The 55,237-nt window shown below is 63.6% G+C and carries 56 protein-coding genes and 2 pseudogenes (1 of these 58 cut by a window edge); 24 read left to right on the top strand and 34 right to left on the bottom strand.

The window, feature by feature from the left end; translation table 11 throughout:
* Positions 1-558, top strand: partial view of a TniQ family protein gene (locus B9Z03_RS01415; RefSeq protein WP_085462532.1) — the 3' portion only. It extends 309 nt beyond the left edge of the window; 558 of the gene's 867 nt are visible here — the last part of the coding sequence; its start codon lies off the left edge, out of view; its stop codon occupies positions 556-558.
* Positions 559-584: 26 nt separating this feature from the next.
* Here B9Z03_RS01415 and B9Z03_RS01410 read toward each other — a convergent pair whose 3' ends face one another.
* From B9Z03_RS01410 to B9Z03_RS01400, 3 genes are all read right to left on the bottom strand, one after another.
* Positions 585-1,151 carry a hypothetical protein gene (locus B9Z03_RS01410; protein WP_176247393.1) on the bottom strand — a complete coding sequence of 189 codons (567 nt, stop codon included), beginning with the start codon at positions 1,149-1,151 and terminating at the stop codon, positions 585-587.
* Complete coding sequence (locus B9Z03_RS01405; protein WP_085462569.1) at positions 1,151-1,525, bottom strand: DUF2958 domain-containing protein; 375 nt, start codon at positions 1,523-1,525, stop codon at positions 1,151-1,153. Before B9Z03_RS01405 ends, B9Z03_RS01410 begins: the two co-directional genes overlap by 1 nt.
* A 153-nt stretch (positions 1,526-1,678) precedes the next feature.
* On the bottom strand, positions 1,679-2,875 hold the full coding sequence (locus B9Z03_RS01400) for a DUF932 domain-containing protein (RefSeq protein ID WP_085462568.1): 1,197 nt from the start codon (positions 2,873-2,875) through the stop codon (positions 1,679-1,681).
* A 213-nt stretch (positions 2,876-3,088) separates the two neighbouring features.
* Between B9Z03_RS01400 and B9Z03_RS01395 the strand changes: the two genes are divergently transcribed.
* Positions 3,089-4,285 carry a DUF1173 domain-containing protein gene (locus tag B9Z03_RS01395; RefSeq protein WP_085462689.1) on the top strand — a complete coding sequence of 399 codons (1,197 nt, stop codon included), beginning with the start codon at positions 3,089-3,091 and terminating at the stop codon, positions 4,283-4,285.
* A 313-nt stretch (positions 4,286-4,598) separates the two neighbouring features.
* Here B9Z03_RS01395 and B9Z03_RS30370 read toward each other — a convergent pair whose 3' ends face one another.
* The 5 genes from B9Z03_RS30370 to B9Z03_RS01370 all read right to left on the bottom strand — a co-directional run bounded on the left by B9Z03_RS30370 (position 4,599) and on the right by B9Z03_RS01370 (position 10,593).
* Positions 4,599-5,201, bottom strand: a complete 603-nt coding sequence (locus B9Z03_RS30370; RefSeq protein WP_085462567.1) for a cold-shock protein — start codon at positions 5,199-5,201, stop codon at positions 4,599-4,601.
* Between the two features lie 212 nt (positions 5,202-5,413).
* Complete coding sequence (gene repC / locus B9Z03_RS01385) at positions 5,414-6,622, bottom strand: plasmid replication protein RepC (RefSeq protein ID WP_085462566.1); 1,209 nt, start codon at positions 6,620-6,622, stop codon at positions 5,414-5,416.
* 155 nt (positions 6,623-6,777) lie between these two features.
* Positions 6,778-7,791 carry a plasmid partitioning protein RepB gene (gene repB / locus B9Z03_RS01380; RefSeq protein WP_085462565.1) on the bottom strand — a complete coding sequence of 338 codons (1,014 nt, stop codon included), beginning with the start codon at positions 7,789-7,791 and terminating at the stop codon, positions 6,778-6,780.
* Positions 7,788-9,002 (bottom strand): plasmid partitioning protein RepA, encoded by a 1,215-nt coding sequence (gene repA, locus B9Z03_RS01375; RefSeq protein ID WP_085462564.1) that lies wholly within the window; start codon positions 9,000-9,002, stop codon positions 7,788-7,790. Before repA ends, repB begins: the two co-directional genes overlap by 4 nt.
* Positions 9,003-9,507: 505 nt before the next feature.
* On the bottom strand, positions 9,508-10,593 hold the full coding sequence (locus B9Z03_RS01370; RefSeq protein ID WP_085462563.1) for a hypothetical protein: 1,086 nt from the start codon (positions 10,591-10,593) through the stop codon (positions 9,508-9,510).
* Between the two features lie 199 nt (positions 10,594-10,792).
* Between B9Z03_RS01370 and B9Z03_RS01365 the strand changes: the two genes are divergently transcribed.
* Both B9Z03_RS01365 and B9Z03_RS01360 read left to right on the top strand, forming a co-directional pair.
* The gene (locus B9Z03_RS01365; RefSeq protein WP_085462562.1) at positions 10,793-11,056 is read left to right on the top strand and encodes a hypothetical protein; all 264 of its coding nucleotides are present in this window, start codon (positions 10,793-10,795) and stop codon (positions 11,054-11,056) included.
* A complete protein-coding gene (locus B9Z03_RS01360) occupies positions 11,056-11,745 on the top strand; it encodes a nucleotidyl transferase AbiEii/AbiGii toxin family protein (RefSeq protein ID WP_085462561.1) in 690 nt (229 codons plus the stop codon). The genes B9Z03_RS01365 and B9Z03_RS01360 overlap by 1 nt, the downstream gene beginning before the upstream one ends.
* 40 nt (positions 11,746-11,785) lie before the next feature.
* On the opposite strand, the gene B9Z03_RS01355 is transcribed toward B9Z03_RS01360, so the two are convergent.
* Positions 11,786-12,847 carry a site-specific integrase gene (locus B9Z03_RS01355; RefSeq protein ID WP_176247402.1) on the bottom strand — a complete coding sequence of 354 codons (1,062 nt, stop codon included), beginning with the start codon at positions 12,845-12,847 and terminating at the stop codon, positions 11,786-11,788.
* Between the two features lie 298 nt (positions 12,848-13,145).
* Between B9Z03_RS01355 and B9Z03_RS01350 the strand changes: the two genes are divergently transcribed.
* Genes B9Z03_RS01350 through B9Z03_RS01340 form a run of 3 tightly spaced genes read left to right on the top strand, consistent with a single transcriptional unit; the run spans position 13,146 to position 16,911 of the window.
* Complete coding sequence (locus B9Z03_RS01350; RefSeq protein WP_085462473.1) at positions 13,146-14,798, top strand: Mu transposase C-terminal domain-containing protein; 1,653 nt, start codon at positions 13,146-13,148, stop codon at positions 14,796-14,798.
* Entirely contained in the window at positions 14,795-15,718 is a 924-nt protein-coding gene (locus tag B9Z03_RS01345; protein WP_176247382.1) for a TniB family NTP-binding protein, read from the top strand. Before B9Z03_RS01350 ends, B9Z03_RS01345 begins: the two co-directional genes overlap by 4 nt.
* 20 nt (positions 15,719-15,738) lie before the next feature.
* Complete coding sequence (locus tag B9Z03_RS01340; protein ID WP_176247383.1) at positions 15,739-16,911, top strand: TniQ family protein; 1,173 nt, start codon at positions 15,739-15,741, stop codon at positions 16,909-16,911.
* Positions 16,912-17,217: 306 nt separating this feature from the next.
* On the opposite strand, the gene B9Z03_RS01335 is transcribed toward B9Z03_RS01340, so the two are convergent.
* Positions 17,218-18,855, bottom strand: a complete 1,638-nt coding sequence (locus B9Z03_RS01335; RefSeq protein ID WP_085462559.1) for a hydantoinase B/oxoprolinase family protein — start codon at positions 18,853-18,855, stop codon at positions 17,218-17,220.
* Complete coding sequence (locus B9Z03_RS29695) at positions 18,852-19,010, bottom strand: hypothetical protein (RefSeq protein WP_176247392.1); 159 nt, start codon at positions 19,008-19,010, stop codon at positions 18,852-18,854. The genes B9Z03_RS01335 and B9Z03_RS29695 overlap by 4 nt, the downstream gene beginning before the upstream one ends.
* Before the next feature lie 149 nt (positions 19,011-19,159).
* Here B9Z03_RS29695 and B9Z03_RS01330 point away from each other — a divergent pair.
* The 5 genes and pseudogenes from B9Z03_RS01330 to B9Z03_RS01310 all read left to right on the top strand — a co-directional run.
* Positions 19,160-19,882, top strand: a pseudogene (locus tag B9Z03_RS01330) (N,N-dimethylformamidase beta subunit family domain-containing protein); the annotation flags it as partial.
* 92 nt (positions 19,883-19,974) lie between these two features.
* Complete coding sequence (locus B9Z03_RS01325; RefSeq protein ID WP_085462557.1) at positions 19,975-21,096, top strand: DmpA family aminopeptidase; 1,122 nt, start codon at positions 19,975-19,977, stop codon at positions 21,094-21,096.
* Entirely contained in the window at positions 21,093-21,749 is a 657-nt protein-coding gene (locus B9Z03_RS01320; protein WP_085462556.1) for an isochorismatase family protein, read from the top strand. The genes B9Z03_RS01325 and B9Z03_RS01320 overlap by 4 nt, the downstream gene beginning before the upstream one ends.
* Positions 21,746-22,390, top strand: a complete 645-nt coding sequence (locus B9Z03_RS01315) for an isochorismatase family protein (RefSeq protein ID WP_085462555.1) — start codon at positions 21,746-21,748, stop codon at positions 22,388-22,390. The genes B9Z03_RS01320 and B9Z03_RS01315 overlap by 4 nt, the downstream gene beginning before the upstream one ends.
* Before the next feature lie 76 nt (positions 22,391-22,466).
* Positions 22,467-22,928, top strand: coding sequence for a hypothetical protein (locus B9Z03_RS01310; RefSeq protein ID WP_085462554.1), 462 nt, complete (start codon positions 22,467-22,469; stop codon positions 22,926-22,928).
* 85 nt (positions 22,929-23,013) lie between these two features.
* Here the strand turns inward: B9Z03_RS01310 and B9Z03_RS01305 are convergent, their stop codons facing one another.
* From B9Z03_RS01305 to B9Z03_RS01295, 3 genes are all read right to left on the bottom strand, one after another.
* Positions 23,014-23,970, bottom strand: coding sequence for an ATP-binding cassette domain-containing protein (locus B9Z03_RS01305; RefSeq protein ID WP_085462553.1), 957 nt, complete (start codon positions 23,968-23,970; stop codon positions 23,014-23,016).
* The gene (locus B9Z03_RS01300; protein WP_176247391.1) at positions 23,967-24,605 is read right to left on the bottom strand and encodes a winged helix-turn-helix domain-containing protein; all 639 of its coding nucleotides are present in this window, start codon (positions 24,603-24,605) and stop codon (positions 23,967-23,969) included. The genes B9Z03_RS01305 and B9Z03_RS01300 overlap by 4 nt, the downstream gene beginning before the upstream one ends.
* A 134-nt stretch (positions 24,606-24,739) precedes the next feature.
* On the bottom strand, positions 24,740-26,101 hold the full coding sequence (locus B9Z03_RS01295) for an aminotransferase (RefSeq protein WP_085462551.1): 1,362 nt from the start codon (positions 26,099-26,101) through the stop codon (positions 24,740-24,742).
* 294 nt (positions 26,102-26,395) lie between these two features.
* Here B9Z03_RS01295 and B9Z03_RS01290 point away from each other — a divergent pair, with 294 nt between their 5' ends.
* The 6 genes from B9Z03_RS01290 to B9Z03_RS01270 all read left to right on the top strand — a co-directional run bounded on the left by B9Z03_RS01290 (position 26,396) and on the right by B9Z03_RS01270 (position 31,822).
* Entirely contained in the window at positions 26,396-26,704 is a 309-nt protein-coding gene (locus B9Z03_RS01290) for a hypothetical protein (RefSeq protein WP_085462550.1), read from the top strand.
* A 60-nt stretch (positions 26,705-26,764) separates the two neighbouring features.
* Positions 26,765-29,011 carry a N,N-dimethylformamidase beta subunit family domain-containing protein gene (locus tag B9Z03_RS01285; RefSeq protein ID WP_085462549.1) on the top strand — a complete coding sequence of 749 codons (2,247 nt, stop codon included), beginning with the start codon at positions 26,765-26,767 and terminating at the stop codon, positions 29,009-29,011.
* A gap of 115 nt (positions 29,012-29,126) precedes the next feature.
* The gene (locus B9Z03_RS01280; RefSeq protein ID WP_085462688.1) at positions 29,127-30,020 is read left to right on the top strand and encodes a proline iminopeptidase-family hydrolase; all 894 of its coding nucleotides are present in this window, start codon (positions 29,127-29,129) and stop codon (positions 30,018-30,020) included.
* A 342-nt stretch (positions 30,021-30,362) separates the two neighbouring features.
* Positions 30,363-30,695, top strand: coding sequence for a phage integrase N-terminal SAM-like domain-containing protein (locus B9Z03_RS30115; RefSeq protein WP_244561620.1), 333 nt, complete (start codon positions 30,363-30,365; stop codon positions 30,693-30,695).
* On the top strand, positions 30,689-30,868 hold the full coding sequence (locus B9Z03_RS30110) for a tyrosine-type recombinase/integrase (RefSeq protein WP_244561619.1): 180 nt from the start codon (positions 30,689-30,691) through the stop codon (positions 30,866-30,868). The genes B9Z03_RS30115 and B9Z03_RS30110 overlap by 7 nt, the downstream gene beginning before the upstream one ends.
* 255 nt (positions 30,869-31,123) lie before the next feature.
* A complete protein-coding gene (locus B9Z03_RS01270) occupies positions 31,124-31,822 on the top strand; it encodes an IS6 family transposase (protein WP_085462548.1) in 699 nt (232 codons plus the stop codon).
* A 51-nt stretch (positions 31,823-31,873) separates the two neighbouring features.
* Here B9Z03_RS01270 and B9Z03_RS01265 read toward each other — a convergent pair.
* From B9Z03_RS01265 to B9Z03_RS01180, 18 genes and pseudogenes are all read right to left on the bottom strand, one after another.
* Positions 31,874-32,422 (bottom strand): annotated as a pseudogene (locus tag B9Z03_RS01265) (hypothetical protein); the annotation flags it as partial.
* Positions 32,423-32,673: 251 nt separating this feature from the next.
* Positions 32,674-33,717: a DUF7146 domain-containing protein gene (locus tag B9Z03_RS01260; RefSeq protein WP_085462547.1), complete on the bottom strand. Its 1,044-nt coding sequence runs from the start codon at positions 33,715-33,717 to the stop codon at positions 32,674-32,676.
* A gap of 15 nt (positions 33,718-33,732) precedes the next feature.
* On the bottom strand, positions 33,733-38,187 hold the full coding sequence (locus B9Z03_RS01255) for a strawberry notch family protein (protein WP_085462546.1): 4,455 nt from the start codon (positions 38,185-38,187) through the stop codon (positions 33,733-33,735).
* A gap of 128 nt (positions 38,188-38,315) precedes the next feature.
* Positions 38,316-38,645: a DUF6166 domain-containing protein gene (locus B9Z03_RS01250; RefSeq protein ID WP_085462545.1), complete on the bottom strand. Its 330-nt coding sequence runs from the start codon at positions 38,643-38,645 to the stop codon at positions 38,316-38,318.
* Between the two features lie 84 nt (positions 38,646-38,729).
* Entirely contained in the window at positions 38,730-39,140 is a 411-nt protein-coding gene (locus tag B9Z03_RS01245; RefSeq protein ID WP_085462544.1) for a hypothetical protein, read from the bottom strand.
* The gene (locus tag B9Z03_RS01240; RefSeq protein ID WP_085462543.1) at positions 39,137-39,460 is read right to left on the bottom strand and encodes a hypothetical protein; all 324 of its coding nucleotides are present in this window, start codon (positions 39,458-39,460) and stop codon (positions 39,137-39,139) included. The genes B9Z03_RS01245 and B9Z03_RS01240 overlap by 4 nt, the downstream gene beginning before the upstream one ends.
* Positions 39,457-39,840: a hypothetical protein gene (locus tag B9Z03_RS01235; protein ID WP_085462542.1), complete on the bottom strand. Its 384-nt coding sequence runs from the start codon at positions 39,838-39,840 to the stop codon at positions 39,457-39,459. The genes B9Z03_RS01240 and B9Z03_RS01235 overlap by 4 nt, the downstream gene beginning before the upstream one ends.
* 110 nt (positions 39,841-39,950) lie before the next feature.
* Positions 39,951-40,529 (bottom strand): hypothetical protein, encoded by a 579-nt coding sequence (locus B9Z03_RS01230; protein WP_085462541.1) that lies wholly within the window; start codon positions 40,527-40,529, stop codon positions 39,951-39,953.
* 125 nt (positions 40,530-40,654) lie between these two features.
* Complete coding sequence (locus tag B9Z03_RS01225) at positions 40,655-41,089, bottom strand: DUF4262 domain-containing protein (RefSeq protein WP_085462540.1); 435 nt, start codon at positions 41,087-41,089, stop codon at positions 40,655-40,657.
* 83 nt (positions 41,090-41,172) lie between these two features.
* Complete coding sequence (locus B9Z03_RS01220) at positions 41,173-41,610, bottom strand: hypothetical protein (protein ID WP_085462539.1); 438 nt, start codon at positions 41,608-41,610, stop codon at positions 41,173-41,175.
* Entirely contained in the window at positions 41,594-42,226 is a 633-nt protein-coding gene (locus B9Z03_RS01215) for a DUF1419 domain-containing protein (RefSeq protein ID WP_085462538.1), read from the bottom strand. Before B9Z03_RS01215 ends, B9Z03_RS01220 begins: the two co-directional genes overlap by 17 nt.
* A gap of 259 nt (positions 42,227-42,485) precedes the next feature.
* Entirely contained in the window at positions 42,486-42,779 is a 294-nt protein-coding gene (locus tag B9Z03_RS01210; protein ID WP_085462687.1) for a DUF5983 family protein, read from the bottom strand.
* Between the two features lie 338 nt (positions 42,780-43,117).
* Positions 43,118-43,510: a hypothetical protein gene (locus tag B9Z03_RS01205; protein ID WP_085462686.1), complete on the bottom strand. Its 393-nt coding sequence runs from the start codon at positions 43,508-43,510 to the stop codon at positions 43,118-43,120.
* 84 nt (positions 43,511-43,594) lie between these two features.
* On the bottom strand, positions 43,595-44,071 hold the full coding sequence (locus B9Z03_RS01200; RefSeq protein ID WP_085462537.1) for a hypothetical protein: 477 nt from the start codon (positions 44,069-44,071) through the stop codon (positions 43,595-43,597).
* 74 nt (positions 44,072-44,145) lie between these two features.
* A complete protein-coding gene (locus B9Z03_RS01195) occupies positions 44,146-46,299 on the bottom strand; it encodes a ParB/RepB/Spo0J family partition protein (RefSeq protein ID WP_085462685.1) in 2,154 nt (717 codons plus the stop codon).
* 118 nt (positions 46,300-46,417) lie between these two features.
* Positions 46,418-46,618 carry a hypothetical protein gene (locus B9Z03_RS29690; protein WP_085462536.1) on the bottom strand — a complete coding sequence of 67 codons (201 nt, stop codon included), beginning with the start codon at positions 46,616-46,618 and terminating at the stop codon, positions 46,418-46,420.
* Entirely contained in the window at positions 46,615-47,019 is a 405-nt protein-coding gene (locus B9Z03_RS01185; protein WP_085462535.1) for a hypothetical protein, read from the bottom strand. Before B9Z03_RS01185 ends, B9Z03_RS29690 begins: the two co-directional genes overlap by 4 nt.
* 125 nt (positions 47,020-47,144) lie before the next feature.
* On the bottom strand, positions 47,145-47,486 hold the full coding sequence (locus tag B9Z03_RS01180) for a hypothetical protein (RefSeq protein WP_085462534.1): 342 nt from the start codon (positions 47,484-47,486) through the stop codon (positions 47,145-47,147).
* 211 nt (positions 47,487-47,697) lie between these two features.
* Here B9Z03_RS01180 and B9Z03_RS01175 point away from each other — a divergent pair, with 211 nt between their 5' ends.
* The 6 genes from B9Z03_RS01175 (at position 47,698) to B9Z03_RS01150 (ending at position 53,600) form a co-directional block, all read left to right on the top strand.
* Positions 47,698-49,239, top strand: coding sequence for a Mu transposase C-terminal domain-containing protein (locus tag B9Z03_RS01175; protein WP_244561618.1), 1,542 nt, complete (start codon positions 47,698-47,700; stop codon positions 49,237-49,239).
* A 27-nt stretch (positions 49,240-49,266) separates the two neighbouring features.
* A complete protein-coding gene (istA, locus tag B9Z03_RS01170; protein WP_085462502.1) occupies positions 49,267-50,556 on the top strand; it encodes an IS21 family transposase in 1,290 nt (429 codons plus the stop codon).
* Entirely contained in the window at positions 50,556-51,356 is an 801-nt protein-coding gene (istB, locus tag B9Z03_RS01165) for an IS21-like element ISSme2 family helper ATPase IstB (protein WP_056242128.1), read from the top strand. Before istA ends, istB begins: the two co-directional genes overlap by 1 nt.
* A gap of 189 nt (positions 51,357-51,545) precedes the next feature.
* Entirely contained in the window at positions 51,546-52,427 is an 882-nt protein-coding gene (locus tag B9Z03_RS01160; RefSeq protein WP_085462533.1) for a TniB family NTP-binding protein, read from the top strand.
* A complete protein-coding gene (locus B9Z03_RS01155) occupies positions 52,424-53,290 on the top strand; it encodes a TniQ family protein (protein WP_085462532.1) in 867 nt (288 codons plus the stop codon). The genes B9Z03_RS01160 and B9Z03_RS01155 overlap by 4 nt, the downstream gene beginning before the upstream one ends.
* 82 nt (positions 53,291-53,372) lie before the next feature.
* Positions 53,373-53,600 carry a hypothetical protein gene (locus B9Z03_RS01150; protein ID WP_085462531.1) on the top strand — a complete coding sequence of 76 codons (228 nt, stop codon included), beginning with the start codon at positions 53,373-53,375 and terminating at the stop codon, positions 53,598-53,600.
* A gap of 90 nt (positions 53,601-53,690) precedes the next feature.
* On the opposite strand, the gene B9Z03_RS01145 is transcribed toward B9Z03_RS01150, so the two are convergent.
* Entirely contained in the window at positions 53,691-54,467 is a 777-nt protein-coding gene (locus tag B9Z03_RS01145) for an energy-coupling factor ABC transporter ATP-binding protein (RefSeq protein ID WP_085462478.1), read from the bottom strand.
* On the bottom strand, positions 54,464-55,237 hold a 774-nt coding region (cbiQ, locus tag B9Z03_RS01140), incomplete at its 5' end, for a cobalt ECF transporter T component CbiQ (protein ID WP_085462530.1). The genes B9Z03_RS01145 and cbiQ, both read right to left, overlap by 4 nt.

The following is a 55,237-nucleotide window of genomic DNA, read 5'->3' as shown; positions in this document are numbered from 1 at the left end:
TGCAGTCTCGGTCATAGGGAACCGGGGCCAACCTTGAGAAGCCAACTGCTTGGTTGGCGCATCACCTGTCCTCACTGTGGAGACCTGTTCCGGGAACTCGGCGGGCGCGAACTCCCCTCCCCTTTCCATCAATATCGCGATGCGGCTCTTCGGGGCGAAAAGCTGCTCGACGATGAGGCCGAGCGCGGCATCCGAACCTGGACATCGCCAGCCGATATTGCCCGGCTTCTCTTGATGCGACGAGCGCCACTACCTCCGCCACGCGAGGACGAGCTTTGGCGCTTCAGGGTGCTCGGCGCCATCATTCCGGATCTTGATGGCATCATTGCCGCAGAACAGGAGAACCTGCCCACGCCCGCGAGTCCGATTCTCCGGCTTCGCATGCGGCCGGCGCTGCTGGCCGGGGTAGCCATCGTCGAGCGTGCCGGGCCGGAAATGCTCCGAATGCTGCGCGGTCACATGATGGGCGATAACAGGGTCCGATTCACCGGAACCGCCGAGAACATGATAGCCAAAGCCCGCAGGCCGAAACCCTCCTTGCAAATGCAGTTAATTTGAGAATCCGGCAGTCAGGATTCTCATAATTAAATGCTCAATCGAAGCGAAACAGGCGCATTCTTACGTTTAACTGCCAAGCGACAGCAGAACAGGAACTCGTCGGCCGGCGTGGCCTTCGGGCCGCCGCCGATTTTTCGACGGCCGATCTGGCGGAACGCTTCATCGAATTTCTCGGGGTTCGGCGTGGTGTGCGCCGTTAGCTTGCCGTCAAAGACCCAGGGCGGCCGTTTAGGATCGACCCGACCGACGGCGATCTGGTGCAGCAGGTCGAGCAGATAGGCGGGATCGGCGGGATACGGGCAACCCCGCCAGAGTTTCCGGACCGTGAGGCGAAGACCGTCGCCGAGCGCGAACAACCGGGCACGGGCTTCGCGCCACCGGGCGGCGCGCAAAGCGCGCTGCTCGCGTTCGCGTTCGTCCCACCAGACATGGCGGCGAACCATTTCTTCGTCGACGCCATGCTGGCCTGCAGCGATCATTTCCGAAAAGAGTGGCAGCGCCTCCCGTTCGAGGCGTTGCTTGCGTTTGAAAGCCGCGCGCTTGCGCGACGTGTCGCGGTAGGGTTCGGGTTTGGGCCACGGACGGAAGCGCATCAGGTCCGCTCCCCGTGCTGTGCCCGCGCGGCATTGGAAAGAATGCGGATGGCCGTGGTGATGCTGCCGGTCTCACGGGCCGCTTCGGCATAGGCCGAGATCGGGAACGCACCGGTGAAGAAGACGTCGCGCTCGATATGCATGCCGAACGGCAGCTCGAGCGCGGCAAGTTCTTCCAGGCTAAACGATCCAATCTCCGGGAAGCCAAGATCCGCGAGGCCGGAGCATGTATCGTTGTCCGCGTCGAGCTCGGTAGCGAGCCAGGTGCCGACGCCGACCGGATTGAAGAATTTGACCACCGGGACGTGGTCGCCACCGGGTTGGCGGCCATTGGCGAGAAGTTGATCGCGCTGATCGGGCGTCAGCAAGGGCATGGGAGTTTGGGTAGTTTCAGTCATCGGCATGCTCCGTGGCGGGCGGCCGCAAGTCCCTGTGCGACCTTCTGACCCGTCACGACGAAAAGCGCCGTCCTCCTGGCTGGGAGAACGGCGCCCCGAGTGGCGATGATCGGCCTGGTGGTCGGAGGATCAGTGGACGAGGTCGAGGAGCTTTTTGGCCTTGCCTTCCATTTCGAGCCGCACATCCTGGTGCTGCTTGTCGCGGGCAACACGGGTGATGCCCTGCACGAAATCGAAGACCGATGACGGTGGATGGCCTTCGTCCGTGAGCACGGCATCGATGATCTTCGTGGTTTCGCCCTTTGAGAAACCACGCTTGCGCAGGAATGTCGTACGATCGTCGTCGTTGCGGGCGACGACGAGCTCACGCGCTGCCTTGATGCCGTTGATGAACGGCATAGGCGAGGATTCGGCGAACTGGATCAGTGCCGGCTCTGCTTCAAGCGCAAAGCGCGAGGCGGCATATTTGGAGTGCCGGATGGTGATTTCCTGGAAATCCTCGACGCCCCAAAGATTCCTGTTGCAACAAACGGCACGCAGGTAAAAGCTTGCAATTCCTAGTGTTTTCGAGCCGACCTCGCTGTTCCACGCGTAGAAACCGCGGAAGTACAAATCGGGTTCGCCGTTCGGCAGCCGCCCAGCTTCGATCGGGTTCAGGTCGTCGACCAGGAACACGAAGATGTCGCGATCGGAGGCATAGAGCGTGGTCGTATCCTTCGAGATATCGACGTTGGGATTGTAGATGCTGGTCGACCAGTCGAGCACGCCTGGCACCTTCCAACGCGTGTCGCCAGTGCCGTTGCCGGCGATTTTTTGGACCGCGTCGATCAGTTCTGAATCGAATATCCTGCCGTAGTCCGGACCCGTAACCGCCCGCAGCTCTAGGCGGCCGTTCTCGATCTCCAACATCTTCACCTGCTCGGCGCGGTGCGTGGAAAGTCCGTACTGCAGGTTGATACCGGCGAGTGCCGCGGGCAGCTGGCGGAGATACGTCGCAGGTGCCCCGACCAGGCTGGCGAGTTGACCAAAACTCCAGTGCGTCGGCGCGACCGGCATGTGTGAATCGGGCAGCATCAGCGTCAGACGCTCGGGATTGTCGCGAGACGCTTCCACACGGATCGCCTCGCTTTCCACTATACGCGTCTTGCTGCGTTCGGACCGCCGCTTCACGGCGTTGTTGAGATCGGTGAGCGACAAATAGCGTTCGTCGTCCGGCCGGTTGAACCATTCCGACGATACACGGCCGATGCGCTGGCCGCGGCTGACGTCGACCTTGTAGCCGTTGGGCGCGTTGTGCGCCGGCGCCTGAATTTCCATATGGGTCATGATCGTTCTCCGCGACGGGCGCCGGGAGCCTCTCTCCTGACCTCGGCCCGCCATCGCGTCCCGGCCTCCCCTCTGCCTCTACAAGCACCCGCCGTCGCGCGAAGCGCGCCATCGCACCGGCGCCTGGAGGAGCATCATGACGGTTGCATCGTCGCTGAAACCGTGAATCAATGCTCGACAGGGGATGCGGCGGCGTCCGGAGCGATGGAGGCGATGCGACGATTCAAACTTGCCGATCTGATCATCGAGGAGACAGCACCAGAGTTCTTCAACGCATTAGCTAACGCTTACCGTAAGCGAATCCGACCACTTTGCCTGTGCAAGGATGGTGGACTGGCTATGTACATCGCCCAGGTCGGCGACCAGTACATTGTCAAGCGTATGCCGATGTCAGGCGGCGGGCATGATCCCGCCTGCCCATCCTATGAGCCACCGGACGAATTGTCGGGGCTCGGCGTGTTGATGGGCAACGCTATCCAGGTTGATGCCGAAAGTGGAATGTCGGCGCTGAAAGTTGCCTTCAGCCTGACGAAGATCGGAACACGGGCAGCTCCCAATCCAGGGGCGAATGGCAGTGACACTGTCGCTGGTGACGCGAAAAAGCTCTCTTTGCGCAGCGTGCTCCATTATCTCTGGCACCAAGCCGAGCTCACAGCCTGGACATCGCGATGGGCCGGCAAGCGTCACTGGTGGAACATTCGTTGGCACCTGATCGAGGCCGCAGGCCAGATGACGGTAAAGGGTGGACCGCTCACAGAGACGCTCTTCGTGCCCGAGCCATTCCGCGCGGCGGATAAGGCGGCAATCGAACAGCGTCGGGCCGCGGCGCTGGTTCCGGCGCTGCCGCCAAAAAGCGGTCCACGCAAATTGATGATCCTGGTGGGTGAGGTGAAGGATTTCGCTCCGACGCGCAGCGGTCACCGGCTGATCGTCAAGCACCTGCCGGACTTTCCGCTGCTGCTCGACGAAGGTCTGCACGGACGTCTCCAGGGGCGCTTCGCGAACGAGCTGTCACTGTGGGAAGCCGACGAGGCTTCTCACCTGATGACGATCGCTACGTTCGGCTTGACGCCCGCCGGCCTTGCGGTCGTCGAGGACATGGCTCTCATGGTCGTGGCCGAAAACTGGGTTCCCTACGACTCCGCCTACGAAAAGAAGCTGGTAGATACACTGGCCAGGCTGCGTGATCGCAGCGTTAAGGGGTTGCGCTACAATCTGCCGGCCGAACAGCCGACGGCAGCCGCTATGTTGCAGTCCCAATCGCAGCCGGTCGCTCTGTACGTTGTTCCGCCCTCGGCGGACGATGCGTACGACGGGGCGCTGCAAGAACTGATCACGTCACGTCCGGAAATCGGCGCATGGATCTGGCGCACGGCGGACGGCGAGATGCCTCCCCTGCCCTTCCGTTGAACCTCGCACAAAGAGTGGCCTCGGCTGTCAGTGGATTCTGGTCGGCTGGCAAACCGTTCGCTGAGCCCGGCGTTCTAGATCGCCAGGTACCTCGAGCTGTTTCACGGCGGGCTCGATTGCGACTTTCGCACGTGCAATACAAAATTGTGCATTGCAATATCAGCGCTGCGCGGTATGATCCCGTATCGGCCATCTACTCCTCCCAGATGCGATGCCGATGCTGGATGCGGTGCACCTCCTCCCGCGCCGTGTTCGAAAATCGAGCCCGCTGCCACCTCCTCCCGGCAGCGGGCTTTTTCGTACAGGCAGTCGGCTACTCGGCCAGACGGATGGCCCTCACCTCCATGCCCTTCTTGCCCTGCCCGGCCTCAAAAATCACCTTTTGTCCCTCTTCCAGGACGCTGAACCCCGACCGGGTCAGAGCGCTGGCGTGAACGAAGATATTGTTTTGACCGTCCTCGGGCGCTATGAAGCCGAAGCCCTTCTCGGGATTGTACCACTTGACCGTACCTGGGCTCTCCAGCCGCGCATCGCTTTCGCCAGTGGCTTCTCCCGCAAGTTGCATGCCTGCAGGAGTTTTCGGGGTCTGCACGCCGATGTCGATCACTTTTGCGACCTGAGGACCACGAGGACCTTTTTCCACGGTGACCTTGAGCTGCGTCCCGTCGAAAAGATCGCTACTGCCAGCCGCCTCGAGGACACGAATGTGCAGATAGGCCTCGGCGCCATCCGACAGCTTGACGAAGCCAAAACCCTTGCCGGCGTTAAACCAGATCACTTCGGCATCGACAGTGTCAGGGGTCACGCCTGGCGCGTCTTGAAAGTAGCTCGGTTCGTATATCTGCTCCGAGAAGGATCCCTGCTCATTGCCGTGGCGTTTCCCGCGTCGCTCGCGATGGTCTCTATATTTGCCCATTTTCGCCTCGGTATACGTCCAGAGCGTAGTTCACCTCCCCAAGGATAATCTCCGTCGATCGACGCATTTGTGTCAAATGACGATTTGCTCACGAAACGACCCTGAACAGGCTGCCTAAAGCGCAACAGCGATCCGGTGGATTCTGACCTGCCTGGCAGTGCCCCTTTTCCGCCCCCAACACCCGCCGGAACCGTTTTCAGAAGCTCCCCAGATCATCCCGCTTTCCTTTCTGGCGCGGAGGAATAGGCCTTGAACGCAGCCATGAGCATGGGTCCGACAGAAAACTGCCCTGCCCTGGCTTTTTCCGTCAGCGCACGCAGGTACCCGCCGGCCGAGTCGATATGCTGGGCCCGTTGCAGGATGCAGGCGACGACAATCGCCGCGACTTCCGGCCCCATGACGTGGCAGGCATCCTCGTAGGCCGATGGCGACACCCCGAGATATCCCCTCACCTGCGCGGCGGTCGCCATCAGATCGCGCCAGTTTGCGATTCCGCCGGCGGCATAACCCGCAATATCCGGACAGGCTTTCAGCACAAGTCCAAGGTGATACGTTTTTGGCGGCTCCGCCGGTTGTGGTCTAGGCTCGACCGTGCCCCTGGCTTTCTCGAAAGCGGGTTCAAATTCAAAATGAGACTCGGGATTTGAATCAGATTGCTGCTGCTCATTTTGAGACTCATTGGCGCTCGGATTCGTAACATTCATGAAGTTATTCAATGCGATGTCGACTTCACCACGGATCACGTCCAGCTCCGCTGCGAACGGCGCCAGCTCTTCGATGCACGCTTTCCTCGGAAGCTGGTCCACGACGGCCCTGAACCGTCTCCAGAGGTCCTGCCAGGCGCCCGGGGCGCCCTCCTCGATCGCGGCTTCGATCAGCTTGGCAATGTCGCGGCGCTGCAGCGTGATGCGCTCACGCATCAGCTTCAGTGCACGACCATCGGCACGGACACGCTCGGCCGCTGCGTGGAACTCGTCGGCGCGTGCCAGCAGGGGAGCTACGGAGAAGCCAAAGGCGTCCTCCAATTCCCCTCCCCTGCCCTTGCGGGCATATCGCTTCCCGTTGGGACTGTCCCTGCGCAGGATAATACCGCAGTCGAGCAGCGCCGCCAGGTGCCGGCGGAGCGTGGCGTTTGCCATACCATGCGAGCGCAGCGACAGCTGCTTGTTCGACGGGAAGACGATCAGCCCGTTTTCTTCAGACAGTTCATCGTCCGGATGGCATGACAACAAGCCGGCCAGGACGGCCAGCGATCGATCGCCGATGCCTACAATGGTCTTCCCCTCGCAGAGATCGCGATAGACCTGCCATTTTTCGACGGTCTTGCCCTTCGGAATCTCCTTAGCGCCGATTTGCGCTGCCATAAGGGCAAGCGACATCGGCCGGCTCCCGAAGGGAGTCGTTGCAATTTCCCTCTCCATTTTCCTTCACCTTCAATCAGGCAAAAGAAATCTGCTCGCCCAATCGACGCCGAGACTCTTGACAGTGATTCGCGGAAATGTGATTCTCTGATTGCCTAGATCTGAGAAGGGCTTCCGCAGCGGTGACGTTCGGGGGCCTTTTTCTTTTGCGGTTTTCAAACTCCTGTTGATGTTTTTTCCGACTTCCGGAACGCCTCGTAGAGGTCATCCAGTTGCTGTGCGATGTATGTTGCGAAGCTCGGGCCGTCTTTGGCTTCGTAGGTCACAACCGCCTTCTTCGCGGTCGCCTTCACCGTGACGCTAACTAACTTGTCTTTAGGGGCCCAGTACGCGGGATCACGGGTTGGCTTTGAACCCCGCGAGCTTGGGTCCCTGAGTACCTCGAGGATGGCTTCAAACCGCTCTGGGCTCGTCAGCTTATTGAAGTTTGCTGTTGCGACAGCTTGCTTCCAAACTACGTCACCGGCTGTTGCAAGCTGCGCTGCGAGGGCGTCCCACCGGGGCCGCCCGACACCAGGAGCTGAACCGATAGCCTCGATCAGTTCTACTGGCAGCTTTCGTGCGAGCGCAATCATTTCTGATAGCACGCCTTTCGAGCTGGTCCCGAAAGTGGACATAATGACGGCGCGCGACATCCCTAGCTCTTCGAGGCGAAACGCAAATAGAGCCTTCTCGATAAAGCTAAGATCCTTTCGTTCTAGGTTCTCATTGCCCTGTGCAATTACCAGTTCATCGTCCGTTAACTCTCGTACGAAAGCCTTGACCTTCCCGCCAAGATGACGAAGAGCGGCGACCCGACGATGCCCAAATGCAAGTTGATAGCGGCCGCTTTTCTCGGGGTGAGGGCGGACTAGAACAGGCAGGATCTGCCCGTTTTCGCGAATGCTTTGGACGAGGGCGTCGAAGTCTTCACCTGAGAAATCGTCAAGACGATCCTTCACGAAAGATGAATCAATGTCTGTTGGATCGATTTCGACGATTGTTTCGCCGCGGGCCATCGCTTTGCGCAATTCATTGGCTTCCTGCGTGAAGCCAGATATCGCTTCGTTCATGCTCTGGAGGGCTCCAGAGGAAACTTGTGGTCGAGGCCTAGGTGGCGAGTTCTCAGGTGAGAACTCAGAGGTGATTGGCGTCAGGTACTCCTTAAGGGCGTCGCGTCTCTTTATCATTTGCGTCCCCACGTCTGTGACACCAACGCTTCGATTTCACTGTTGAGAGCATCCAGTGCCTCGATGGCGCGGTCGTAGGTTTGGCGATGGAAGTTCTCGCGGCCCACTTCATAGAGCGTCTGCTTCGTGATCCCCGCATCTGAAATGGCTGCAGATTTGACCATCGCGTTGGTCAAAACTCGATCTCCGAACAGACCCTTGAGCAATCCTGCAATTTGCGACTGCGAACCGTCGTTAGGCTCGTACCGTGTCAGGACATAGCGAAAGAAGTCATAGCCTGCATTGCCCCCTGCCCTTTCGACCACGTCGAACAATCCCGCCGTCATGTGCAGGAACTGCGACATGGATGCCACATCCAACATCTGCGGATGGATAGTCACCAGTACCGAGGTGGCCGCGCAGAGGGCTGACAGTGTCAGATAGCCTAGGGACGGCGGGCAATCGAGAACTACAACGTCGTATTCGCCCTGGACCGAGGTAAGTGAAGTAGCTACTCGCGTGAAGAACATTTTGTCCGCAGAGCGCGACTTCTCCGTCAAAGCGCGCGGGGTCTCGTGCTCAAATTCTTGAAGCTCGAGATTGCCTGGAACGATATCGAGACCGGTGAAGTAGGTCTTGCGTACAATGTCCCGGAGCGGTCGCTGCTGCTCGTCGTAGCGGATCGCCCCATAAATTGTTTCGTTAGCCTCCAAATCGAATTCTGGCTGGATCCCGAATAGTGCAGACAACGATGCCTGGGGGTCGAGATCAACAGCCAAGACCCGATACCCTCGAAGCGCGAAAAACTGCGCTAGGTGTGCACTGGTGGTGGTCTTCCCAGATCCGCCCTTGAAGTTCGTTACTGCGAGCACCTGCAACTTATCACCGTCCGCGCGCCTGTGGACATATCCCTTCTTGTTCTTCCCTAGATGATCGCGGATGTCGTGAATTTGCTTGAGCGAGTAGAGCCGACGGCCTGCTGCGTTCTTCTCGGCCTCAGGGATAACGCCGTCGAGGACAAGCGTTCGCAAATAGGCATCGCTGATGCCGATTAGTTTAGCAGCCTCGCCGGCCATGAACTTTCGCAGTTCTTTCTCGGCCGACGGCGGGAAGGCCCGCGCGCGCAGTTGCTGTAGCTGGGCACTTAGGATATCCGCGTCGCCCTCGATCAGTCGCGTGAGCGATTTCGGAGCAGAATCGCGGGGGGCTTCTACAGTGATGCTCTCAGGCATGAAAAACGCTCGATACGGTCTTTTCTGAATTTGAGCGTAAGATGCCGTGAGTCTCAGGGTGCGTCAATGAATTAAGGGTTAACGAGGAGTTAACGCTGATGGCGCGTATTGTGTCTAGCCCGGGGTAGCGTAATCCAAGTTCTCAGCTGAGAACACCCGATGCTGGAAATTCGAGGATTTTGAGTTCGCGCCAACCGGCTGGTACGCCCCATAGCCAGCGTGCACTTGCCCACTTTCACCCTATCACGGATAGCCGTCTTTGATTTGGCCGATGGCACTGACTAATGATTCAGGCGGAGGATACCGACATTGGGTTGGGCCGCATCGTAAAAACTGCGGCGATCTCTATTGCAGTTCAGCGCAACTGTAAGCGCGCGCGGCCTAGTTACTGATCGCTTCTGCATTACCGCATGGTCCCGGGGAGCGGATTCTCACGGGGTGCTGTCAGGGATTGAGGAACAATAGCGGATCGAGCCCGCTGGGCGGCCAGGCGTCGGTCGCAGTTTCAGAAGATGTACCGATTGTCCGTCCAGTCGAGCAGGACCCGCGCGTCGCGGTCGAGCAGCCGCACGCGCCCCGCGCGAAGGCCGTCGGCGATTGCATGTCCGATATCCGGATCGACCCAGTGGCCATGCGTCATAAGGAAGAACCAAGCGAAGGACAGGCCGGCCTCGGCGTCGACCGCCTCGATGCGCTCCATCAGGCGGTGGATGGAACCACCCTCTTCGCCGAGCAACCTTTCAGCAGGCATTTTGAGCGGACGCGGGATGAAGCTGAGCTTGCGCCGGCCCTGTTCCTGATAGTCCTTGATGTCGAAGGCCCAGTGCTCGAAAATCCGCTGCGCGGAAGCGCTGGACCGCTGCCAGTCCTGGAACATTCGGACCTCGCGCGGGACGAGATCGAACCATTCCGGATTGAGTTTCAGGAACGGTGTCTCCTTCATATAATCGCGCCCTACCTCCTGGGTGGCTCGGGCCTCCAGTTCCGGACGCCGGACTTCGCGCTCCTCGCGTTCCAGGCGCTGCCGGGTGGCCAGAAAACTACGCATATGGATAAGTCCGCTGCGACGTTGCAGCCGGAACACCGGGCCAGCAAGCACCGGCGCATCCGTCACCGGCTCGCGCTGGACCCAGGACGGCTCGAGAAGATCGTCGGCGCTCCAGGGGCGATAGCTGGGATCGACGACTGGCCCGGCCAACACCTCGATCTCGCGACCGAACGAGAGCTGGACGAAGTCGGCGACACCTGGTCCGGTCGGGGCGAAACCGAACGCCGCGGTGCCGCGCCATTCGGTAAAGCAAAGACCACTGTCGCGATATCGGTTCCAAAAGGCGGCCAGATCACCGTCATGGGCCGCAAGTTCGCGTTCGACCCATGCACGATGATCGCCTAGCCGTGCGCCGTCAGCCGCCAAAACCGTTCGGGCATCGCGCCAGTAGAAATCGTCAACCGCCGCCGTTGAGAACGCGAAGCCGGGGAATGCGTCCGAAAGGGCAGGGGCGAGATCTTGGCCGGCCGAGGCTGGGTCCAGACCGGCGAGGACGGCTTCCACCGTAACGGCGTCGGGGAGGCGGATCGGGGTATCGGACATGTTCGGGGGTTCTCGTCCGAGGAAAGGGCAATTCGGCATGGTACAGGTGGCGATCATCGCGATTCTGGCGAACTTGCTGCGCGATATCAATCGCCATTGATCACAGGTACATTGTCGATAGGAATGTTATCTGCCTTCTCGACGGCGACGGCGGCCGCAACTTGTGTCACGAGCTCGAAAAGATTACCTTACCGCGACTATGAACAAGCATCTGGCTTCCGTCCTGACGACCGTGAACGCGCCCTACAGCATGCAGCTGGACGACGCGATGCTGGCGCATTGCCTTGTGGATCTCGACTTGGCCAAACAGCACCCTGGCCATGTCAGCACCTTTCTCGGTGAGGTTTCTCCTTTGCTGCAGGTCGAGTTTGCTGCTGTCCATCATATCCCTGTCCCCGATCTGCAGGCATTTGCCGCTGCGTTCTCTGCCTGGTCCGGCGAGAGCTATCCGCTCGCTGCGTGATGGTCGGACAGGATGGTCGGCGCCCTTCCGAGTGGCGGCGGCTTTTTAGCATTGCCGTCGATCTGATTGACCAGCTGCGAGAGAATACTGGCGGCCACGACTTCGAATGGTCGTTTGGCGGCGGTACGGCAATGATGATTCAGATCGGTCATCGCGAAAGCCATGACATCGATATCTTCCTGGATGATCCTCAACTGCTTGGGTTCATCGATCCGTCCAGAAGCCGACTGCGTTTTGATCTGGTGCCGTCAGCCTATCAGGGCGACGGACTGCGGTTCCAAAAGTTCGCATTCGAGGATGTCGGCGAGATCGATTTCATCGTAGCCGGACCGCTGACGTTGATGCCCTTCCAGATACGAAACGTCGAGGGCAGGGCCGTGCAGATCGAGACCATTCCGGAAATCATCGCTAAGAAGGTCTACTACAGGGGAGCGGAAGCCAAACCACGTGACATTTTCGATATCGCTGCTGCAGCACGCACCCAATTGGAGCCTCTGGTCGAAGCTCTGCGAGCGTTCCCCGAGCAGGTTTCCCGGACCAAGGACCGGTTGGAGAAACTGAACCCGGAATTTGTCGACCGCGCCATATCGCAGCTGATGATCATGCCCGACTATGAGGCGGCCACGGCCGATAGTCTGGACACAGCGCTGGCGGTGCTCGATGAGGTGTTGTCGCCCCCTAAGACCTGACCGTACCCCGATGATCGAGCGGGGCAGGGGAGGGGGCTTTCTAGAGCCCCGAGGCCTTTGTCAGATTCACCCGGAATCGGTCACGGCGCCTCTGGTATCTGCGCGTCATCTCCGCGGACGCATGGCCGAGCTGCTTTTGCACATAACGTTCGTCGACCTCGGCCGAGGAGGCGAGGCCTGACCGCAATGAATGTCCGGCAAACAGCTTTGCGCGCTCGCCTTCGGGTAGGTCGCCGCGCACGCCGGCGGCGAGTGCCGTGCGTTTGACCAAGCGCGCGACCTCCTGGTCGTTGAGCCGCTCGGCGCCGACCGCCTTGCCCTGGCCGGTGACGCGCCGGAACAGAGGGCCGTGGGCAATACGCGCAAACTTCAGCCAGGTTTGAAGCGCCACGACGGGGCAGGTCGTGTCGGAAGAGCCGCGGCCGACTTCTACCTCCCGCCAGCCGGTCTTGCCCCGCAATGTCAGCAGCATGCCTTTGTCCAGAATTTCCACCCAGCCGGAAGACTCCTCGGTCTGGTCGCGGCCTACGTCCAGACCGACGACCTCGGAACGGCGCAGTCCGCCGGCGAAGCCAAGGAGCAGCATGGCACGATCCCGCAGACCGCGCAGGGTGCCGCGGTCGAGCGTTTCCAGCATGGCGATGAGATCCTCGGGCAGCACCGCTTCCTTCTGGCGAGGTGGGGCTGCGTGCTTGTTGCGGATGCCGGCCATGACGGTTGCGATATGACGATCCTTGCGATCCAGCGTTAGCCCACGTTGGGAGTAGTTCCAGGAAAGGGACGACAGCCGGCGCTCAATGGTGGAAACGGAGTTCGGTTTCTTGTCGCCGGTCACGGTCCCGGAGGCGCAGGCGGTAATGTAGAGGCCGACGGTTTGCGGGGCCGGTGGCAACGGCTCAACGCCTTGCCGCCGGCACCAGCTTGCAAAGTGCCTCCAGTCTGACCCGTAGGCGCGCCGCGTGTTGGCCGAACTCGCCGCCTCGACATAGCCGCGCGCCCGATCGGCGAGCGCGTCGAGATGGCCCGGCAATCGCGAGGTGGGGACGGCCGCGAGGGGAGGGGAGGGGGCTTCCGCTGGCGGCTCTTCCGGCACACGGCCCATGTCCAGGACGACATCGATGATGTCGGGCAGGTCCTCGGCGATCGGCGCGTCGTCGTCGGCCGAGCCCGCCGGCGCGGTCAGGGCGACACCCGGGGGCGTTTCCTGTGATCGAGCAGAGCCGTGCCGAGTACGTTTTTCGAGGTTTTGATCGACGATTCGGGCTGTCGCTCGCGTTTCATCGGCGGACGACAAGCTATTGATCTGGCGCGAATCATGTTCGGAGTTCATTGGCGGATTCTAGCCGAATCACTGGATTTTTCGTAGTATTCGATCGGACGAACTTTACAGCGAGGCTGCTGTGGTTCACGGACCCGACAAGGACACGATCGATGACACCGCCTGGAGCGAGGCGGTTGCAAGGGAAGTCGTGATCCGAAGGCTTGTGTCGCTCGACAGCCCAGGTCGGGCAGATTTCTTCCGAGCCTGCCATGAACTCGGCCTGAAGCGCACTCGGCTCTATGAACTGACCAGGGCGTATCAGGAGCATCCCGTCACGAGTTCGCTGCTGCCGCGCCCTGCGGGGACGCGGCAAGGCAGCCGCCGATTGCCGGACGAGACCGAAGCCGTGATCGCCGAAGCGGTGCGGGACTTCTACAAGACACGCCAGAAGCCGAGCATCAACCGGCTGCACAAGGAAATCCGCAGACTCTGCCGGTCGCGTGGCGTGCGCGCACCGTCCTGGCATGCGGTAAAGGCGCGGATCACGGCCATGGATCCTGCCGAACTGACCAAGGCACGGCTTGGCTCGAAAGCAGCACGTGATCGCTTCCGGCCAGTGCCGGGGGAATATACCGCGGAGTTCGCGTTCGACGTTGTCCAGATCGACCATACGCTGGTCGATGTCATCGTCGTCGATCGCCAGTATCGTCGGCCGCTGCAGAGGCCATGGTTGACGCTCGCCATCGACATCGCAAGCCGCATGGTTGCCGGGTTTTACCTGACGCTCGAGGCGCCGTCGACGGTCTCGGTGGCTCTCGCGATCCAGCATATCGTGCAGCCGAAAGAATCATGGCTCGCCGGGCTGGGGATCGATACGGAGTGGCCGATCTCCGGGTTTCCGGACGCGATTCATCTCGACAACGCCAAGGAATTCCGGTCGCGTGCCCTTCGGCGCGGCGCTGAGGAATACGGCATCGAACTCATCCACCGTCCGGTCGCCACACCCCACTATGGTGGTCACATCGAACGGCTGATCGGCACCATGATGGGCGCTGTCCATCTTCTGCCAGGCACGACGTTCAGCGACATCGACGAGCGCGGCGGCTACGATTCCGCCGCCAATGCGACGATGACGATGGATGAGCTGGAGCGGTGGATGGCGCTCGAGATCATGCGCTACCACGCCGATCGGCATGGAACGCTTGGAATTCCACCTCTGGCGGCCTGGCATGAGGCCGCGGCCCGTCGTGCCAGACCAGTACGTCATCCCCACGATCTGGCCGGTTTCATGGTCGATTTCCTTCCCAGCGTCGACCGGTTGGTGCGGCGCGACGGCATTCACCTGTTCGGTCTTCGCTACTGGGATGACGTCCTCAGCATCTGGGCCGGCCGGCTCGATCGGCCGTTGCCCGTTTCCTACGACCCACGCGATCTTTCGAGGATTTTCGTGCGTGCTCCGGACGGTAAGCGCTGGCCGATCCGCTTTGCCGATCTACGACGCCCGCCGATCACGCTTGGCGAACATCGCCGTGCCCGGACCGCCCTGCGGGAGCACGGTCTTGCGCTGGTCGACGAGCAGCTGATCTTCGAGACCATCGAGGCGCAACGCGCATTGGTCGATGAAGCGACCTTGCGAACCAGGGCGGCGCGTCAACTGGCGGAAAGGCGCGACCGAGCGCTCGGCGATGCCGCGTCAAACTCGCCGGTTGCGGCCGAGCCTGCGCAAATCGAGGATGAGCGGCCGATCGACTGGAGCAAGGTCCCCGTCTACGCCGTCGAGGAATGGTCATGAGAGGGGAGGGGACATATGAACACCTCGACGAGAGCTATCGCCGCTATGCCGCTTTGCCCGACGAAGAGCGCATTGCCTGGATCAAGGCCGACCGCTGGATCGGGTTCGAGCAGGCGGAGGCGGCACTCGTCCGCCTAAATTCCCTACTGGACTATCCGCCACGCGACCGCATGCCCTGCCTCTTGATCTATGGCGACACAGGCATGGGCAAGACCAAGATCATCCGCAAATTCGAGCGTGCGCATCCGGCCACCTTCTGCCAATCGACCGGCGTTACGACGAGGCCTGTCGTCTTGGCGCAGGTGCCCTCGGAACCGATCGAGCGCGATCTCTACCGGGAATTGCTGGCCAGCGTGCAAGCCCCGGCGCTCGTCGGCGGCACACTTGCCCGGGAGAAGGACATCTGCCGCTCGCTGCTGCGCACCGTCGGCGCCAGGATGATCGTGCTCGACGAGGTCAACGGCATGCTGGCGGGGACCTACCGGCAACAGCGGGTTTTTCTGAATGCCCTGCGGTTTCTCGCAAATGACCTGAGGGTTCCGCTTGTCTGCGCCGGCACCGATCTGGCGCGACAGGCCTTGCTCACGGACGCGCAACTCGCCGAGCGCTTCGAGGCGTTTCACCTAAAACCCTGGAAGAACGACCATGCCCTTGCGCGGCTCTTGAAGAGCCTGTCCCGTATCCTGCCCCTGCGCGCGCCTTCCGACCTCGAAAGCGCCGCGGTTCGTGAGCGGATCCATGTGCTCACCAGCGGCGTCACGGCCCGGATTTTTCGATTGATCGAAACGGCGGCTGAGGAGGCGATCCGGTCGGGGAGGGAACGGCTCGACCTTGTGAGCTTCGGCGATGATCTCGTGCTGCCGCTTGTGTCGATGACGCAGTCGGCGCGCCGGCGGATGCCGCAGGCGGCAGTCGGTTGATGGGGCCGGGTCGTCTCCCCATGGCGCCGCGGCCCCGTCGTGACGAATTGCTGTCATCCTGGATGGCGCGGGTGGCATGCCGTTATGGTCTTACAGCGGAAGAGCTGGCGGGCCATTTCGCCGGCGACGGAAACAGCTTTTCCACGCCCACGCCCACGCCCACGACGATCGACGACCGAGCTCCGACCGTGGATCAGGCTCAGGCATGGGCGCGGGCCTGCGGTGTCGACCCCGAGCGACTGCAGCGTTTGTCGTTGAGCTGGCGCTACCCACTACGAGCTCGAGCATGGTACGTGAGCAGGGGACCGGAATGGACGCCGTCGATAGTGACCGGGTCGACCCCGGTCTGTCTCGCCTGCTTCGCTGCCGATCAATCCGCGGGGCGCGACGGCTATTTGCGGGCCGGCTGGATGCTCGCCGAACGTTGCATCTGCCCAACTCATGGCGAGTTGCTGCTCGATCGCTGCCTGTCATGCCACCGCCGTCTTTCCGTGGCTTTCCGCCTGCTCGACGGTCGCGCGCGGCCTGTTTGCAGCTCTTGCGGCGTGATTTTGGCCGATAGGGGAGGGGAGTGCGACCGGCACGACCGTAACCTTATGCGGTGGACGCTTGCCGTCCAGCAGCGGATCACCGCAAGCGTCGATCACGAAAATCCCGCGCGGGGGCAGTTCGAGAAGGCGCTTGCGATGCTTTGGGCGCCGCTCGACCACCCCGCTGCAGCGCGACCCGTGCTGGCGCTTTGGTTCAATGAAGCGGGCTGGCGCTGTCCCTATGATGTCCGGCATGCCGTCGGCGCCGATGCGCCGGTCGGCCAGTTGCCGGCACGGTGGCGTTTCCTCACGCTGCTTGCCCTCAACGATATCTTCGGCGCCGACCCGCGCGTTGACGGTACGTCGCCGCCTGCCGCCGCCCACCTGGTGCGGCGGGCCGCGCCACGGCGGGAACGGCTCTCAAGGTCGAGCCGACGGCCGCATGTCCAGCTACAGAAGCGCTCCTCGGCCGAATACGAGCGCCTGGCGCGTCAAATTCTGGCTGATCCGCGCTGGATCGCCGCCGAAAAGCTGCCACGGCGGAAACGGGAGCGTGTTCGAGCAGGCCTGATCGATGCCGCGCTTGCCGGGAACGCGGCGGCACTCGGGGCAAGGCTGTCGCCCCGGCCGCGGAGCGACGGGCAGGCGATTCAGATATCGTGAGACTACGCGCCGTGTTGCGGAGTCTCACAATTCCGACTCAGCCAGTTTCACAATTGCGCTCGAGGAATCTCATAACCGTGCGCGAGATTTCGATCGGAGGCACGATTGACGCCTATTCTGGCGCTCTGCTCGACGAGAGAGGCCATTCCTCGGCAAGGGGTCCGGGAATTGGCCGCAAACCAGGTCCGCTCAATGAACGCGAATTCTCGTCGATCTGACGCCTAAAGGAGGCTGTCCGGCGATGAAAAACGAGCCACATGGGCCATTCTCTATATAAAGAGCAAAACGAGCGATAAGCCTTTGACATTATCGTGCATCGCGACCCGAAAGACCGCCGCGCGTGTCGTCTTCGAGCGCATCCGCCGAGCGGAGCGCCGGATCGCCCCAGCCGCCGCCGCCGGCGGTCTCGACGGTAACCACCGCGCCGCGCCCGAGCGCGGTCGTGCTCTTTCCGGGCAAAAGTCGCTCGCCGCTCACGTCGCGCACGGTGAGCCGCGAATGGCCGCCCGGCGCGCCGCCGTTGACACCCCAGGGCCGGTGCCGGGTGCGGTCGAGATGGACGGTCACGACGGCGTCGGATTCGAGGCGGATCGAACGTGTCAGGCCATGGCCGCCGCGGAATTCTCCCGCACCGCCGCTCCCCGGCACGAGCCCGTAATGCAGGACGGTTAGGGGATACTCCCGCTCGATCAGTTCGACCGGCGAGTTGGCTGTGTTGGTCATGTGCGAATGCACGCCGTCGGCGCCGTCGCGCCGCGGCAGGCCGCCCTGTCCGCCGCCATAGGTTTCGACATAGGAATAGGCTTTTCCCGTGCGCGGATCGACGCCGCCCATGATCAGCGCGTTCATGCTGCCGGTCGAGGCGGCGATGGCGCGTTCGGACGTGAGCGCGTTGAACGCGCCGAGCAGGGCGTCGGTGATACGCTGGCTGGTGATCGAGGTGCAGAGCGCCACCGGCGCGGGCGCTTCGGCGTCGACGATGCTCCTTGCCGGCGTGACGAGATCGATCTGCGAAAACAGCCCGGCATTGGACGCGATCTCGGGATCGAGCAGCGCCTTGACGACATAGAGCAGGCAGCTCGACGTGAGGAAGCGCGGCGCGTTGATAGGCCCCTCCACCTGTCCCGCCGTGCCGGTGAAATCGGCGGCGAGCCGGCCGTCCTTCGCCGTCAGCCGGACTCTCACCGGCAAATCGACGTCGCGGCCATTTTCGGACCATTCGAGAACGTCCTCGAATGCGCTTTCACGCCCGTCCAGCGCACGAAACCGCTGCTCCAGCCGGCGGGCGGTCGTGGCGATCAGCGTATTCACTGCCGCGTCGAACCGCGTCGTCCCTGTGCGGCCGACGAGATCGGCGAGGCGACGCGCGCCGGTAGAATTGGCCGCGGCCTGGGCGAGCAGATCGCCCGCCACCATCTCCGGCGTGCGGCTGGCGAGCCTGAACAGAGCGAGGGTCGAAGCTTCGACTTCGCCGTCGCGCACCAGCATCATCGGAGGGACGCGCAACCCTTCCTGCATGATCTCGACCGTGCCGAGCGCCAGGCTGCCGGGCGCCATGCCGCCGAGATCGACCTGGTGCGCCATGTTGGCGACATAGCCGAGCCGTACGCCGTCGCGGTCGACCGGAGCGATGACCACCACGTCGGGCAGATGCGAGCCAGTGAGCCAAGGGTCGTTGGTGACTATCATGCTGTCCGGCGCGATGTCACGGCCGGACGCGGCGACGCAGCGCTGGACGACGCCGGCGATGAGGCCAAGATGCACGGGGATGTGCTCAGCCTGCGCGATCAGCCGGCCTTGCGCATCGAACACGCCGCAGGAAAAATCCCGGCGGTCGCGGATGTTGACCGAGTGCGCGGTGCGGATCAGCGCCGCGCCCATTTCCTCGGCGACGGCCTGCAGGCCATGCCGCACCACCTCGGCGAGGATCGGGTCACTGGTCATTGTTTCATCCCGATGATGATGCTGCCGAAATCGTCGACCGCGATCTGCTGCGTGCCGACGACCAGGGTCGAGTCCTGCTGCTCGACGATCAGGGGTCCGGCGAGGCGCGTGCCCGGCATGAGCCGCGCGCGGTCATAGACCGGTACCTCGACCATCGCGCCGTCGAGCCAGAGCGGCGAGTGGGCGATCAGCGGATTTTCGCCGGCGACGATGTCCGGCAGCGGCAGCTTGTCGGTCGGGGCGGGCGCTGCGCCACTCAGTCTGACCAGTCGGATTTCGACATCCTGGTCGCGCCGGTCACCCCGAATACGTCTCGACGGAGATGTGGGACGCCGTCGATACGTACGCGAAGCGTGGCGGCCGGCTCCTGTATATGGGCGGCGACGGGTTCTACTGGCGCGTCGCCTTCAATCGCGATTTCCCCGGCATCATCGAGCTACGCCGCGCCGAAACCGGCATCCGCGCCTGGCCGACCGAGGTGGGTGAGTATTATCAGGGGTTCGACGGCCGCTATGGCGGCCTCTGGCTGCGCCAGGGCCGCGCACCGCAGGGGCTCGTCGGCGTCGGCTTCGCGGCACAAGGTTTCGATATCTCGTCCTACTTCGTGCGGATGTCGGACAGCTTCAAGCCGGAGGTTCAGTTCGTCTTCGAGGGCGTCGGCGCGGACGAACGGATCGGCGATTTCGGCCTGATCGGCGGGGGTGCGGCGGGGCTCGAATTGGATCGCGCTTCGCCCGAGCTCGGCACCCCCTTGAACGCCTACATCCTGGCGCGCTCGGAAGGGCACACAAATGGTTATTTCCTCGTCCCGGAGGAGTTCTTGGAGACCGGTCCGGGGCTGAGCGGCGACGAGAGCCCGTTGGTGCGTGCCGACATCGTGTTCTTCGAGATGCCGCAGAATGGCGCGGTGTTCTCGGTGGGATCGATCTCGTGGGCCGGCAGCCTTTCCCACAACGGTTACGACAACAACGTCTCGAAGATCACCGACAACGTCGTGCGGCGTTTCCTCGATCCGCGAGGTTTCTAGTGCATGCGCCTAATCCGGCCGGCCGACCCCCGCGCCAGCGGCCTGACTCGGAGTCAAGCGGGCTCAGGGTCGGGTCGGGTCCGGAGAGTCTGATGGATCAAGCGAAGAAGCCGCGCGGGCGCGACTTGGGGCTACCCTTTCCCGGGACGCCCGGCCCGCAAAACGCCATCACCGATGTCGCCGGCGTCGCTGTAGGGTTCGCAACCCTCAAGTCGGACGGCCCGCCGCAGGTGCGCACGGGCGTGACCGCCATCATACCCCGGTCAACCGATCGCGATCTGTCGCCGGTCTGGGCCGGCTTCCACGCCTTGAACGGCAACGGCGAGATGACCGGAACGCATTGGATTGAGGAAGCCGGCTATTTCTGCGGCCCGGTCCTGATCACCAATACCCATAGCGTGGGCATCGTGCACCATGCTGCCGTGCGCTGGATGACGGGCCGCTACCGGCTCCAGTTCGACGCGATGCATCTGTGGGCGATGCCGGTCATCGCCGAGACCTATGACGGCGTTCTGAGCGACATCAACGGCCAGCATGTGACCGAGGCGATGGCGCTGAGTGCGCTCGACGAGGCGGCGCGCGGACCTTTGCCCGAAGGATCGGTCGGCGGCGGCACCGGCATGGTCGCCTATGGATTTAAGGGCGGCACGGGCACCGCGTCCCGCCGCCTGGAACTGGAGGGCGGCTCCGGCACGATCGCAGCACTCGTCCAGGCTAATCATGGGGTGCGGGAATGGCTGACGGTGCTCGGCGTGCCCGTCGGACGGCACATCCCGGACGCACCGCTCTTCCGCCGCGAGACCGGTTCGATCATCGCCATCTTCGCAACCGACCTGCCGCTCTCGCCCCTGCAGCTGCGGCGCGTCGCCAAGCGGGCGTCGATCGGCATAGGCCGGGGCGGAACGCCGGGCGGCAACAATTCCGGCGACATCTTCCTGGCTTTCAGCGTCGCCAATCCGGTTCCGCTGCCGCAATCCGGCCCGGCGACCTCTCAGGTGACGCTGCTCAACGACGAACTCCTCGATCCGGTATTCCAGGCGAGCGTTGAAGCGGTCGAGGAGGCGGTTGTGAATGCACTTCTGGCGGGCGAGGACACGCCGACTTTCCGCCCTCCAGATCGGATCGTCCCCGCGCTCCGGCCGGAGGTCTTGCTCGATCTGGCGCGGTCGTACGGACGCCTGCCGGCGAGCGGTGAGGCCGAGCAGCGGCAATGACCGATCAGGCAGCGGACGCGTTCTTTCGCGATCGGGGCTTCGCACAGGCCCTCGGATTCGGTGCGCGCCCCGCCCTGGTCGTGGTCGATTTCATCAACGGCTTCACCGATCCCGATCTGCCGCTCGGCTCCCGCGCCGACGAGGCGATCGAGCGGGCCAACATCCTCATCGACGCTGCCCGTGGCGCCGCGCTCCCGGTGTTCTTCTCGACCGTGAGCTATGTGGATCCTGATCTTCGCGATGCCGGAATCTGGGTCCAGAAGATTCGCGGCCTCGCCACTCTCCGTGCGGGCACTCCGGCCGTGGAGCAGGATGCGCGTCTGCATCGTGCGCCGGGCGACGGCCTCCTCGTCAAGAAATATGCGAGCTGCTTCTTCGGCACTGACTTCGCCTCGCGGCTACAGAGCCTGCGGATCGACACGCTGATCATCGCGGGCTGCACGACCAGCGGCTGCGTTCGCGCGACCGCGATCGATGCTTGCCAGAGCGGCTTCCGCCCGATGGTCGCGCGGGAAGCCGTGTCGGATCGCTCGCCGGCCGCACACGCCCAGAGCCTCGTCGACATTGAGACGAAATACGGCGATGTACTTTCGGTGGCCGAGATCCTCGCCCATCTCAAGGAGCAGACGGGCGTCGAGAGGAGGAGCACATGACGGACATCGCATCCGCAGCCGAGCGGGCGTTTTTCGAGGACAGGGGCTTTGCGGCGAAGATGGGGTTCGGCCAGCGCCCCGCGCTGCTGGTCGTCGATTTCAGCCTTGCTTTCACCGATCCGGCGATGCCGCTCGGCTCTGTCGTGGACGGGCCGATCGCCGAGACCAATCGGCTGCTTGCGGCTGCGCATGCCATGAAGGTCCCGGTCTTCTTCACGGTGATCAGCTACGACGAGGACGATATCGGCGACGCCGGCGTGTGGCGGCTGAAGATCACCAGCCTGTCGACGCTGAAAGCTTCGACGCGGGGCGTCGAGCTCGACCCGCGCCTCGACCGCCGCCCAAATGACCCGCTCATCCTCAAGAAATACGCAAGCTGCTTCTTCGGCACCGATCTGGCGTCCCGCCTGCAGATCCGCGGCATCGATACGCTGCTCGTCGCCGGTTGCGCTACCAGCGGCTGCGTCAAGGCGACGGTGATCGACGCGTGCCAGCTCGGCTTCCGGCCGATGATTGCCCGAGAAGCGGTCGCCGACCGCTCGGCCCCGGCCCACGCCCAGAGCCTGTGGGACATGGACGCCATCTATGGCGACGTTCTCCCGGTGGACGAGATCGTCGCCTATATGGAAAGCCTGTCCTGACTAACCTGAAGTTCCCCCGTCCCCTCCTTCGTTCAGCTACAAATCCTTGGGTCTATTGGAGCGCGCCTTCCGGACCATGAAGACGGTCGACCTCGAGGTCCGCCCCATCCATCACCGCCTCGAGGACCGGGTGCGCGCCCATATCCTTCTTTGCATGCTCGCCTATTATGTCGAATGGCACATGCTCGAGGCGTGGCGCGAACTGACCTTCGCCGACGAGGACCAGGAGGCCAAGGCGGCCCGCGACCCGGTCGCTCCCGCCCAGCGCTCCGCCGCGGCGCAGAAGAAGGCCGAGACCCGCAAGCTCGCGGACGGCACTCCCGCGCACAGCTTCCGTACCCTGCTCGAGGTGCTCGCCACCATCGTCAGCAACACCTGCCGTGTTCCGGGCAGCACCAGCGACGCGGCCACCTTCACCATCGTCACCACCCCCGACGACTTCCAGCCCGGGCAGGGGAACTCATCGACCGCATCAGCCCGTAGACAGAACGCCGACACCAGATTCTCGCTATCTCCCGGCCAGACAAAGGAAATCTGACTTACACCAAGGGGAACTTCAGACTAACGGTCCGGGCCTTCCGGACGAGGTTCGCATTTCGATTGCAAGGCCGGCGCGGGCCGCGTCACGCGGCGCTGGCCAGCTCCTCGGCGCGATGGCAAGCGACGAGGCCGCCGTTCTGCTGATGAAGGGGCGGCGGCAGATCGGAGCAGATCGGGATGGCCATCGGGCAGCGGTTGCGCAAGACGCAGCCGACCTCGCTCGCCGGGCGCTGGCCGGGATTCAACCGGTACGTCGGCTGATCGATAAGGCCGCTCGCCTGCTGGAGGCAGCGCGTATAGGGATGATGGGCTGAGCGGTAGAGGACGCGGCTGGCGGTCTTCTCCATCAGCTTTCCGGCATAGAGCACCGCGACGGTCCACGCGACATAGCGCACCGCGGCGAGATCGTGGGAGATGAACATCGCGGCGAAGCCGATCTTCTCCTGGAGCGACAGGACCAGGTTCAAGATCTGCGCCTGCATGGAGACGTCAAGCGCGCTGGTCGCTTCGTCGAAGACGATGAACTTCGGCCGCGTCACCAGCGCCCGGGCGATGGATGCACGCTGCCGCTGGCCGCCGGAGAGCTCGTGCGGATAGCGCTTGGCCATGCGCGGATCGAGCCCGACCAGGTCCAGCATGGTCGCGACCGCCTCGGCCAGCTCGGCCCGGGGCGTGCGCTTGAGGACGGCGATGGGTTCGCCGATGGAAGTGCCGATCCGCAGTCGCGGGTTCAGCGACCATTGCGGATGTTGCAGGACCGCGGCAACGGCGCCCTTGGGATAGCCCTGGCGACGTTCCACACGGTTGCCGGCGAACTCGACCTGGCCGGAATCCGGCGCCAGAAGCCCCAGCGCCAAGCGCCCGAGCGTCGTCTTGCCTGATCCGGATTCGCCGACCACGCCCAGGGTCTCGCCGGCGGCGATCTCCAGGTCGATGTCGCTGAGCGCATCGACGGAGCGGCGCGCCCAGGGCATTCCGCTGGTGAATCGGACGCTGACGCCTTTGAGGGCCAGCACCGGCGCGTCCGGCGTGACGCTCATGCGTGCACTCGTCTCAGCGTCGTTTCGCGGAGGACATGGTCCATGCGCATGCACAGGACCGGCCCTCTTTCACACAGCACCGGCGCGGGGCGCTGAGTCTTGCAGAACTCGGCGGCAAACTCGCAGCGGGGCGCAAAAGCGCAGAAGGAGCTTGGACCATGCAGGATCGGCGGAATGCCGGCAACCGGCGTGATACGCTCTCCCTCGACGCCGTCTTCAGCCAGGGCCAGCAGCACACGCGCGAAGCGGAGCTGCCCGACGCCGTATCGGCGCCGGAGCTCACTCTCCTGGAAGTTCTCGGGAACACGCCCGCAGAACCAGTCGCGCGCGATAGTCAGGCTGAGTGCTTCGACTTCGCTCTGCGGCAGCTTGATGCCGCTCTTGGCGAGCGGCTTCACCCCGCGTCTCACGAAATAGCCGCGATTGGCCCGCTGCTCGAGAACACCCTTCGCGGTCAGAATCGCCAGCGCGGCGCGAACGGGCGAGCGGGAGACGCCGAACATCGCCGCAACGGACGCTTCGGTGATGTGATCTCCCGGTTGGAGACGCTGCGCGGCAACCGATTCCAACAGCGCCTCAGCGATACGGATTTGCGTGGACGTGGCGGATCGAAGCTTCCCTGCGACTGCTTTCATGGTTCCGCGCTCGCGATCCGGGTGTGATGATCCAAGAGCACTACTACGGCGGCAGAGGCGGGCGCGATCCCGCTCTCGCATGTGCGGGATGACGGGGCGGCCGGAGAGCCGGACCTCGGCATGGGAGCGACGGGTCATGCCCGCAGGCCTTCCAACACCTCGTCCAGCGTCGCCTGGACGATATCGAACATGGTGTCGATCTCCGACCTCGTCATGATGAAGGGTGGCGCGAAGATGACCGAATTTCCGAGCGGACGGATGATAAGCCCGCGCCTGAAAGCTGCCTTGGCGATCCGCTCGCCGACTTCGAAATCGGACGGGAAAGGCGCTTTGGTGGGCTTGTCCGCGACCACGTCCAACGCCCCCATCAGGCCGACACCGCGCGCCTCGCCGATGAGCGGGTGGCCGGCGAAGCTGCGGAGCCGGGACTGGAAAGCCGGGATGATTCCCGCCAGGTGGTCGAGAACGCCGCGGTTAAGGAGGATATCGAGGACCGTCAGGGCGATAGCGCAGCCGACCGGATGCGCCCCGGTGGTGAAGCCGTGCGGGAACTCGCCGAATTCCTGCGAGGCCGCGGTCAGCCGGTCGTCGAATTCGGCCGATACCATCACGGCCGACATCGGGAAATAGCCGGCGGTAATGCACTTGGAGGCGATGATCAGGTCGGGCTCGACGCCGTAGGTCTGCGATCCCCACAGCGAGCCGGTGCGCCCGAACCCCGAAATGACCTCGTCGGCCACGAGCGGAATGTGATGACGCCGCAGCACCGGTTGGATCGCCGCGAAGTAGCCGGCCACGGGTGGAATGACCCCGCCGGCACCCATGATCGGCTCGGCGATCATGCCGGCTATCGTGTCGGCGCCTTCCCGGACGATCGTCTGTTCGAGCTCGGCCACGAGCCGATCGAGGAAATCGGCCTCGCTCTCGCCGGCTCGACCCTCGCGCCAGTAATGCGGGCAGGTCAGGAAGATGACGCCTTCGGGCGGCAGGCCAAAGGCCCGTACATAATCCTTTCCCGTCAGGCTCGTCCCCATGACGGTGGTGCCGTGGTAGGCGCCTCGCCGCGACAACAGCTTGCGCCGCTGCGGCCGGCCTTCCGCCCGCGCCAGCATCCAAAGCATCTTGACAACGGTGTCGTTGGCTTCCGATCCGGAATTGGCGAAGAACACCCGCGCCATCGGCACCGGTGCGATATCGACAAGCCGGCGGGCCAGCCTGGCGGAGGTTTCGGGCACGCGTCCGAAGAAGGCATGATATGCCGGCAGACGGCGATACTGCTCGCTTGCCGCATCCGCCAACCGGCTGTCGCTGAAGCCGAGCACGGCATTCCAGAGCCCGGAATTGCCCTCGATATAGCGCTTGCCGCTCTCGTCACGGACATAGATGCCGTCGCCCTCCGTCATGACCGACGGCCCGTCCTGCTGCAGCGATCCGAGATCCGAGAAGGGGTGCAGGAATGCGGAGGTGCGGTCCGGAGCAGGGGCGATCAGATTCATCGAATTGGCTTTTCCCGAGCTGCGGCGGCCGCCAGCTTCCGGCAAACGATTGTATGATCATGGGAAAAAAGAACAACCTTGTCCAGCGTAAATAATCCGCACGGGTGGAACGCAGCGGTGCCCCTGCGTTGCCGACATTTTAGGCGACCACTGCCCGGAGAATGAGCACCGATTCGCCGGCCGAGCGGCTTGTGCGGGCAACTGGATTGTGTTTAACATCGACGAAAGTACACTCGGGCCGCTCTGGCCGAATTGTGTGCGGCGCGACTCATACGGGCGGAGCGGAAGGACGATATGTCAGCCTACAAGATCGATCCGGCCGACAAGCACCTCGTCGAGGAATTCCGAGCTAATCCGGTCGGCCAGCACAGTCCCGACTTGCAGCGGCTCCTGAACCTGTTCCGCGGCTCGGCGTCGGAGGGCAAATATGTGCTCTACTGCACCAAGCCGCACGAGGAATGGATCCTGGCGCAATTGCCCGGACGCCGCGGCGAGCCGTTCAAGCTCCACCATGACAAGGTCTTTCATTCGCAGGAAGAAGCCGAGTGGGCGATCTTCAAACTGCGCTGGTTCGACCACACCGGCGAGCAGCTCGATGACTGAGCGCGCGCCTCCTCTCCCCTCCTTCCCACACGCCTTGCAGCCCCTGGCAGGAGTTCAATCTTGAAAAAGATCCTGGGTTATTCCGACAAGCTCAGCGTCCGGCCGGGGGAGACGCTCTCCTTCATGGTCAGCTGCAGCGAAGCGGAGCGTTTCGAGGCGTCCATCGTTCGCTTAATCCACGGCGACGTGAACCCGGCGGGCCCAGGCTACAAGGAAGAGCGCCTGGCGACGGAAAGCGACGGAGCCTATCCCGGCCGCAAGCAGGAGATCCTGTCGGGGTCCTACGTGGTGGTTCCGCACAGCCCGCTCTTTGATCAGCTCGCCTCCTTTACGGTGCAGGTGATGGCTTGGCCGACGACGCCGGGAACCCGCCGCCAGTCGCTGATCTCGCTCTGGGATGTAGCGACAAAGAGCGGGTTCGTGCTCGGTATCGACGAAGCCGGTGCGCTGTCGCTGCGGATCGGCGATGGGTCCGGCAAGGTGGAGCAGGTCAGCAGCGGAAAGCCGATGCTCTCCCGCGAGTGGTATCTCGCGGCGGCATCCTTCGACGCCGCGTCCGGCACGGTGTGCCTCTACCAGCAGCCGATGGCCGAATACGGGCTCACGGACGATCGCGCCGAGGTGTCCACGACAACGGCCGTCAAGCCTGGCCGGGTGCGCGGGCCGCTGATGATGGCCGGCTGCCGGGGCGGGGAATTGAAAGGACGCATCCGCGCCGCCGACAAATACAATGGCAAGCTCGACAGCCCGATCCTCAGCAATGTCCCGCTCAGCCGCCTGCAGATCGAGCAGGCGCTGGCCGGCACCCTGCCGGATCGCTTGGCGTCGGCGATCCTCGCGCGGTGGGATTTCGCGCGGGAGATCACAACGGAGACCGTGGTGGACCTGTCCGGCAATCGCCTGAACGGCGAGACCGTCAATCTGCCGGCCCGCGGCATGAAAGGCTACAACTGGAGCGGCCGGGAGATGTCCTGGCGCCACGCCCCCGAAGAATACGGGGCGATCCATTTCCACGACGACGATCTCTACGATTCCGGTTGGGACGTGGATTTCGAGCTGACGGTGCCGGACAGTTTCAGGAGCGGCATTTATGCAGCGCATGTGCGCACCGAGGGGGGTGAGGACTACATCCCATTCGTCGTTCGCCCGAAACACGGGACGAGGAAGGCGAAGATCGCTTTCCTGGTGCCGACGGCGAGCTACATGGCCTACGCCAACGACCATATGGCCCTCGACTTCTCCGTCACGCAGCTGGCCATCGGTCGTGTGATCGTCGTGTCCGACAAGGACAGCCTGCTGCAGGAGCATCCGGAATACGGGCTCTCCTGCTACGACGTGCATTCCGACGGCAGCGGCGTCTGCTATTCTTCACGGCTGAGGCCAATCGTCGACATGCGCCCGAAAGTCGAGGGCGCTCTGGGCGGCACCGGTTCGTCGCTCTGGCAGTTCAATGCCGACCTCCACATCACCGATTGGCTGGAGACCAAGGGTTTCGATTTCGACTGCATCACCGACGAGGACCTGCACTACGAAGGCCTCTCGGCGCTGTCGGGCTACAACACCATCCTGACGGGAAGCCATCCCGAATACTGGTCGAAGCAGATGTGGAACACTCTCGACGGCTACAAGAAGCTGGGCGGGCGCCTCATGTATATGGGCGGCAATGGCTGGTACTGGAGGATCGCCTATCACCAGACCAAGCCCGGCGTCATCGAGGTTCGCCGGGCCGAGGACGGCATTCGCTCCTGGGAAGCTGTCCCCGGCGAATACTATCACAGCTTCACCGGCGAGTTCGGCGGCCTATGGCGCCGCCAGGGGCTGCCGCCGCAGATGGTCGCCGGAACCGGCTTCACGGCGCAGGGCTTCGATATCTCGTCCTATTTTCGCCGCACCAAGGAAAGCTTCGACCCGCGCGCCAGCTTCATCTTCGAGGGGATTGGGGACGAGGAACTCATCGGCGATTTCGGTCTGATCGGCGGCGGAGCGGCAGGGCTTGAGCTCGACCGTGCCGACCGCCTGCTCGGCACCCCGCCGAACGCGCTCATCGTCGCGGCGTCGGAGAACCATACTGGCGTCTACTACGTCGTTTGCGACGAGATGCTGACTAACCGGCCGGGACTTTCCGGACCGGACAACCCGCTGGTCCGCGCCGACATGGTTTTCTACGAGACGCCGGCCGGCGGCGCGGTGTTCTCGACCAGCTCCATCGCCTGGTCCGGGAGCTTGTCGCACAACGGCTACGACAACAACGTCTCGCGCATCACCGAGAACGTGCTGCGGCGGTTCGTCGACGATACGCCCTTCTGATCGGTCCGCATGAGCGCCGGTCCGGCTGGCGCGTGGGCGCCAGGTCGGCGCGGCGCCTGCGCCGGCGTGTTGGAAGGCGGTTGAACCGACTTGAGCAGGGGGAGCCCGCACCATGATGTGGCGAGAGATGGAGCCGGACGAGCGCATCGAGGTCGCCGTCGACGGCTACAAGGTGATCGCTTATTCCTTCGGCAGCGGCGACGACGTGCTGTTCCTGCTGAACGGCGGACCCGGATTGCCCTGCGACTATGTCCGCGATTCGCACAGCTGCCTGGTCGATGAAGGCTACAGGGTCGTCGCCTTCGATCAGCTCGGCTGCGGAGCATCGGACCGCCCGACCGACCCGGCGCTGTGGACCATCGAGCGCTACGTCGCGGAGACCGAAACGGTGCGCCAAGCGCTGAGGCTCGGCCGCGTCCACCTGCTCGGACAATCCTGGGGCGGGTGGCTCGGCATCGAATACGCGCTGACCCACCCGGAGGCGCTGAAATCGCTGATCCTGGAGAACACCGCGGCCGACATGCCGCATCTCGTCAGCGAGCTCGCGCGACTGCGCGGGGCGCTCGGGCCGGAGACCGTGGCCATGATGCAGGCGCACGAGGCGGACGGCAGCATCGACCATCCGGAATACCAGGCGGCGATCACGCTGCTGAACTACCGCCACGTCTGCCGCCTCGCTCACTGGCCGGCGCCGGTGCTGCGCTCCGTGAACGACTGGAACATGGGTCCCTATGGCACCATGCAGGGGCCCAACGAGTTCCTGTATACCGGCAACCTCAAGGACTGGAACCGGGTGCCGGACCTGCACCGGATCGAGCTTCCCGTGCTGATCACGGTCGGCCGCCACGATGAACTCACGCCGGCCTGCGCGATGCGCATGAAGCTGCACCTGAAGGACGCCGAGCTGCACGTCTTCCCGAATTCCAGCCACCTGCCGTTCTTCGAGGAGCCGGCGGCTTATTACCCTGTCCTGGTCGATTTTCTCGGTCGAAATCGGAACAGGCGGTAATCCCGCAGCGCACGAGGACGTACAGGATGAGCCGAGCGCCATCATCAAGCGAGGGAATGAAGGCGGCAGCCGTGAACCCCATAGATGATTGAGATTGATGCTCGGAGGTCTCATCGACCGAGCGCACTACCTGCGGCAATCGCAATTGATCGACGTAGCGCCGCTTTGGGGCGATCTCGATATCGATCACCACCACGTCCGGTCTCCGCCCGAAGAACGAACCCGCTGCGCGGGAGGGCGCCTGCGGTTGAGGTAGAGATCAAGAACCGGTCGACGCGCCCGCATTGAGCGTCGTTCGGCAGGGGCAGAGCATCACAGGCTTCTTCAACAAGGAGCCTGACGATGACCCACCCCGCTCTCGATACCCCTATCAGCCCGTTGCGCCAGCGGCTGATCGACGACATGAACATGCGGCGTTTCTCACGGGAGACGCAGCGCAACTACCTCCGTGATGTCGGGCGGTTCGCGACCTTCGTTGGCCGACCGCCTGATACGGCCACGTCCGACGACCTGCGCCGGTTCCAGATCGAGCAGCAGGAGGACGGCGTTCCCGTGCCGACGATGAACAGCATCGTGTCGGCACTGCGCTTCTTCTTACGCATACGATCGATCGTCCCGATCTGGCGCACAAGCTCGTTCGTCTGGCGCATCCGCGCAGGCTGCCGGTGGTGCTGAGCCGCGACGAGGTCGCCCGTCTCCTCAACGCCACCACCTGCCTCAAGCACCAGGCCGCGCTGTCGGTCGCTTATGGCGCGGGCTTGCGCGTCGCCGAGGTGTCGACGCTGAAGGTCGCCGACATCGACAGCGAGCGCATGCTGCTGCGTGTCGAGCGCGGCAAGGGCGGGTGATATCGGAACGCCATGGTGTCGCAAGACCTGCTCTTGTTGCTGCGCCAGTGGTGGAAGGTCGGACGCCAGCAGGGCGTCATGCATCGCGACGGCTGGGCTGTTCCCGGGGCGATCTGGCCGCCGGCGTCCCCGCTTCTGCTTTGCTCTCGGTGCCGACGTTGGTCGCGCCTCGCCCTGTTTCCAGATGGTTATGTTGCAACGTTTTGAATACCGTCACTGTGGCAAGTAGCGCCTCTGACATTTTCGGAGGATTGAATGTTCAAGGGCCGCCAGTTCGACCAGTCCGTGATCCTGCTTTGCGTGCGCTGGTACCTGGCCTACAGTCTGAGCCTGCGTGATCTAGAAGAGATGATGGCCGAGCGGGGCATTGCCGTCGACCACACGACCATTCACCGTTGGACCGTCCGTTTCGCACCACTACTGCTGGAGCGGTTCAACCGGCGCAAGCGGGGCGTGACCGGCAGATGGCATATAGACGAGACCTACATCAAGGTCCGTGGCCAGTGGATGTACCTTTACCGTGCCATCGACAGTGTCGGCGATACGGTCGAATTCTGGTTCAGCGAGCAGCGCGACTTGCCGTCGGCCAAGCGGTTTTTCCGGAAGACACTGGCACGTCATGGCCGGCCCGACCGCGTCGTCATCGATGGTAGTCAGACCAACCACGAGGCTATCGTTTCCTGCGACACCACAAATCGCTTGCAAGATCGCTCCCGACGCCGGCTGAAGCCGATCGAAATACGCAAGAGTAAATACTTGAATAATCGGATTGAACAGGATCATCGGCGCATCAAACGCCGCGTCCGGCCAATGCTTGGCTTCAAATCACAGGGATCAGCCGCGATCATCCTGTCCGGCATCGAGATGGTTCATATGATGCGCAAGCGACAGGCGAGATACGCCTTCAATCCGAATCCGTCCCTGGCCGAGCAGTTCGCAATTCTTGCCGCATAATTGGCCTCGGGTCAGGCCTCTTTGTGGTTCCAGTCAGCGGTTGCAACAAAACCGTGCGGCGAGGAAGTCGCGGGAGTCGATCACCGCCGCCGTAATCGCCTGGTGGGAGACCTTGGATCCGGTTCGCGGCCGCCATGCAGAGCCCGTTTGCGCCTCGTAGAGGTCAGCGGCCTCGTCGCGCATGATTTCGAGCACATTGCGGCGCTCGATATAGGTGATGCCCTCAGCCGTGAGCCGTTCCAGCTCGACGGACTTCACCTCGGAACCATCCTGTTCATTCTGGCTCGAGCGCTGCGCCTCCTCGTTGCGGTCGAGGCTTCGGGCGACGCGCTCGGCGGCGCGGTGGAAGACGTTGGCGAAGCTCCAGAGCAGGTCGTCGAGGTCGGGTTCCAGCCTCGTGTCGCCGAGCATGCCGGCGAAGGTCTCGACGATCCCGGCGAGGCCGGCCCGGATCACCTCGTCGTCGGGCAGCGGACGGGGGTCGGGCTCGTCCTGATGCGGGCGATGGCCGTACATCTGTAGTTCGAGGATGACGCGATCGGTCGGCGACGAGGCGTGATAGGGCTCGTAGGCGTCGTCGAAAGGAAGCTCGTACGTCATGGCGTGTCTCCGTCGGTTGTGGCCGCGCCCATCGCGGCCTGACAGCGAAACCCGGCCGCGCGCCGGGCGCGGCCGCACCGAAGGCCGGAGCGAAGCGGAGGACGGCGCAAGCCGTTGCGGCCGTGACCGGGGGGTGGCAGGGATCGCCTCTCAGGCAGGCCGCGGGCGCGGCCTCCCGGTGAGACTCCCGCCATGCCTGCGGGATTGCCGGTGACGCTGCGCACTGCCCGCCTGCCGGCCTCGCGCGTCGGTCATGCGGACGGCAGCAAGACACGGGCATCGTCCGGGGCGAGCTGATCACCGAGCCATGCCGCGAGATGGCCGGGGCCGAGATGGCGCAGATCGTCGTTGAAGTCGCCGAGCCGCGGCCGCAATGCCAGAGCGAGGATTCCGGCCTCGCCTGCGCGCTGGCTGAGACGCTCGATGCCATGCCGGCCGGCGGCATCTGCATCGGCCGCGATGTAGAGGCGACGGCAGCCAGGCGGGAAGGTCAGGCCGGCAAGGTGATTGGCCGAGGTGGCAGCGGCCACAGGCAACGAAGGCATCACGGTCCGGAGTGAGGCCATCGTCTCGAAACCCTCGCCGGCGGCCATGACCGGCACGGGAGCACCAGACTCCAGGCCGAGCCAGATGGCGTTGCCGAGAAGGTTGCCGAGCGAGCGGCGAGGAGCGGCGAGTTGCGCCTTGCCATTGCCAGCCGGGTCGAGCCAGGTGCGCTGCAGGCCGGTGATCCGCCCCTCGATGTCGGTGACTGCGGCAATCAGAGCTGGGAGCATCTGCGTCTCGCCGGTCACGAGGTCTCGGTAGTAGCAGCCCGGGTGGAAGCGCAGGGCGCGCTCACACGCGGTCAGGAGAATACCGCGGCCGGCAAGATAGCGTTCGGCCAGCGTGCCGGCGATCGACTGCGACATGGCGAACAGGCGTAGCGCGGCCTCAGGGGAGCCGCGTGCCGCGGCAGCCTGGCGGGACTGGTCGGAGACCAGCGGCTGCGGGCGCGGCAGGGCGAGAAATCGGCGGGCCTCGTCGGCGATCTCGCGGAACTCGACCAGGCCGCAGCTTTCGCGGATCACATCGAGCAGATCGCCGAATTCGGACGTAGCCTCGTCCACCCATTTGCCTGCCGGACCTTTGACGTTAGCCTTGAGGCGCACATGCATGGAGCGGCCGCGCGTGTTGCGGACATCACCGACGATCCAGTGGTTGCCGGAGCGATACCCATTGGAGAGATATTCGCGGCACACCGCCTCGGCATCTTCGCCGAGACGGCGTGCCAGCTCGGATGCCGAGCCGGTCATGGTCGCCTCCCTCGCTCAAACCGCCGATCGATCGGTGACGCCGAGCAGCGTATGGCTAGCGAGAAGCAATGCCAGCATGGCCGCGCCATGCGCGCCGGTCGGAATGAACAGCCTGAGCTTCCAGGAGATGATTTCGGAGATCAGGCCGAGCGCCTTCAGCCGCGGGATCATCGCATCGGTGAAGCCCATCAACTCGACGCGGTAGTCGTTCATGACACGGCTGCGGCGCAGGACCAGGCCGTCGGCAAGCTGCAGGCTGATCCGTCCATCAATCAAGCCGATCCATGCCTCCTCCGGCGCCAGCGTCGGCACATGATCGATGCCGAGATTGCGGAGCAGCGTGGCGACCAGCGTCGACGCGATGTGACGGCCGATGATGCGTTCGCCGGCATCGGTCTGGATCCGGTAGACTTGGCAATCATGCTCGGGCAGGCGCCGCCAGATCGGTAGCAGAAGGCCGCTGACAATGTGGAAGCTGCTGGTAGTGAACTCCGGAACGGCGGCGACCTCGGCCTGCCACAACTCGCCAAACAGCTTTCGGTCGGCCGGCTGCCAGTGGGTTTCGGCAAGGGCATCGAGGCCGAAGCGCAGCTCGTCGGTAGGCCGCAGCAGGCGTACGCGGTGTTCTATCGCGCCGTCGTCGAGCATGAGGCTGGCCGTCGGCAGTTGGATCGCCGCGCGGCTCGACCGTGTGTTGACCAGCAGGACCGATTGAGGCTCCGCGCGGGCGATCGCCAGTGCGTCGGCCAGGCCTAGCGGCCGGATGCGGTCCTTGCGCGTCACCGTTAGCACATGCGACTGCGCACCTGAGACCGGATGGGTGTAAACGGTGCGCCGATCGTTGACGGTGATGCTCTCGGCCGTAATCGTCTCCAGTCCCTTGTCGTAAATGCCGGCGGCGATGGCGCCTTCGACCTTGGCCGTCATCAGCTGCTCGAACACCTTGAACAACAGGTTCTGGGTTTCGATGCGCAGCGCCAGCAGGCGGTTGAGCCAGGTCGTGATCGGCGGCAGCTCGTCGCGCAACCCGCCCTCGTCCGTGGTGAGTGACAGGCCGGTGGCGTTCTCAAAGGTGGTCAGCGAGCAGCCGTCGATCTTCCCCTGGTGCAGCAGGAAATAGAATTGGCGCAGGGCCGCGCGGGCATAGGGGCTTTCGAGATTGTCCTCGGCGCGGAACAGGCCTGCCCCGCCGGTCTGGCGCTGGCCGCGTGTGATTGCCCCGAGCGTGTCGAGCCGCCGCGCGATCGTCGACAGGAAGCGCTTGCCCGCCTTTACATTGGCGGCCATCGGCCGAAACAAAGGTGGCTGCGCCTGGTTGGTGCGGTGCGTGCGACCGAGCCCCTGGATGGCATTGTCGGCGCGCCAGCCGGCCTCCAGCAGATAGTGCTTGCGCAATCTCTGGTTCCGGGCGCCAAGATCGGCGTGATACGAGCGGCCGGTGCCGCCGGCATCGGAAAAGATCAGGACGCTTTTGTCGTCATCCATGAAGCTTTGGGTTTCGGCCAGGTTTGCCGATCCCGGCCGGTTTTCGACGGCGAGCCGATCGATGCCGTCGCGGCCGGTCTTTTTGACGATGCGGCGTGAGCGGCCCGTCACCTCGGCGACAACATCGGTGCCGAAATGATGGATGATCTGATCGAGCGCGCTGCCGACAGGCGGCAGCGAGGCGATCCTCTCGATCATTTCGTCGCGGCGACGGACCGCCTCGCGGCACTGGACGGGATTGCCGTCTACGTCATGCACGGGCCGCGAATAGATATTTCCTTCCGCGTCCGAATATTCCTCGAAGAGCTGCGTCGGGAAGGAGTGCATCAAGTACCCTCCGACGTACTCGCGCGGCGTCACGTCGACATGCAGGTCCGACCATTCCTCGGTGGGAATCTCGGCCAGCCTCCGTTCCATCAGAGCCTCGCCGGTCGAGACGATCTGCACGACCGACGAGTGACCGTCGGCGCGGTCCTGCTCGATCGCACCGATCAGCGTCGGCGTCATCATCGAGGTGATGAGATGGCTGAAGAAGCGCTGCTTGGTACTCTCGAACGCTGAGCGTGCCGCCGCCTTCGCGTTGCGGTTCAGCGTGCCGGTTTCGCTGGTGATGTTGGCCGCCTCGAGCGCGGCGGTCAAATTGTTGTGGATGACCTGGAAGGCGTCCGCATAGGCATTGTAGATGCGGATCTGCTCCTCGGTCAGCGCGTGCTCGAGGAGGTCGTATTCGACGCCGTCATAGGAGAGCGATCGCGACGTGTAGAGCCCGAGCGATTTCAAATCGCGGGCGAATACTTCCATCGCGGCGACGCCGCCATCCTCGATCGCCGCGACGAACTCGGCCCGGTTGGCGAAGGGAAAATCCTCGCTGCCCCAGATGCCGAGACGCTGTGCATAGGCCAGATTCTCGACCGCAGTAGCGCCGGTCGCCGACGCATAGACGACGCGGGCGTCGGGTAGCGCGTGCTGCAGGCGCAGGCCTGCCTTGCCCTGCTGCGAGGGCGCGACATCGCCACGCTCGCCCTTGCCGCCGGCGGCGTTCGCCATGGCATGCGCTTCATCAAAGATGATGACGCCATCGAAATCCTTTCCGACCCAGTCGATGATCTGGGCGATTCGGGATTTCTTGCCGTCGCGTTCCTGCGAGCGCAGCGTCGCGTAGGTTGTGAAGAGGATGCCTTCGGCAAGGCGGATCGGCGTACCCTGCCGATAGCGCGAGAGCGGCTGGACGAGGAGGCGTTCCTGGCCGAGTGCGGCCCAATCGCGCTGGGCATCTTCCAGCAGCTTGTCCGACTTGGAGATCCAGATAGCGCGCCGACGGCCTTGCAGCCAGTTGTCGAGGATGATCCCGGCGACCTGCCTGCCCTTGCCGCAGCCGGTGCCGTCACCCAGAAACCATCCGCGGCGGAAGCGGACCGCATTCTCGGCACCTTCAGGCGCGGCGGAGACGATGTCGCAGGTCTCGTCGACGGTCCAGGCTCCGGCGAGATGGCCGTCATGCGCCTCGCCGGCATAGATCACGCTTTCGATCTGCGCGGCAGAGAGCAGGCCCTCGTCGATGATCGCATCAGGTAGAAGTGGCCTGTAGGTTGGCTTTGGCGGCGCGACCGCTGCCATGGCGGCCGACTGGACCAGCGGCGTCGGATGCGGCTTGGCGCGCGGAATGTCGATCGACTGCAGCGCGTAAGGCTCATAGATCGTGTCGCTGAGCCGGCCGCCCTCCTCCGGCCTCCAGTCGCGCAGTTCATAAGCTAAGGGAACGGCAGGCGTGGCGTCTTGCACCAGCGGTCGGGTGGGCTTCGCCCGGACAACCGGACGGGCCGGGCTGACGGCTTTCCGGGTGGCTGGCGAGACGGCGATCGGTGCCGATCGTCCCGCGGATCGGGCTGCCATCGGCATGGCGGCATTGTGCAGCACGCCGTTCGACAGGGCGCTGATCGAGTCTGGAAAGCCGCCCGGTGTGCGGGGCGGCAGATCCGAGACCCAGGAAAGCAGCGTCTCGACATCGTCTGCCTTGCCGGGCGACGTGACGAATCCCGACGGGTCCGTCGCCGGAATCTTGTCGATGACGGTGAGGCGGGTTTCGGCGGTGGTGCCGTGACGGGCGTAGACGCGACCGTCGATCGCCGCGGTGAAGACCACCCTGCCCTGCTGCTGCAGCCGCTCGAAGGCGGGCCGCCATTTAGGGTTTTCGGGAGAAAGGCCGGTGCCGGTGATGGCGACCATGCGTCCGCCGGGGCGAAGGCGTGCGAAGGCTGACGATAGATGCCGCCATGCCGCGTCTGCGACATGGCCGTCGACATGAGCGCCGACCGTAAAGGGCGGGTTCATCAGCACCACGGAGGGCTCGATGCCGGCGTTGAGATGGTCGTCGATATGGGCGGCGTCGTGACGAAAGACAGGAACGCGGGGGAACAGCAGGCCGAGCAGATCGGCGCGCGTGGCGGCGAGTTCGTTGAGCACGAGCGAGGCCCGGGCGATCTCTGCATGGACGGCGAGCAGGCCGGTACCGGCCGAAGGTTCGAGAATAAGGTCCGACGCGGAGATCGCGGCGGCGTGAGCGGTGACGAAGGCGAGTGGCAGCGGCGTCGACAGCTGCTGCATGGCCTGGCTCTCGTCAGAGCGCCGCGTGTGGGTGGGAACGAGATCGGCGACGCGCTTCATCATCGCCAGTGTCGCCTCAGGCGAGGTCGACCGGGCCAGGACCGCCGATCCGTAGCGGCGCAGAAACAGGATCTGGACGGCTTCGAGCGCCTCATAGGCATCCTTCCAGACCCAGAAACCTTGCGCATCCGTACCGCCGAAGCTGTCGGTCATGGCAACGCGCAGTGCGGCGGTGGTGACGGACTTACCCAGTTCCAGGAAGGGCAGAAGCTGGATGGCCGCCTGGTGGATCGCCTGGGCGGCACCGAGGGTGTCGGATGCCGCCGCGGCAAGGGGAGCGGCCGTCCGCGCGACGGCCGACGTGGTCGTGACAATGTTCATGGAGATGTCCTTCGAGAGAGTGTGTCTGCCCTCCGGCACACTCTCTGCGCCGGCCGGGCCGCACACCTCCCGGCCCTGCTCTGCCTCTGGCGGCAGAGCATGCTTCTGCGCCAACGGAAATCTGGGGATCAGCTGGCGACGTCGTTCTCGAGCCGGGAAACAATGTCGAGCACGCTCCGGCGCGCGAGAATCCAGTGCCGGTCGCGGTCGAGCCGTGCGATCACGGCATCCTTGAAGTGCTGATAGAGAAGCTCGGCGCGCTCGTCGTCGCCGAGCGCGTCGCACAGGATCGCGAGCGCGAGCTGGGCGGGGCCGGAACCGGAATAGCCCCAGGCGAAGCCGCTCGGAGAATGGTTGCGAATGTCGAGGCGCGGATCGAGGCCGTGAAGCTGGCCGCGATCGTCGAGCACGGTCCCGACGAAGCGGCCGCCGGCGGGATTGCCACGGTAGAAGGGCATGCTGTCCTCCGAAAACGGCGAAGCCGCGCGCTCCGGACGGTCCGGAAGCGCAAGTCTGCGTCGGTTGATGTGGAATGAAGCTGCTCAGCCGGCCGGATCGGGCGGCGGCGGCGCGTCGGGTTTGATGCGGCGGGCCTGAGCGACGATGTCATCGAGGAACGCGCGCAGTTGCGCTTCGCTGGCGAGATCGCCGGTGCGCAGTCGCGCGAGACGGACGATCAGGTCGTCTTTTTCGGGGAATAGCCGGCGTGCGCCCTGGAACTCGATCGCCTCGGCAATCTCGCTGCGCACCTCGGCATCGATCCGGTCGATGTAGGAGGCCAGACCTTCACGGCGCTCGTCGGTTTCGATCGACTCCGGGAACGACACAAGCTGCATCATTTCGCGGGCAGTATCACAGGCGATGCGGACCGCCTCCTCGTCGTTCTCGGCTTCGATGTCCATGCTGTCCCAGCACCGCAGCCAGAAGCGCAATTTTACGATGTACTCGGTCACCGCTCGGCCTCCTGTTCGGTTGACGCCGCCGTCGACGCGAAGCTGTCGGGCACGGCGAAGATCAGTGTCTCGCCATCGACTTGGTAGGGAAGTGACTTGGCCAGCAGGAGTCGCGCATGCTCTGCCTGGAAACCCGGCCACGTCTCCGTGACGACACGCAGGGTGATGGCCTGATCGCGCGGGAAGGCGTAGGGCCGACAGAAACAAATGAGGTCATCCGAAGCAGGAAAGGCGATCATGGCATACTCTTCGAGGCGGGCCGCAAGGTGACCCTCGTCGGTTCGGTGGAAGGTGACGGTGGGACCGGCATCGTAGGTCATGACGTGCTCCCTGGATTGTCGGTCGCCGTGTCCCGTGAGCCATGGTTATCGGCCTTCCGCTGTTGCTCGAAACAGGCATCGAACTCGGCCTTGCGGCGAGCGCGGGTTTGGCGGGCGACGTTCGGAAGCTTGCGCGTCGGGACATCGGCCAGCCGCTCGGCGGCGGCTTCGATGGAAGCGAGGCTTAGATAGCGCTGGAGATTGGCCGCAAGCCGGGCATTCTTGCGGGACCGCCTCAGGATCGCGGTTGCGACCTCATCGCCGTCATAGTTTTCGAAGCAATTGTCGAAGGCGCGGGTTGGACGGTGCCCATAGGCGATGACCTTGGCCGCATAGTTGACGCGGCCGCGGAAATTCTCGGGATCGTTCAGGCGTGACATGGGGTGTTCTCCCTGGTTGAAGGGCCGATTGCGCGGGCCCAAAAATGCGAAAGCCCGGCGAGGCCGGGCATCGAGCGACAGTTCGACGAACTGAAGGTTCAGCTGGATGGTCAGATCCGCTGACCGGTCGAGGATTGGTTGATCATGTCGTCGAGCCAGTCGGCCGCGGCTCGTGCCCCCTCCTCACCATCGGCGCCGCTGCGCGGTTTCGCTGCGGTTTCGGCATGGATGGCGTTCCGGGCAGTAGCGGGGACAGCCAGGATCGCGTTCATGACTTCGTGCGCGGCGTCTTTTGAGACGAAATCGCCGATGGCGGTATGGGCGCCGGCGTCGATCCCGTAGAGCGACCAGAAGGTTCGAAACTCCTTGCCGGACGCCTGTGCGGTCTTCAGATCGGCGGCATAGTCCTGTTCATCGGCATAGGAGGCGATGTGCCGATCGCGTTCGATGCAAGGCCGCACCTCGTAATATTCGAAGGCCAGTTCGGTTTGCATTGTCGGCGATAGATGATCGCGAAACGTGGTCTTCTTTGTCGTGCTATCCGGCCGTGTGTCCGTGCCGGAATTGAGATCGGCGGCGCAGTCAGCGCTTATATCGTCGCTGCGGTTCCAGTGCTTCGACGGACAGGTTTCGGGAGTGTAAGCCTTTTCGTCGATGACGACGGCAGCAATGGGGACCTTTTTGGCCATGGTGGTTTCCTTGCGTGGTTGGATTCGGGCACACGCTCGCGATCACCGACGCATCCGCAAACGGTGCATTGTGATGAGTGTGTGAACGGATTGGCAGCCGTGATGGCTGGCAGCAGCGAGAGTGACTAGGGCCGATCGACGTCGTAGCGGTGATCGCAACCGGGATCGCCCGGGTAGCGGCCGTTTTCGTCGCAGACCATGACCTGCAGCACGCTGTAGCAGTCGTGGCCGAGATATCGATTGACCTGGATGGTATAGCGCGTTCGGGCTAGTGGTCCGGTTCGGCGGATCTTGACGGGAATGGACCATCCTATATCGATCAGGCCGGTTGCGAGCGGCTTGCCGTCTTCGCGCATCTTGGCGCCAAGCTCGTTGAGCAAGCCAGCGGCGATGCGCGACGGGAAGTCGCCGATCAACAGAAGCTCGGGCAGGCCACGGTCGGCATTGCCGATCGTGTAGGTGAAGCCAGGCGCGGTTCCCTGGCCGAATATTTGGAACAGGTGCTGTCCAAAGGCATCGATGTTCTGCGCGACCTCTCGCATACGGCCTGGTGCTGTCATGGGTGCCTCCTTCAATGTGGGATATCGTCGACTTCTCGTTGCGCTTTGCGATAACGCATAGGGATCTGATCGGCGGCTTGCGCCTATCTGATCAGGATGGTCCTGGAAGGTTGGGGATTGGCCGGTCGCGCGCGACCGACGACGAAGACTTCGTCCGAATTGGCCTCGAACAGCATCAGGATGCGGCCGTCGACGGCGACGCACTCGTTGATCCAGTGGTGGTCGGTATCGCGATATGTTGTTGCCCGGTCGACCGGTACATAGACGATGGTGAAATGCGACAGTGTTTCACCAGTCGGCGCTGCATAAAAATGTTCGTCCACTTTGATCACGACACCGCCCGTGCTGTACGAGGTGGAGACCGTGTCGCCGAGCCGAACGAGATCGGCAACAGTCGGCGTACCGGACGCTGTGCGCCGGTATCGGCGGCGATCGGGAACGCCAAGTTCCGCGGTATAGGTCGAATGGGCCTCCCAGGTGTGCTCGGCCGGTCGTGACGGCTGCTTACGATGGCTCCGCATCGTTGCCCCCTTCTTTCCTTGCGCGTCGTGCGCGGACTGCGGGCATGCGGCTGTCGATCTCTTCGTCGGACAAATCCTCCAAGAGCCTGAGGGTGGTGCCCTGCCCTACGGCGTAGACAAGGATGGTGCGCTTGCCGTGATGCTCTTGCGGCCAGGCATCGGGATTGGTCTCTCCGGCGATCCCCCTGGAGTCCGAATGCGTCGCGTTCCAGATTGCCTCGAGCTTTTCCTCGCGCGTCATGCTGTCGACCGCCCCGGTCTCATGGGCGATGATGGCTGCCCGCATCATGTCGGGGGTGCGCTTGTCGCCAAGGTCACAGAAGCCGTGGAACCAGCGTTCGCGGGCGCGAATCCTGATCGCGAAAAACACGCTGGTCACGTTGCCGGCCTTGTATTCGGAAATCCCGAACATGCCGGTGCGTTGAAAAAGCGGTGGCAGCAGACCAAGCATGAAATGGTACTCCGGCGCGCCGATCTCAAACCACTCGCAAGCGTATGGCGTGCCAGAAAGCGGATCGAAAGTCGGGTTGCCCTTATGGTGGTTGAACAGTTGGAACATCTGCTCGCGCGTGGCGACGGCTTCGAGCACCTTCCTGAAGGGAGGATGTGAGGTCATGGCGGTTTCTCCTGGACGCAGGCCGGCATTGCGCGGCGTGGACCGCGGAGCGGTGACGGCATGCTGATGTCGTGGTTTGGGGGCCGGCGAGCCGACCGGGCGGGTGTCAGCGGTCAGTCGAGACCGAGCTTGCGTGGCGATGTCGCCGCAGCATCCAGCGCTCGGCTCCAATCCGCCTGAGGACACCCGCAACCGGCCCCGCTCTGCCTTTCGCGGCCGGCACGAAGGGGCGGATCAAATCGGTCAGACGGCGCTGACGTCACCAGTCGAACGTAGGCAACTCGGCAACCTGGTCGGCGTCACAGTCGAAGAGGATGCAATCGAAGCCTTGCCGGCGGGCCCAAATCATGACGTTGAAGAGTTCGTCGGGTATGGCGTCGGGCCCGACGCCGGCGTTTTCGTCATGGGCGTAGAGAAACCAGCCGTATTCCCCGTACGGGCCGCCGAGGCAGGGCCAATGTTTGGGCGGAATGCTGTCGAGCCGCTTTGCCGTGGCCTCCGACACATGGGCGGTGGAGATGACGACGAAACGACGGGTTTCGAGAGTGGTCATCGCGAAACTCCTGTGGTTGGTGGGAGTGAGGATCCGGGTGACCGTGAACGCCGGCACGAGCCGATGAGGCGCGAAGTCAGAAAACCGCACGCGACGATCGCCGCGATCGTGGGGTTTCAGATGAAGGGACGCCCGCGACCGTAACTGTCGATCGACCGTCAGGCAGCTCGGGCGACTGCGATGAATATCCGGTGGCTCGCGGCGCAGACATGGTGGTCGATCCCACGCACGACATGCCTCACGCCTTTCGGCGCGGAGCTGATGATGACGGTGTCGCCGACATGCGGAAGCCGGTTGCGCCGATGACGCGGCGGGTTGCGGATGTCTGGGTGACCGGGTCAGGCGGCGTGGCGATCCGCCGAATGCGCAGCACCCCGTCCGACGCCGGTGATGGCGCGGACGGCGGCTGCGAGCGCCGGAATATCGTCGAGCATGGCGAGCGCGACGAAGTGGTTGGCACCGCCGGTATAGTCCTTGCGACCCTTGCAGGTGCGGATCAGGATGCCGTGTCCTGAGGACATGCCAAACTGGCCGACCTGGATGTAGGCGGCGGTGTGGTGCAAGGTCACTTCACCGGAAACGGCGATTCCCGCCTTATTTCCGCGCAGGTCAAAGCTGCCTGGGGGGAGGCCAAGTTCGGCGGCGAGTTTCTTCAGCCGAGAACGGGCCGTCGTGTGAAAACGTCTCTTCTGGTGCTCGTCATAGGAGCAGCTTTTGGTCCAGTCGAACATGTCGATCTCCATGAAACGAGACGGGCCCGGCGATCGCTGATGCGATCCCGGGCCTGTCGTCGGTTGTTTCTGTCTGGTGAGTGGTCAGGCGGCCGCGCGGCCCTCGATGACGTCGGCGCCGACTTCATCGGCGGTGACCTCGTCGAGATAAGCTCGGCTGTACGTATTGCTGGCGAGCCAGCGTTCGGCCGCCTCGCGATCTCTGGCGAGATGCAGGAGTTCCGGGCTGTCGCCAACGTCCTGCAGCACGCGGACCATGCCGATTGCGGGGCGCTCGACGATCTGGAAACGCAGATCGCTCTCGACGGACCAGGTTCGCCGGACCGAGACGACGATGACGCCACCCCCGCCCAAATCGCCTTCATGCAAGGTGAAGCATGCTGGCGAGGTATAGGTCGCTCGCGACCGTGGCGGCTCCTTTTTGATCAGGCGGCCGGAGCCGTTGCGGCTCTCCCACGTGGACAGCTTTTTTCTGAAGCGGACCGGCGGCTTCGCCGTGCCGTCGGAATAGCGGATGACACTTCCCAAAACGGCGCAATCGTAAATTGTGTGTGCGGACATGCGAAATCCTCCATGTCGGAATACGAAAAAGGGCCCGGCAGAGGTGCCGGGCCCGGTGCGAAGCGGAATGCCGATTACTCGGCGGCCTGAAGGTGGTCGGTGTCATCTTCGGCGACGGTCACCGGTTCATCGGATGATGTGCCGGCATCGTCAGCGAGGAAGGCCGGCAGCTCGGCGGCATCGTCGTCGAGAGCCGTCTCATCCGTCACCTCGTCGGTGACGGTCTCGCCGGCATCGGCAACCGCGGCGTCGCCATCAAAACGCAACGGCTCGGGCAGCCAGTTCGACCCTTCGAGAAGGCGAGCCGCCTCGCGGGCCATCAGGTCCTTCTTCATGTGGTCGATCAGCTGCGCGGAGTCCTCGCCGCGGGCCTCGCGCACCGCCTGAACGATCCGGGCCTTGGTGACGCGGCCGAGATAGTTGTCGACGGTGGGCGACCAGCCAGCTTCGACCATGTCGAAGCCAAGCGTTGCCGCGAGCGCATCGGCATGGGCAAGCGCACCCGGGCGCTTGTTCCAGGGCTCGACCACGGCGTTGACCGACAGCGAGACGCAGTGCGCGAGCAGCGCCTTGCGGCTTGCTTCATCGAGACCCAGCAGGAACTCCCACAGCTTGTCGCTGTCCGGCATATCCCGGTCCCATGCCTCGTGACGCTCGGCGATCTCCTTCGCCCAGGGAGTCTCGGCGAGACCCTGGACCTGGCCGAAACTGTTGCTCGTCATGTTGATCTCGAGGCAGCTGTTCTTAGCGAAGCGGTAGAACACCTGCAGCACGAGGGCATGGAGAACAGTGACGAAGGCGATGTCGACGTCACCGGCAAGAGCGTTACGCAGCGCCAATGTCTTCTGCGCGGTGAGATCGAAGACGAGCCGTTCGGGCAGCGGCTTGATGCCTTCATCCTCCGGCTCATCAGCGCCGTCGGACGTTCCGTTCGCGGATCGACCGTTGACGACGACACGATTGGCGCCGTCTTCGTCTGGCTGCGACGGGTGGCGATCGTCGCCGTCAGCCTCCTCTTCGTCGTCGACTTCGGCCCGCGGCTCATCCTCGGGACGGACGAAGCCGGCTTCGACCTGGAGCTGGCCGTTGGCGCCGAGGGTGAGGAACGCTCCGGCGATGGCCTTGTTCTCCGGATCGTAAACCTGGGGACGATCGCCAAAACTGTCGAGTTCGGCGCCGAGCTGATCGAGCTTGTCCTCGATCTCCTGGTCGGCGTCCTCCATCTCGGCATATTTGGCGTCGAGCGCATCATACTCGGCTTTCGCCGCGTCGTGCCGAGCGATCTCCTCGGCGCTCATCTCCGCCGGTTCGGCATAGACCCGCCGCATACCGGAGGTGTGGCCGTAGGGGAAGCTGATCGCCGCTTCGACCCACTTCCAGCCTTCGGCGCGGATCGCCTCGGCATCGACCTTGAGCTTGTCGAAGACCAGTTGCTCGAGGAGCGCCGCATCCTGGAACCAGCCGCCGGAATCCTGCTCGAAGAGGTCTCGCAGGATGACGCCGCCGGCAGCCTCATAGGCCTCGGCGCCGACATAGACTGCACGGCGATCGTCGGCACGAACCGTAGTCTCCGTCAGCAGGCGCCTGATGTAATAAGGCTCCTGCATATTCGGGTTTTTGGTGATGCGGTCCCAGACCTGCTCCTGTCGGGCATGGTCGTCGGAGATAGAAAACGCCATGATTTGCTCAAGGCGTATTTCGTCCTTTTCGTAGAGTTCGAGCAGCTTCGGCGAAACCGAGGCGAGCCTAAGCCGCTGCTTGACGGTCGCAGCCGAGACGAAGAAGCGGGCGGCGATCTCCTCGACGTCGAGGCCCTGCTCCTTCAGCGCCTTGAACGCGCGGAACTGGTCGAGCGGATGCAGGTTCTCGCGATGCACGTTCTCGGCAAGCGAGTCCTCTTCGGCTGAAGTGGTTCCGCTGCGATTGACGATGCAAGGAATCGGCTCGTTCTTGGCGAGACGCTTCTGCTTGACCAGAATGCCGAGCGCGAGATAGCGGCGGCCGCCGGCGGGCACTTCGTAGGTGCCGGTCTCCTCGCCGTCTCCGTCCAGGACGGGACGGACGTTCAGGCTCTGCAGGAGCTTGCGCCGACCGATATCCTCGGCGAGCTGCTCGATGGTGACGCCGTCCTTTATCCTGCGGACATTCTCCTGCGACAAGACAAGCTTGTCGAAGGCGATGTTCTCCGAGGGGTTCATTGCGATCTTCTGAATGGCGCTTTTTGCCATGGTCAGGGTCTCCATGACGGGCGGCCCGGGGTCTCTCCCCGAACCTCCAAACCCGTCAGGAACCCTTCCCTCCGCCCTCTGCCTCTCGCCGCCGCCGCGCCGGCGCAGCCTGGTCGCCTCAATCTGGTTCGGCGACATCGACCCGTCCAGCCTTGCGTAGCGCCTCGAGCATGCGGGCATGGTCCATGAGGATGTGGATGAGCGCCTGGCGATCGACGGTGACCGTCTTGTTGGTGCTGCGCGTGCGATCGTACCGTTCATGCAGGGCCTCGAACTCGTCCATGGCTGTGTAGAGCTGAAGGAGAGGCCGGCCGGTCATGGTGCCGTCTTCCGTTCGGCCGGTGCCGGTATGGTTGCAACGCCGGGGATGTCCCAGACCTCGGCGCCGGCGGTAGCATAGTGGATGGCGACCGCGTGCAACGGCGCATAGGCGAGTCCATGCCAAGGGGCTGGGTCGAGCTCGCGGCCAACGGCGACCAGTGGTTCCTGCAAGGTCAGTTTCACCACGACGTCGAACGCCACACACCGGCTGTCGATGACCGGTAGTCCGGTGGCGATACATTGGGTCTTGATCGCCTCGCAGCCATAGCCCGAGAGCATCGCGCCGTCGCGGTAGTGAAGCGTGAAGCCGCCGCGGCCGATCGAGAGGTGGCCTCCCGGCGTTGCGAGAGCGGCGGCGATGTCGGCGGAATAATCTGTGAGGGTTTGCTGTTGCAGCATGAGGGGATCTCCGTGACGGCCGGCGGAGGGGTTCCGCGGGGAAAGCCGTCACGGTGAAAGCCACCCCCTCGACCGAGGGGATGGCTGGAGAGCCCACGAAGCTCGCCACCAAGGCGAAGCGACCGCTAAAGAGGCGTGTAGATGGGCCGGGCGGCGTTAACCCGGTATTTTTGGCGCAACGCTTCGATGGCCACATCCTGACGCTCAATCTTGCGCCGCAGCCGGTCGAGATCTGCCACAGCGTTCCTGACTAGCCTATCCAGGATCCGGAGGTAGGCATCCTCGTCCAAGCTGGTCCAGTTGGACATGCGGCGGTTGTATCGACGTGCCTTCGGCCGAGAGTCGATGGTTTCATCCTCGGCACGCTCCCGCAGAGATCGTTCGAGCTCGAACAGGTTGTGGCGCGTCTCCCGGAGGCGGGCTTCCATCCGGGTCAGCGCCGTGCAGGCCTCAGGATGATTCATCATGGCGGGCGCCCCGCCGTTTGATCACGGCGCGCCTTTCTGCTTGTCGGTGTTAGATGTGACTTTCCATTTAATTATGCGAATTGCATTCCAGCGATTTCAGTGGCTTGCGTCGGCACCTAATTTGCGAATCGGCACTTAATTTGATAATTCAGCTTGGAGTTTGTCACTTAATGTGAGAATGCGGTTCGCAGAGTTTCCTCGCGAGCCTGCCATGAACGATCCATTTCCCGACGAAATCGACGAAGCCCTTTGGGATGAAGCGTACCGGCGTGCGGATGCGATCCGCAGCTTCCTGAAGAGTCGGTCCGATAGCACGACGGCCGGAGACGTTGCGGGGCTCGCGGCCGAACTCGGTCTTAGCCAGGCAACAGCGTACCGGCTGATCAAGCTGTTCCGCGCCGGCGGGACCGTTATGTCGCTGGTGGACCGCAAACGTGGACGGCCGGAAGGTTATCGCGTCCTGGATGAAGGACGAGAAGAGATCATCCGCACGACGATCAAGGCGTCCTACCTGAACCCGAACCGGCCGCCCGTCTCGCAGTTGGTCCGGGACGTGCAGACGAACTGCATGTCGGCCGGGCACAAGCCGCCGCATCGCCGAACAATCTTAGCCCGCCTGAAGGATATCGACCTACAGAAGCGCGCGAGGCGGCGCGGCGAAAGCAAGATCGTGAAGGCGACAACAGCCGTCCCTGGCGTGTTCGGCGCCTCCCGCCCCCTAGAAGTGGTCCAGGTCGATCATACCAAGGCCGACATCTTTGTGGTCGACGAGGAGACGAGGCAGCCGATCGGCCGGCCATGGCTGACATTGGCGATGGATGTTTGCAGCCGGATGGTCACCGGGTTTTATCTGACGATGGACGCGCCCTCCCGGCTGTCGACAAGCCTGTGCCTGCTGCACTCCGTGTTCGACAAATCGGCGTGGTTGAGGGAGCGAGAGATCACGGAACAATGGCCCGTCGCGGGTCTGCCGGACATGCTTCACGTCGACAACGGTCCGGATTTCCGCAGTCGAGCCTTCAAAAGAGGATGCCAGGATGCCGGCATCGCAATCGAATGGCGGCCACCGGGCGAGCCGCGCTTCGGTGGCCATATCGAGCGGCTGATCGGCACACAGATGGGAAGGCTGCACCTGCTGCCGGGAACGACGTTCAGCAACGAGCAGGAGCTGGGCGAATATGACTCGAAGCGACACGCGGCACTGACGCTTCGGGAGCTTGAGCGTTACATCGCGCTAGACATCGTAGGGTCCTACCAACAGTCGATCCACAGCAGTCTGGGCCGTCCGCCGATTGCTGTCTGGCGGGAGCATGAGAACGATATTCCACTTCGGCTGCCACAGGACCGGCTTCGCTTCTGGCTGACGTTCCTGCCTGAACAGGAGCGCACCTTGCAGCCGACCGGCATTCATCTGTTCAGCATGCGCTACTGGTCGGCGGCCCTCAGCGCCGACGTGGGGCGTTCGGACCGACGCCTGCTCGTCAAATATGATCCGCGCGACATGGCGCGCGTCTTCGTCCGACGACCGTCGGGAAACTTCGTGGAAGCCCGCTACGCCGACGTGACCTTGCCTTCGATAACGCTGCACGAGGCGCTGACCGCGCGGCGCACGCTGCTGGCGAAAGGCCGCCGGGAAGTCGACACCCGCGCCATTGTCCGCACTGCGATCGCGCAGCGCGAACTGGTTGAAGCAGCAACCAGAAAAATGTCAGGCGAAATGAGAAATTGCCCCCCGGACGAAAGGAAGAACTGACCCCCTCTCTTTTGAGAGGACGGATAGATGACGACAGAGCTTTCGGCGACACCTGCATTCTCGGGGACAATGCAGGGAGAGGCGATGCTTCAAGCGGAAGAAGTTGTGGCGATGCTGCGCCTTCATGAACGAGGCTGGGGAGCGAAGCGGATTGCACAGGAGTTTGGCTGCGCGCGAAACACGGTTCGGCGATATCTTCGCGAAGGCGGTGTGATTGCCTATCGGCAACCTCGTCGTCGAACAGCCTTCGACGGATTGGATGATTGGCTTCGCGAGCGGTTTTTCCGCCATGGCGGCAATGCCGACGTTATCCGCCAGGAACTGGCGAGCGAACATGGGATCGTGATCGGTCTCCGCTCGGTGGAGTTACGAGTGCAGCGCTGGCGGCGGGAATTGAAGGCGCAGAAGCGCGCGACGATCCGCTTCGAGACAGCGCCGGGCCATCAGATGCAGATCGATTTTGGTGACACTCGCGTTTGGATCGGGGGTGAGCGGGTTCGAGTGCACCTGTTCGTGGGAACACTGGGCTATTCGCGGCGGATGCATATCCGGCCTTCGCTGCGTGAGCGTCAGGCGGACTGGTTTGAGGGGATGGAAGGCTCCTTCCTGCGTTTCGGCGGGGTTCCGGCGGAAGTTCTTCTGGATAATGCCAAAGCCCTGGTTGAGCATCATGACGCGGTGACGCGCGAGGTGAAGTTCAATGCCCGCCTGCATGCCTTTGCCCGATACTGGGGCTTCACGCCGCGAGCCTGTGCGCCATATCGGGCGCGGACGAAAGGCAAAGATGAGCGCGGGGTTGGCTACGTCAAGAAGAACGCGATCGCCGGCCGCCGGTTCGAGAACTGGGCTGCGTTCGAGGCCCATCTGGACCGGTGGATACGCGAGGTCGCCGACCAGCGGGAGCACGGCACGACCGGCATTGCGCCATCAGAGCGGTTTGCTGCTGAAGCTGGTGCGCTGCGCCCCTTGGCTGGCCGTGCGCCGTTCGGGCAATTGCGGGATCTGGTGCGCAAGGTCCAGGCCGACTGTGCGATCGACCTCGACACGAACAGCTACTCGGTGCCTTGGCGTCTGATCGGCGAGACCGTTCAGGTTGTCGTGCTGGCGGGCCGTGTGATCATCCGGCATGCGGGCCAGGTCGTTGCCGATCATGCTCTGTGCCGGGGAAGGCGACAACGCATCGTGGACCGGGCGCATTTTGTCGGTGTCGCCGGTGCCGATGGTGTGGTGCGGGCCGCCGCGCCCATCGACATTCTCCCTCCCACCCTGTTGCGTCCGCTTGCAGAATACGAGGCGGTTGTCGGAGGGGGCTGGTGATGACGACTGTGGATCACGACCTCCTGATCGCAACGCTCGACCGGCTGAAGCTGACAGCGATCCGCGACCAACTTGACACGCTGCTGGACGAGGCGGCGCGCTCGAAGATGACCTTGCGCGAGGCGCTGGCCTTCTTGGTGTCGCGCGAGATCGCTCGCCGCGACGAGCGGCGCATCTCCATGTCGAGCAAGCTGGCGCAGTTCCCGTTCGTACGCGAACTGGACAGCTTCGACTTCGATGCTCAGCCATCGCTGGATCAGGGTCAGATCAGGGAACTGGCTACCTGTCGCTGGATCGCGCACGGCGACACAGTCCTGTTCCTCGGACCTCCAGGCACGGGCAAGACCCATCTGGCTGTCAGTCTCGGCCGCGAGGCGATCCGCCAGAATTACAACGTGCAGTTCGTCACGGCCGCCACGCTGGTCGCAATGCTGGCCAAGGCACACAGCGACGGCACGCTCGACAAACAGTTGACGATCCTGTCGCGACCGAAGCTGCTGATCATCGACGAACTGGGCTATCTGCCCTTCGAGGCCAATGCCGCCCATCTGTTCTTCCAACTGGTGTCGCGGCGCTACGAGAAGGGCTCGATTCTGATCACCTCCAACCGTTCGGTGGGAGAATGGGGCAATGTCTTCGGTGATCCTGTGGTCGCCACCGCCATTCTGGACCGCCTGCTGCACCATTCGACGGTGATCACCATCCGGGGCGACAGCTATCGCCTGCGCGAAAAACGCCGGTCCGGCCTTCTGCAGAAAACCGGATCGGCGCCAGAGACCAACGAAACCACGAACCAATGAAAGGGGGGTTAGTTCTTCAATTCGAGAAAGGGGTCAGTTCCTGGATTCGCTTGACAAAAAACGGCGGCCGCGCGGCGCGGCAAGGCCGGGACTTCGAAATCGAAGGTGGATGATGGCGGATGGGGCTCGCTTCGCGGCGTCGATTCCAGCAAACCCGTACCCTTTGTCGAGGATACGGATTGAGCTGGCATGAACGATGAAATCTCCCACCTGACCGCTGGCGCGGCCGCGCTGCTTTCCGAAACGGACGACCGACGCATTCGCGCGATACGATCGCGCCGCTGGGTTCTCTACCCGCGCGCCAAGCAGGCCCTCGATCGGCTGAGCCGGCTCCTCGACCATCCCCGAGGCACCCGCATGCCTTCGATCGCGATCTATGGCGACAGCGGCATGGGCAAGACGATGATCATGAAGCGCTTCCGGGACGAGCACCCACCGAGCTTCAATCCGGTGACGGGCACGCTGAGGACGCCGGTGCTCGCCATGGAAATGACCAGCAGGCCCGGTGAACGACGGTTCTACGCCGAACTGCTCACCCTTCTCGGGGCGCCGCAGCGACCGCGTGCCGACATCGCCCAGATGGAACAGGCATCGCTGCGGATCATGGAGGCCATCGGCGTACAGGTGCTGGTCATCGACGAGGTGCACAACATTCTCGCCGGTTCCTATCGCGAGCAGCGCATTGTGCTGAACACGCTGCGCTTCCTCAGCAACCGCCTGAACATCTCGCTGGTCTGCTTCGGCGTCAACGAGGCGCGGGAGGCGATCAGCGGCGACGTCCAGCTTGCGCGCCGGTTCGAGCAGTTCACCCTGAACAGGTGGGCGGCAAACGAGCAGTTCGAAACCCTGGTGGCGTCGATCCTGCGTAATACGCCGCTGCGTCGCCCGTCGGTGCTCACGCCGAAATCACTGCGACGGATGCTGCAGATCACCGAGGGCATCACGGCCAGCATCTTCCACATGATCAACAGCCTGGCGATCGACGCCATCGGAAACGGCAGCGAGCAGATCACCAACCAAGCGGTCGAGAACTGGGAGCCGGAGTTCGATGCCGAGGCGGCATTCGCATGACGCAACCGGCGGCACAACGGCATCTGCCGGTATGTCTGCCACCGGTTGCCGATGAACTTCTGTCCTCCTGGATCAGCCGGCACGCCGCCTTCTACGCGGTCCCACCGCTCGTGATGCTGCGGCATTGCCTGCCGGAAGTTCGCTCGCTGCGAGAAGCTGATCTCCATTTGAGCGGCGATCAGGAAATCCGCCTGGCCAGGATGTTCGCCACCGAGCCGGCCGTCGTGCGTCGAATGACCTTCGCCAATGTCGCGCAGTCGTCACGCCGGATGATCGCCGCGAGACCATTGCAGTACTGTTCGAGCTGCAGTCTCGGTCATAGGGAACCGGGGCCAACCTTGAGAAGCCAACTGCTTGGTTGGCGCATCACCTGTCCTCACTGTGGAGACCTGTTCCGGGAACTCGGCGGGCGCGAACTCCCCTCCCCTTTCCATCAATATCGCGATGCGGCTCTTCGGGGCGAAAAGCTGCTCGACGATGAGGCCGAGCGCGGCATCCGAACCTGGACATCGCCAGCCGATATTGCCCGGCTTCTCTTGATGCGACGAGCGCCACTACCTCCGCCACGCGAGGACGAGCTTTGGCGCTTCAGGGTGCTCGGCGCCATCATTCCGGATCTTGATGGCATCATTGCCGCAGAACAGGAGAACCTGCCCACGCCCGCGAGTCCGATTCTCCGGCTTCGCATGCGGCCGGCGCTGCTGGCCGGGGTAGCCATCGTCGAGCGTGCCGGGCCGGAAATGCTCCGAATGCTGCGCGGTCACATGATGGGCGATAACAGGGTCCGATTCACCGGAACCGCCGAGAACATGATAGCCAAAGCCCGCAGGCCGAAACCCTCCTTGCAAATGCAGTTAATTTGAGAATCCGGCAGTCAGGATTCTCATAATTAAATGCTCAATCGAAGCGAAACAGGCGCATTCTTACGTTTAACTGCCAAGCGACATGAAACGCCTCGCCGATGCGATAGCGGCCGATGTCGGGGCCGTGGACGTCTACGGCGCGGCGTCCCTTCTGCCGAATGATTGCGGTGTTTCGGTGCGTTTCGCGGCAAGTGACGGGCGCGGTCTGCGGCGAGGCATAGTCGCCGGCTGGCAGGCTACCCGCAGACATCTCTTCGGCGGCTCGCCGGGGCTGCTTGGGCAAGCGCTCTGGCAGCCGATGGCGGGGTGAGTGCGTAAAGGCAAAGGCGCCGGCTGTTGTCGCAGGGGCGGGCCGCGGCGCACCAAGGCGAAACCGCGGCCAGCCGCTTGCGTCGTCATCTCATCCCGTAGAGCCGATATCCCACACCGGTTCTGTTTCCGGCGTATGATGATGGCCGGCCGGTTCATGCTCGAAATGCAGGTGCGCATGGCTGCGCCTGTGCTCGTGGGCGTGGATCGTACCCCGGTGGCACACGCCGTCGCGGACAAGCACCGCCGAGGTCGCCAGGCGGGCGATGAACTCCGCATCGTGGGCGGCGATGATCATCGCCTGCGGCAGCTTTCCAAGCATTGCGCAAAGCCTGTCATAGGCGTCGGGGTCCAGGCCGGCAGTCGGCTCGTCGAGCAACAGCACGTCCGGCTTCATCGCCAGCACCGCGGCAATGGCGATCAGCCGCTTCTCGCCGCCGGAGAGGCGATGGGTAATACGGTCGTCGAAGCCGGTCAGGCCGAGTTGGGCCAGCGTGGTCTGGGCCGTGGCCCGAGCCTGCGCGCGGCTCTGGCCGAGATTCATTGGCCCGAAGGCCACGTCCTCCAGCACCGTCGGGCTGAAAAGCTGGTCGTCGGGGTCCTGGAACACCAGCCCGGCGCGGGCGCGGACCTCGCGGAAGTCCTTCTCCTCGCGCCTCGGCGCGCCAAAAGCCTCGATCGTGCCTGCCTTCGCCGGCACGAAGCCGTTGATGACGTGCATCAGCGTGCTCTTCCCGGCGCCATTCGCGCCGAGCAGGGCAAGACGCTCACCCGGTGCAAGAGACAGGTCGATCCCGCGCAAGACTTCCCTGCCGTGATAGCCGGCGTGAACGCCGGTCAGGCGGATCAGGGGAAGCGCTCCGCTCATACGAGGAATTCCAGCACGACCAGCGCCGCCGCTACGCCAATCCAGGTGGCGCAGAAGGCGATGTCGGCCGCCTGCATTCGCTGCTGGTCGAAATCGGGAAAGCTGCCGGAAAAGCCGCGGCTCTTCATCGCCCAACTCACCCGCTCGGCGCGCTCGATGCTGCGCACCAGGAGCATGCCCACCAGATTGCCCAATGTTCGCCAGCTGTGCTGATTGCTGCCCGCCCGGAACGCGCGGGCCATCATGGCCCGGCGCAGGCGTGAATATTCCTCGTGGAATACCCCGATATAGCGGACGGTGAGTTGGAACAGATGCGCTATCCGGGCCGGGATGCCGATGCCGGCCATGGCGCTGGCAAGCCGCATCGTTCCCATGGTGGAAATGAGCGCCGCGATGACGAGGGCGGCTGCGTTGACCCTGACCACGATCGCCAGCGCGCGCTCTAAGCCTTCCCGCGAGGCGGGATAGCCGAACAGGCTGAACATTTCCGTGCCGGCGACTGTGAAGGGCAGGCTGACCAGGAACAATGCCAGAAATCCCTCGACCCCCGCCAGGCGGCGGAGCGTGGAACGAGCCGGAGGACGCGCCCAGGAAACAGCCGCGATCCCTGTCGCCAGAGCGACTGTCAGCGGCGCGGGCGAGCGCAGGAAGGCAAGCACGGCCACGAACAGGAGCGCGGCCGCAAGACGCATGCACGGATCGACGCGTGCGATCGCTTTCGCGTCCCGGTCCTCGACGAAGATGGAGGCGATGCACGCATTGCCGCTCAT

This window comes from Mesorhizobium australicum, from assembly GCF_900177325.1.
Lineage (GTDB): Bacteria > Pseudomonadota > Alphaproteobacteria > Rhizobiales > Rhizobiaceae > Mesorhizobium_A > Mesorhizobium_A australicum_A.
The sequence above is the reverse complement of the archived record's forward strand: the minus strand, read 5'-3'. Positions and strand labels throughout refer to the sequence as shown.

Coding starts and splice junctions, on each gene's coding strand:
- istA (WP_085462502.1), top strand. CDS start 49,267: ATGACGACAGAGCTTTCGGCGACACCTGCATTCTCGGGGACAATGCAG.
- B9Z03_RS01205 (WP_085462686.1), bottom strand. CDS start 43,510: ATGTTCGACTGGACCAAAAGCTGCTCCTATGACGAGCACCAGAAGAGA.
- B9Z03_RS01175 (WP_244561618.1), top strand. CDS start 47,698: ATGAACGATCCATTTCCCGACGAAATCGACGAAGCCCTTTGGGATGAA.
- B9Z03_RS30370 (WP_085462567.1), bottom strand. CDS start 5,201: ATGGGCAAATATAGAGACCATCGCGAGCGACGCGGGAAACGCCACGGC.
- B9Z03_RS01255 (WP_085462546.1), bottom strand. CDS start 38,187: ATGAACATTGTCACGACCACGTCGGCCGTCGCGCGGACGGCCGCTCCC.
- B9Z03_RS01280 (WP_085462688.1), top strand. CDS start 29,127: ATGTGGCGAGAGATGGAGCCGGACGAGCGCATCGAGGTCGCCGTCGAC.
- B9Z03_RS01240 (WP_085462543.1), bottom strand. CDS start 39,460: ATGACCTACGATGCCGGTCCCACCGTCACCTTCCACCGAACCGACGAG.
- B9Z03_RS01150 (WP_085462531.1), top strand. CDS start 53,373: ATGAAACGCCTCGCCGATGCGATAGCGGCCGATGTCGGGGCCGTGGAC.
- B9Z03_RS01315 (WP_085462555.1), top strand. CDS start 21,746: ATGACGGACATCGCATCCGCAGCCGAGCGGGCGTTTTTCGAGGACAGG.
- B9Z03_RS01355 (WP_176247402.1), bottom strand. CDS start 12,847: ATGGGCCGTGTGCCGGAAGAGCCGCCAGCGGAAGCCCCCTCCCCTCCC.
- B9Z03_RS01295 (WP_085462551.1), bottom strand. CDS start 26,101: ATGAATCTGATCGCCCCTGCTCCGGACCGCACCTCCGCATTCCTGCAC.
- B9Z03_RS30115 (WP_244561620.1), top strand. CDS start 30,363: ATGACCCACCCCGCTCTCGATACCCCTATCAGCCCGTTGCGCCAGCGG.
- B9Z03_RS01210 (WP_085462687.1), bottom strand. CDS start 42,779: ATGACCACTCTCGAAACCCGTCGTTTCGTCGTCATCTCCACCGCCCAT.
- B9Z03_RS29695 (WP_176247392.1), bottom strand. CDS start 19,010: ATGGTCGAGGTACCGGTCTATGACCGCGCGCGGCTCATGCCGGGCACG.
- B9Z03_RS01260 (WP_085462547.1), bottom strand. CDS start 33,717: ATGACCGGCTCGGCATCCGAGCTGGCACGCCGTCTCGGCGAAGATGCC.
- B9Z03_RS01180 (WP_085462534.1), bottom strand. CDS start 47,486: ATGATGAATCATCCTGAGGCCTGCACGGCGCTGACCCGGATGGAAGCC.
- repA (WP_085462564.1), bottom strand. CDS start 9,002: ATGCCTGAGAGCATCACTGTAGAAGCCCCCCGCGATTCTGCTCCGAAA.
- B9Z03_RS01360 (WP_085462561.1), top strand. CDS start 11,056: ATGGTCGGACAGGATGGTCGGCGCCCTTCCGAGTGGCGGCGGCTTTTT.
- B9Z03_RS01230 (WP_085462541.1), bottom strand. CDS start 40,529: ATGGCCAAAAAGGTCCCCATTGCTGCCGTCGTCATCGACGAAAAGGCT.
- B9Z03_RS01335 (WP_085462559.1), bottom strand. CDS start 18,855: ATGACCAGTGACCCGATCCTCGCCGAGGTGGTGCGGCATGGCCTGCAG.
- B9Z03_RS01220 (WP_085462539.1), bottom strand. CDS start 41,610: ATGCGGAGCCATCGTAAGCAGCCGTCACGACCGGCCGAGCACACCTGG.
- B9Z03_RS01200 (WP_085462537.1), bottom strand. CDS start 44,071: ATGTCCGCACACACAATTTACGATTGCGCCGTTTTGGGAAGTGTCATC.
- B9Z03_RS01145 (WP_085462478.1), bottom strand. CDS start 54,467: ATGAGCGGAGCGCTTCCCCTGATCCGCCTGACCGGCGTTCACGCCGGC.
- B9Z03_RS01325 (WP_085462557.1), top strand. CDS start 19,975: ATGGATCAAGCGAAGAAGCCGCGCGGGCGCGACTTGGGGCTACCCTTT.
- B9Z03_RS01340 (WP_176247383.1), top strand. CDS start 15,739: ATGGCGCCGCGGCCCCGTCGTGACGAATTGCTGTCATCCTGGATGGCG.
- B9Z03_RS01250 (WP_085462545.1), bottom strand. CDS start 38,645: ATGCCCTTCTACCGTGGCAATCCCGCCGGCGGCCGCTTCGTCGGGACC.
- B9Z03_RS01290 (WP_085462550.1), top strand. CDS start 26,396: ATGTCAGCCTACAAGATCGATCCGGCCGACAAGCACCTCGTCGAGGAA.
- B9Z03_RS01320 (WP_085462556.1), top strand. CDS start 21,093: ATGACCGATCAGGCAGCGGACGCGTTCTTTCGCGATCGGGGCTTCGCA.
- B9Z03_RS01215 (WP_085462538.1), bottom strand. CDS start 42,226: ATGACCTCACATCCTCCCTTCAGGAAGGTGCTCGAAGCCGTCGCCACG.
- B9Z03_RS01160 (WP_085462533.1), top strand. CDS start 51,546: ATGAACGATGAAATCTCCCACCTGACCGCTGGCGCGGCCGCGCTGCTT.
- B9Z03_RS01225 (WP_085462540.1), bottom strand. CDS start 41,089: ATGACAGCACCAGGCCGTATGCGAGAGGTCGCGCAGAACATCGATGCC.
- B9Z03_RS01310 (WP_085462554.1), top strand. CDS start 22,467: ATGAAGACGGTCGACCTCGAGGTCCGCCCCATCCATCACCGCCTCGAG.
- B9Z03_RS01155 (WP_085462532.1), top strand. CDS start 52,424: ATGACGCAACCGGCGGCACAACGGCATCTGCCGGTATGTCTGCCACCG.
- B9Z03_RS01270 (WP_085462548.1), top strand. CDS start 31,124: ATGTTCAAGGGCCGCCAGTTCGACCAGTCCGTGATCCTGCTTTGCGTG.
- B9Z03_RS01195 (WP_085462685.1), bottom strand. CDS start 46,299: ATGGCAAAAAGCGCCATTCAGAAGATCGCAATGAACCCCTCGGAGAAC.
- B9Z03_RS01400 (WP_085462568.1), bottom strand. CDS start 2,875: ATGACCCATATGGAAATTCAGGCGCCGGCGCACAACGCGCCCAACGGC.
- B9Z03_RS01235 (WP_085462542.1), bottom strand. CDS start 39,840: ATGTCACGCCTGAACGATCCCGAGAATTTCCGCGGCCGCGTCAACTAT.
- B9Z03_RS01365 (WP_085462562.1), top strand. CDS start 10,793: ATGAACAAGCATCTGGCTTCCGTCCTGACGACCGTGAACGCGCCCTAC.
- B9Z03_RS29690 (WP_085462536.1), bottom strand. CDS start 46,618: ATGACCGGCCGGCCTCTCCTTCAGCTCTACACAGCCATGGACGAGTTC.
- B9Z03_RS01300 (WP_176247391.1), bottom strand. CDS start 24,605: ATGAAAGCAGTCGCAGGGAAGCTTCGATCCGCCACGTCCACGCAAATC.
- istB (WP_056242128.1), top strand. CDS start 50,556: ATGACGACTGTGGATCACGACCTCCTGATCGCAACGCTCGACCGGCTG.
- B9Z03_RS01345 (WP_176247382.1), top strand. CDS start 14,795: ATGAGAGGGGAGGGGACATATGAACACCTCGACGAGAGCTATCGCCGC.
- B9Z03_RS01185 (WP_085462535.1), bottom strand. CDS start 47,019: ATGCTGCAACAGCAAACCCTCACAGATTATTCCGCCGACATCGCCGCC.
- repB (WP_085462565.1), bottom strand. CDS start 7,791: ATGATAAAGAGACGCGACGCCCTTAAGGAGTACCTGACGCCAATCACC.
- B9Z03_RS01405 (WP_085462569.1), bottom strand. CDS start 1,525: ATGCCCTTGCTGACGCCCGATCAGCGCGATCAACTTCTCGCCAATGGC.
- B9Z03_RS01370 (WP_085462563.1), bottom strand. CDS start 10,593: ATGTCCGATACCCCGATCCGCCTCCCCGACGCCGTTACGGTGGAAGCC.
- B9Z03_RS01410 (WP_176247393.1), bottom strand. CDS start 1,151: ATGCGCTTCCGTCCGTGGCCCAAACCCGAACCCTACCGCGACACGTCG.
- repC (WP_085462566.1), bottom strand. CDS start 6,622: ATGGAGAGGGAAATTGCAACGACTCCCTTCGGGAGCCGGCCGATGTCG.
- B9Z03_RS01305 (WP_085462553.1), bottom strand. CDS start 23,970: ATGAGCGTCACGCCGGACGCGCCGGTGCTGGCCCTCAAAGGCGTCAGC.
- B9Z03_RS01395 (WP_085462689.1), top strand. CDS start 3,089: ATGCGACGATTCAAACTTGCCGATCTGATCATCGAGGAGACAGCACCA.